The following is a 57,671-nucleotide window of genomic DNA, read 5'->3' on the forward strand; positions in this document are numbered from 1 at the left end:
TTATTACCGCGGCTATCATGACGTGCATCAGGTAGATGTACAGGCTGTAATGCCCGATCGTTTTCAGGAAGCCCAGCGCGTCCTGCTTTGCCAGCCACGCGGAGAGCTGCAGCATAAACACGCTGCCCGTCAGGGCTACCACGGCATAGAGGTAGAGGTGCATATCCATATGATGCAGGAAATACCACTGGCTGGCGGCAAACAAAGGCAGCATGAACAGGAGGGACTGGCCTGCGGCCAGCTGTTGTTGGATTTTTTGGGTAAAGAGATTTACGGCTGCTACCGGCCCAAGTGCAAAGAAAATGTAATGTACCATCACGTCATATGCCGTGCTCCACCGTGCCGCGAGCGGGGCCAAGCCTAACAAGAGGGCTCCCAGCAAAACCTGTTGCAGGCTGCTGAGCTTTAATACGCAATGGCTAAACAGGTACAGCACGGATACATTGAATAAGGCAAACAGGTACCAAAGCTGGTCTAACGCTCTCGGCTGCACGAAAATGTCCAGGTAGCTCCACGCGCTTCGCTGCGCGTTCACAAACCGGGCAAAGAGCAGCTGTAAACTGATCTGTATCACCGCCCATACCAGGTAAGGATACAGCAGGTGGTTGCTGCGCTCTTCCAGGTACCCCGCCGCGCCGCGCTTTTCCAGGCTGCGTTTGAAAAACAGGCCGCTCAGCAGGAAGAACAGCGGCATCCGGAAGCTGAACAACATGTTGTTGCCATCCTCCACATACTGCGGCACCTCCAGGCCCGTATGCTGCAAGCCATACAGCATATGACGGTACACCACCAGTATGATCGCAATGCCCTTCGCATAATCGATCCACTGGTAACGGCCGGCCGTATTGATATGTAGCGTTTCGCTGCGCATTACAGTTCCAGGTAATCTTCTTTTACTTTATTCAGTACAGCGCCTATGCATTTATCGCCCAGGCCTTGCAGAAACTGGATGGATTCCTTGCTCATCTGGTTCAGGCTGGCCTGGGAAGAGAAGATGGCGATCACGCCCTGTACATAGTTCACCAGCTCCTTACTGTCCGTATAATCATTCAGGGGCGCGCCTTCCAGCAGGATGAAGTCGTAATAATTCGCCAGCTCCGGCAGGTAGTTCAGGAGGTGGTTTTCCGGCAGTATTTCGGACGGCGTGTAGTCGCCGCCTTTACACCCGATCACCTCCACGCCTTCGGAAGGGTAGCGGGTAACGTAATCCTTTACCTTGGCGATGCTGAACTGCCCCGGGGGGATGGACAGCGTTTCAAGCGTAGGCTTGGCTTCCAGCTGCACTGTGAGGTCGTTGTTACAAAAGTTCGTATCGATGATCAATACCTTGCGGTTGCTCAAACTCAGGCTATATGCCAGCGCCTGGGTAAGGGTAGTTTTGCCCTGCTGCGCTTCCGTACTGGTAAAGAGAAATATCTGTTTCCCGCTGTGTTCCACTTCATAGCGCAGCTTGCGCAGCAACTCCCTGAAAATGTTCTGCCGCTGCTTTTTCACGCCGGGCCCCAGGGCTTCGCGCTTCTGCAATATTTCCAGGATGCTGAACTTATGGAGGTCCGTTTGGTTGATGGAGCTGATCAGCTTCAGGTCTACGGAGCGCTCAAAAATGGATGGGGACTTCAGGGAGTTGTCCAGGAATTCCATGAAGAGTATTGCCAGCGTGCTGAGAAAGAACACGGACACGCCGGAGAGCCCCATGATGATCAGCCTTTTGGACGATTCCGGCCTGATGGCGGGCTGCCCGATCAGGCTTTGTTTAAAGCCATCCTGTGGCACGGTGCGGTTATCAATGGCGGCATTTAATTTTTCCTTTAACTTATTGTAATCCTCCTGGGCCATGGTCACCTCCTGCTGCAGGGAGCTAACGGTAGCTTCCTTGCTGGCATAGGAGCCCAGGGTGCCGCGCAGGGCAGCAATGCGGGATTCCAGCGTGGCGATGTTGAGGTTTGTGGCTTTGATCTGCGCGAGCAGGCTGTTCTTCTGCTGTTGCAGCTCCTCCTGGCTTACCACGTTCTTCCCCGTGGCAACCGTCATCTGGTCCAGTTTATTTTGCAGCTGCCCCCGGAGGGATTTCAGCTTTGCTTCCAGCACTTCGTCCGTACCGCCCTGCTTCAGGTAAGTTTCGTTCAGGTCGTTGATCTGCCGGCGCAGGGTAATGATGTCCGCATTGTTGCTCGTATTGTACACGGTTTTGCCGCTGCCGGCGAGGGCCAGCTGCCCGTTGATGTTTTCCAGGGAAGCCTGCAGGGTATTCATATTCGCCCGCTCGTCAAAAAGCTTTTTTTCAAAGCCTTTGATCTGTTCCAGTTCACTGCCGCTGGCAGCGTCCACGTTCAATAATTTCTCAGAGGCTTTGTAGGCGCGCAGCGCTTCCACCTTCTGGTCGAGTTCAATTTTTTTCTGTTCTACGAGGTTGGCAAACGTCTCCACGTTTTCCACGTTTTGCTCGGTGCGCTGGCTGCGGTAATAGCGGATGAATTCCGTATAGAGTTTATTGACTATATAGGCGGATAGCTCCGGGTTTTCGGAGCGGAAGGTAAGGTCGATGTAATCCGTCCGGCCCATGCGGCCGGCGGTCAGGGCGCCGCGGAGCGACTCATAATCGTATCCGTAAATCTTCAGGATGTCCTGCAGTTCCCGCTCATTTATCCGGTAGGCGCTGAGCATCTGCATGGAGTCGTGCTTCTGCTGGCAGAGCGCCAGCACTTTGGCTTTGTCTGCATTCTTAAGCAGGGGGTGGTTCAGCTGCGCTTCCTTCAGCACGCGGAATGGTTGCCCCTTGCCGCCCATATCATGCAGCAGCAGGTCGTACGACAACAGGGAGATCACAATGGGGGAGGTGATGGTGGTAATGATCCCGTCAAACTTCTGGTCAATTTCAAACATTCCTACATGATCGTCCCGCAGGCGGATCTGATCCGTATAGGTAAGCCCGGTGGCCATTTGAGAGGTAGATACGTAGAGCTTCGGTTTGTTCCTGGTAAAGAGGAATGCTGCTACAACGGCTAACATGGAGCTGATCAGGATCAGCCACTTTCTTTTCAGTAGTGCCTTCAGAAAATAGATGATATCCATAAGTATGTGAACTTTTCCGATCCCTTCATCCGCCAAAAAGAGATGCCGGTTTACGGCATCTCTTCCTGGGTTCGGATGGGATGAGTTTTATTGTTTGATCGTGCGAATCACTTTCGACTGGCGCTGATCATCGGTTAACCTTATCAGGTAGTAGCCAGGTATTTGAATGCTGCTGCCTGTATTGATTCTTAAAGTTGACTTGCCCTGCGGTACCTCGGTGAGCTGCTCGCTGTACACGAGGCGGCCGCTGAGGTCGAATATTTCCACCAGTACCCTGGAATTGCGCGTCATGGTCATATCCAGGTTCAGCTCATTCACGAACGGATTCGGGAAGGCCGTCAGGTTGGAGAAGGCAGCGTTGGATGGTTGCCCAATATTAACAGGTGTTACTGCGGTCATCAGGTTATTCTGCTGAATCGGCTGCAGGCTGCCGGTAGTAGAGCCCAGTGGCGTTGGCGTAAAGCCCTGTATCACCAGCGCGCCCATGAGGCCGTAGGAGGCATCCAGCGCCGCGTCTACATCCAGCCTGATTTCCCCGTTGGCATCCGCTTTCACGTTGTAAATGGTAGCGGTACCGGTAGTGTTGATGGAACTGTTTAACCAGGTAACCAGCTTACCATTGGCGGTGAACCGGGTGTTGCAGTTGATCAGGTCCCTCGCGCTGGAGAACACGGTGAGGTTATACAGCATGGACTGGTTTAAGCCGGTGATCTTCATGCTCGCATGGCCGCCGCCAAACAGTACATAGTTTTCTGCCATTACCGCATCCGGATATACGCCGGAGTTGTTGCCGGTATTCATACCTAATCCGCCATATACGCCGAGGAAGTTTTCCAGCATCTCCACGCCAATGCTGGTAGGAGCGCCATTGTCGTCCAGGGCGTTGCTGATCAGCGGAATGCCCACCTGAGGCCTGCGGCTGGTGTTGTTCCATGGGAACGGCGCCACGCTGGTTTCGGAGAAGTGGATGTACACGTTCATCGCATACGTGGTGGCGCTGGCAGCACCGCTGTAATCGGAATACACGCCGGATTTCACGGCACGGATGCGATAGGTGTACTGCGTATTGGCGCTGAGGTTATTATCCGTGTATTCGGTAACGTTAGCGCCGGTGGTGGCAATCTGCGTTTCTGCGCCGTTGAGCCCTGCTCTCCTGAATACCTGGAAGCCGGTTTCATTATTGCTCCTGTCGGACCAGGTCAGGTTGATGCGCTTGCTGTTGACAGCCGTCGCGCGCACGCCGGCCGGGCTCACCACGGATACTGCCGGATCATAGGATTCTACAATCAGGGCGTTCAGGTACGACATCGCATTGGCCGGCAGGCTGGCCGGGCGCAGGAAGCTGATGGTCACCTTGCCGTTCACCGGCGTAATGCCGTTGATCTGGGAAGTTTTACCAATGTTGTAATTGCCCCTGATCTTCACCGTATCCTGGTTGATGGCAAACCAAGTTTCGGTAGTGCCGCCATAGTTCTGGCTTACAAAGAATACGAAGTTGTATTTCAAATTATCCTGCAAGCCGCTTACTTCAATATGTTTAGGATCGTTGCCGTTGTTCATGTACCAGGAGGATTCCATCACAGTGTCCGGAACGATGCCCACATTCTGCCCGGTGTTCATACCGATGTACGTCCACCAGCCGTTGCCGAAGGATTCCTTCAGGGTCACGCTCATGTTGTTAGGCACGTTGTTTTCGTCCACAGCATTGGAGATGCCGTTGTTTGCTATAGGCGCGCCGATGATGTTGTTCCATGGCGCCGGCGCCGGCCTTTCACCACCCATATTGAAGTAGGTGAGGGTGGTATAACGGTCGGACACAAATAGCTTGAATGATTTGCTGCTGCTGCCGCCGTGGGTATCTTTCGCGGTAATGGTAACCGTATAGCTGCCCACGTGATCAATGGTAGGACTGAATACCAGCTGACCGTTACCGGAACCGCCATCCGTAAACGTTACGAACGATGGGAGGCCCGCCGCCGTAAATGTAAGGCCGGTAATATCGGCAGCGTCATCAGTCGCATGCAGCGTTACAGTAGCCTGGCCGCCTGCGCGGAGTTTCACGTCTGCAATACTATCCAGCACCGGGTTACGGTTAGGGACTTTCAATCCTACAATGCCGGTGTACATGCTACCGCCATTGTCGTTAAAGGCGCGCACCTTGTAATAGTATTTGGTATTGCCCACCGCGGAGGAATCCAGGAAGCCGGTGGCATCCGGCACGGTGGATTTGATCAGGGAGTAGCTGCCCAGGCTGTCCGTACTTCTGAACACCTGGTAGCTGGTTTCATTATAGGCCACATCCGTCCAGTTGAGCTTCGGATAACCGCCGCTGATGACGCCGGTAAAGTTGCCGGGTGTTGCAGGGGCCAGGTTATCGGTATAATACCAGCCCAGCTCAATTACGTTAATGAAGCCGGCCTGGGCTGCCGCATTGCGGGTAGCCGCCGCTCTGATCGTACCGGTAGCATCCGGCTTCACGCCATAGAAGTTAGCGGTCTGGGTAGCGTTGTTTAACTGGTAAATAGGAATACTGTCGTTACCCACGCTGAAGATGGTGGCGGTTTGCGCATTATCTCCGCTCCATACGCTACCAGCATGGAATTTCAGGTAATAGAGTTTGGAGGTATCCAGGCCGGTCAGCACAATCGGCACATTGGTTTGCGTGTTGAATGCGCCGAAGAAGAGGCAGGTCTTCAGGATCACATCCGGGTACGCGCCCTGGTCGTTTGCCTGCGGACCATCATCGCCCCAGAAAAGGTTCCATGCCTGGATGTCGACCCCGATATTCGTTACTTCACCCCTGGCATCTTTCAGGTTGCTGGCGCTTAATGTATTCAATAAGTTCCAGGTATCCGGGCCATTGGGGCCTATCAGGTTTTTGTTCATATCTATCAGCACGCGGCCATTCGGGCTCGCTTTGCTGACGGTGAGCTTCAGCGTTTTTACATCCGTGCCGCCTTTGTTATCCGTCACGCGCACGGCAATGTTATAGGTGCCGGCATCGGTAAAGAACGGTTTGATCGTAGCCGTGCAATTCAGGCCATTGCCCTGCAGGGTCACGAAGGAAGGCAGGTTTTCGCCCGTCCAGGTGTAGGTGTTGTTGGCATCCTGGTCCGTAGCGCTCAGGCTGATCGCTTTGGTTTCGCCCTCTTTCATACTCACATCGCTGATCGCGCCGAGTACCGGCGGATAATTATCGTTGATCACGAGCGCAAACGTAGCCGTGTCCTTAGCGCCGTGGGAATCCGTTACGATCACCACGTTGTTGAGATAGGTGCCTTGTTTGTTGTCATCCGTGGCCACGTTCAGGTAAGGACCATTCGGGCCGTTTACCAGCGTTACGAACAGCGGCAGGTTGACGAAGCTGAAACTAATATCGTCTCCATCCGGATCGCTGGCCAGCAGCGGTATCTGGATCGGGTTGTCGTACCGGATGGTACGGTTTACCAGCGGCTGTATCACCGGCGGGTTATTAGGCGCGGTAGCAGCAGCGATGTTGGAGAAACCGGATGTTCCGCCGTCATTCACCGCCCTGACACGGTAATTGTAAGTTTCGTTGGCAAATACGCTGGAGTCCACATAGGTAGCGGTAGCGCCGCTGGCGGTAAGGGAATCAGCGTAATCCAGGAAGCGGAAGTCCGTGCTGTTAACGCCAATAGAGCGTTGCAGTTCAAACTTCCTTTCAGTAGTCGCATTGTCCTTAAACGTAAGTTTAATGGTGCGGCCATCCACTACGGCCGTGAGGTTGTCCGGCGCGGTGGGCGCAGCCGGTAAGCCCGCGGTAGCCGCGGTATTCACCGGTAAAGTACCATTGTAGAGTGCCAGCGCTTCTGTTGGCGTCAGCGCATAGTCAATTACGGCTACTTCATCCATTAATCCCGTATAGCCGTTCAGGTTAGTCGCGTTGAATGGCGTAGCAGTTTGCCCCGTAGGGTTGCTGGAGCGGCCCAGGGTAAAGGCCTCCGCACTGGTGGCGGAAATGCTGCCTACATTGCTGCTGGAAGTGGTGGCCACCCCGTTCACGTACATGGTTATACGGGAACCTGATTTGTACACAATGCTCACATGGTACCAGGTGTTGGTATTGATGCCGGTGCGCTGTAAAGTAGTGGCGTTGGTGCCGCCGCCAGCGCCCGCTGCCAGCTTGAGTACGGAGCCGTCCAGTTGCAGGGCAATACCATTGCCCCTGCCGCCCTGATCCAGGATCAGCTGCCGGGCGTTGGTGGAGGTCGGGTAGATCCACAGGCTGTAAGTCCTTTCCGTATAGGCGCTGCGCAGGTAGGTGGAACCTACGGAAATCTGGCTGCTGCTGCTGCCGTTAAACTGGGCGGACTGCCCGCCTTGTGCAGTATTGGACCAGGTAATACCTGCACCGGCAGTGGCATGATTTGCAAAGTAGCTGCTGTCCGCCGTATTCCCATTGAGCTTCCAGATGGCGGAGTAAGGCAGGGAGTTGGCCTGCGCGGAAGTACCCGCCTTGTTAGCGGCCGCCACGCGGTAATAGTAGCGGGTGGCAGGCTGCACCTGGTTGTCGGTAAACGTGGTAACGTTAGCGTCTGCACGGCCGATCATCTGGAACGTACCCTGTTGGGTATTGCTCCGGTATATTTCAAATGCTTCTTCGTTGTTGCTGTTATCTGTCCAGGTAATGGTAACGTTTTTATAACCGTTGGCTACAGCGTTAATGTTGGCAGGAGCGGCCGGCGGGTTGCCGGTTGCGGTAGAATCCTGTACCAGGTAGGCAGGGTCAATTTCCGTATAGGAACCGCTGGTGCCGCGGCGCCATAACACGCGCATCACCTGGTCGCCGGTGGCCTCAAAGAAGGTGGCTGTAATAGGCGCCACCTGGCCAGCCGTGAGGGAGACGCCGTTGCTGGTGACCGTTGTAGCTGCATGCAGGCCGTCGTTGGTCACAATGGCGGTGGCATTTGGACTATAAGCCGTATTCAGGTATAGCTTACTGCCATCATCCGAATAGGTCTGGAAATAGTAAGTGCCGGTTACAGGTACGCGCAGGTATGCCGTCCACTTCATGGCAAAGTTATCGTCCCTGTTGCGGACGCTGAGGTCCGTGGTAGTGCTGTAGCCGGTTTTAACGGGCGTCAGGTTATTGAAGTTGGGTAACTGGGTCAGACTACCCGTTTCGTAGTATGCGTAGTTCCAGCCCCTTTGCACCGCGCTTACGGCTAATTGCGCGCTCGGCGCTGAAGCGTTGCCGCTAACATCTCTCGCTATCACATAAACCGTATAGGTCTGTTTTAAATTCAAACCGGAGAGGATCACATTCCGCGTAGCGCTGTCGGTAGTATAGCTCTTCACACCGTCCACATACACATCATACCCGGCAATGCCTACATCATCAGTGGAAGGATCCCATGCAACCGGGATGGAAGTACCGGCGGATACGCCCTGCGCGCGCAGGTTAGTGGGCGCTGTAGGCGGGTTCGGGTCCGCAATGGTAACGCCGTGCACCTCCCTGGAAACAGGGCCGGCAGCGTTGTTGTTGATCGGCCGGATGATATAGTAGTAATCGGTATTTGGCAGCAAGCCCTCGTCCGTATAGGTCACCACATCAGCCGGCACTTTGGCTACCATTGTATAAGGCCCGCCGCTGGTGCGGGAGCGGTACACTTCAAATAAGGTTTCATTGTACGCAGGGGTGGCCTTGTCCGTCCAGTCCAGCCGCAGCGCAGTTTTTGATACAGGCGTTGCCGTAAGTGACTGGATGCCGTCAGGGCCGTTCGGGCCCACCGCGTTGATCACGGTATAAGGTGCGGAAGGATTGCTGGAACAGCCATACTGCTCTGTAACGCGCACCGTATAAGCGCCTACCACGCTGGTGGTAAAGGTACTGTCCGTACTCACCACCTGGTTATCCTGGTTGGTCCAGGTATAGTTGACGTAACCGGGAGGTACTACCAGCGTTACAGTTGTGCTGCCATCCGGCGAAGGCAGTACGTTGCTCTTCAGTCCGCGTGTAGTAATCGGCGGCGTTTGCGTAGGCGCTTTGATTTTTACTTCCAGCGGAGTGGGGGAGAACTCCGTCCAGTTGACGCCGTCCCGGGTTACACTCACGCTGTAAACGCCCAGGCTGCTGACGTTGATTTGATTGCCTTGCGCGGTATCTATCAGCACGCCGTTTCGGCGCCATCTATAACCGGCAAAGCCCGGCGCAATGCCGATGGTCAGGTTCACGGGGTCGCCTTCACAAAATTCGGAACGCCCGCCGAGCGGCCATGGCGTCAATATATGCGCTCTGTTCATGAAAGGGAGAAAGTCTGCTTCCGCCCAGGCATGATACCAGGTATCGTGCGCCACATTGGGATATATCGTATAGCGCATATTCGCGCCTTTATTTTTCGCGGCATTGTAAATAGAGGTGGCGGTCCATTCAGAAGGAGAGCCGTCCAGCTGTCCCTGAAACAGCCATACCGGCGTGAATTTAAATTTATCGATCACCGTAGTCAGCTCAATCCCTGCGGAACTCATGGGCAGGGAGGCGGCGATGTAGGTTGGATTTTTCAGCATGAAGTCCCATGTGCCGGAACCTCCGCTGGATAAGCCGTTGTCGATCACTCTCAGCAGATCCACCTTGTTGTTCACTGCCATATAGTCCAGTATCTCGCGCACTCTCGTCAGCTCAAAATCAGTCCAGTAGCCGCTTACGCTCTGCGGGTATATGAGGAAGCCATCAAATGCCCCGCTGGTCACATATTGGCTAAACAGGTAGCCGCCATGATACAGCTGGTACTCATTATCCTGTATAGGGCCCGCTTCGCCGCGGCCGGCAAAGAACAGGAATACGGGATATTTTTTTCCATCGTTGGCGGTGTGATTGTAGGTTTTGGGAAATTGTACCCTGAAGGCCATCCCGCGGTAGATGTATGCTTTCAGCGCTGTGGATTTCCAGCCGTTGGGCATTTCATTACTGCGGTCGCGGCAAATCCATTTACCTATCTGGCCTTCCACCGGTTGCGCCGGCAGCGGCCCGCTGGTATAACGGACTACAGGATCGTTGGGGTCAATGACGCTCTGCGCAACCGCTATCCTTGCAGTCAGCAGGATCGCGCAGAACAGTAGTTGTAGAAATTTTTGCATAACATTCATGTTTATGAACAGGGACAGTGATTTGCGCTGTAACTATCCGTTCGCGTGCAGGCATACAAGTATGGCTATACGAAAACGCATGAATTTCACGGGAGATGGCAAAAATTAAATGATGGTGGATTGGGGATTTATTCCAAACCGTGTTGGCTTTAGCGAAGGATAAGGCGAATTATTGGTTGTGTATATTACTGGGGTACCATAGACAGGGCGCAATAGCGCAGTATTGCATCATCAATGCCTGGTATATCCGGTATCGGCCGCTAATTTACTGCGGCCCCTCAAAATTATATATCTTTTTAGGCAAAACCTATTTTTTTGTTAGGGAACGCATCGAATCTGCGGTTAAATGTTACTGCTGAATTTATACTTCAGTTTTGCACGGCGCGTTCCGCTCTCTCCCAGATGGCCGACTGCCGGCCGCGTATAAAGCGTCCGAAACCCTTATATACTGCAATATTCATGAATACGAAATAAAAGGGAATATAAAAGTATTTGATTTTCACATCGTGCAAGGCCAGCTGATAGCCCGTATAGGCGGCCCCGTAAAAGCATCCCTGCAAAATAAGCAATAGCAGGTACGTATAACCGCCGCCGTTAAACACAATCGCCACATTGCTCAGCAGCAACAGCGCCAGGCAGAGCGGCGCGAGCGTCCACCGCAGCACCCGGTGGGATACATACTGCCACGTGATCTTCGGGTAGCGGAAGATGTTGAGCAAAGGCGCAAGGCGCACAATACTCTGGAACCCGCCGGCGGCAATGCGCACCTTCCTTTTGAATTCCTCCTTCAGCGAAGCAGAGGGGGATTCCATCGCATAAGCGCCCGGTTCGTAGGCTACTTTGTAGCCTTGTTTATTTATATTGAAAGAGATGATAAAGTCGTCCAGGATTGTATCCACGGGGATGGGGGCGTAGAGCGCCGTGCGCACTGCCAGTAGCTCGCCTGCCGCGCCCATTACACTGTACAGCTCAGCATCCCATTGCTTCAACCGCGACTCGTATTTCCAGTACATCCCTTCGCCAACGCCTTCGCTGCCGCTGTTTTCGTGGGTGATCACCTTTTTCTCTCCCGCCACAGCGCCTACTTCCGGATCGCTGAAATGCCTCACCAGCTGCCGCACCGCAGCCCTGTTCAGCAAAGTATTGGCATCTGAAAAAATTACGATTTCCGTATCCACCAGCGCCATGGCGCGATTGATGGCAGCGGTCTTCCCGCTGCGGGCCGGCTCGTACAACAACCGGATATTCGCATATTGACTAATGACCTGGTTGGTAGCATCGGTACTGCCATCCGTTACAAATACAATCCGGAATTTATCCGCCGGGTATTCCAGCTCCAGGGTGTTGGCAATCTTATGCCGGATGAATGCGCCTTCGTTGTAAGCCGCCACCATAAAGGTAACCTGCGGTTCAAATGTCGCAATTGTACTGCGCTTACGCGTGAACAACCGTTTTACCCGCAGCGCCAGGTATAACAGTAACCCATACCCGATATAACTATAAAAGACGATGAGCAAACTAAGCAGGCATACTAATTTCATGTTGGATAACTATCTGAAAAGGAAATAGGTTTCGAGCGATAATAAGCCGATGATCATCCCCAGCGCAAAGCGAACGCTTTTGCCATAGGTGAACCGGTCATAAGGTACGAGCAGTAATACCATAAACGCGGCGGCCTGCCCTACATAGCGGGAGCTGAACAAATGAGTGACTTTCAGGTTGGTGGCCAGCATCAGCATGGCGCAGCAGAGCAGGAAGAGGAACACCGGGTCCGACTTGCGCAGCCACGCCTGCCATCCGGCGCAGGCAATATAATAAATGGCCACCGTGGCCAGCGCCGGCGATATCACATAAGGATACAACGCCGTAAGCGCCGGCGGAAATATTTTGCCCACAGCCTTACTAAGCGGCGCAAAACTGTAATGCAGCACAGTAATATTCAACACGAGCAGCAAGAGGTATAAAACCACGAGGCCTGTCAGGATCCGCCGGTTGGTCACAAACCAGGCCGGCGCAATAAGGAGCGTGATCAGCGCGCCATAGGCAAACGCGAGGATGCCATGCCAGAGATTGATCCCGCCGGCGCTTACCAGTGCCTGCTTTGGCGGCACGAGCCCCTGCCAGATGATAAACACGGGCAGGCATATACTAAGTGCAATCACGGTGTATAAGCCTATACTTATCCAGGTCCGCCGCTGGCGCCTGTAATACCATAATAATATATAGGAAGACGGAATAAGTACCAGGAAAGGACTACGCCCCAATATAGCCAGCCCTGCTGCTATCCCTGCCAGCGCTGCGTAGGCGGCGGTGCGCAACGCCGTTCCTTCTGGCCTGTTCACGCTCTGCAATAACCAGTACACCGCCAGTGTAGAAAAAAAGAGGGGAGGTATCTCCGTCAGCGCCATCCCGGATATCTGCCAGATCATAGGCGCCGCCATGATGTTCAATGCATATATCATCGCAGTATTCGCATTTATCTTGTAATGCAAAGTGATGATTCGTATAAGCATGAAGGTTATCCCCGCCAGCAACGTCATGTTCACCAAACGGATACCGGGAGTTTGCCAGTGTGTAATGCCATATAAAGGGTAGTGGATGAGTTGATACAGGGGGCCAGGCGCCTGGTCGTTCATTTCCAGCAGGAAGGTACGGGAAAGGCCCACCCGGTCAAACAGGTAAAGGTTGCGCACAAACAGCGGCTCGTCAAACAAAGGCGGCTGCCGGTGCAGAATGGTAATGAGCAGTAATAATGCGTAACCACCAATTCCAAGTATCAGTAAAAGTCTTCGTTCCATAGATATTATCAGGGATTTGGGATTGGAGATAACGGCATCAGGTATAATTGGGAGGGTAAAATTATAAATCAATATCAGTATTTCAAAATCAGCGGTGGGAATTTAATCGCTCGTACAACCCCGGTTTTAACACTTACGACTGAAATTGATGCATTCACCCGGAAAAAAATATCCTTCACAAAAAAGAAAGTATGTAAATTACAAAGAATTATAATTTTACACTCAATCTAAATCGCCTGGTTGTGGCGTCCTGATTTTTGAATAACAACCTATGACCCTGAGATCACCGTATCTCCGCAAGTATCCTCCGAGAAACCACCTTTATTATCTGATATTTTCGACCACATCCCATTTAAAGCCTTCTCATGGTTGCGCTGCCGCATTGGCTGTATCCATGCTGACAATCCAAACCATTTAAACAAGAAGGTGGAATGAAAAAGAAAGTATTAATTATTGATGACAGCATACCTATCAGGTTTTTACTGGAAGCAATCTTCAGTAAGAATTATCATGTGATTTCTGCGCAGGACGGACTGGTAGCTATGTCGTGGCTGGCCAAAGGAAACACACCGGACCTGATCATTACCGACTTACAAATGCCTAATATAGACGGATATGAACTGATCCAGTTCCTGTCCGACAGCAACCTATACCGCGATATCCCTGTTGTCGTATTGTCCGCATGTAACGATGCCGATACCACCGCGACAGTCAACAGATACCAGAATGTTCAGGCTTTTTTCAGCAAACCGTTTGATCCCGTTCAGTTGTCGGCCTCCGTGGCGGATATCCTCAGCGGACAACTGGCCGCTGCCTTTTAAAAGCTGATGATTGTTTAACGCCAAATCGTAATTATGGGAACGTCTACACCTGGATTAACTCCTGTTACACCGATGAAACCTGTGCCTGAGAAAACAGAAACCGCTGTGATACGCCAACTGAACCCCGAAAAGATTGTCATCTTCGTCGGCAATACCTACCTGGATATCAGGGATACGCCCGGCAACTTCAAGTTCCTCGTCGTGCAGGACCTGCACGCTGCCCAGGCCGCCATCTCTGAAGTGCTGAATGTATTCCGGAAAATTCCGGCTGTCATCATCTACCGTTTTAACAGCAAATACGAGCAGGAATGCGAACAGTGGGAACAGTATTTCAAGGACAACCAGATACTGCGCTCCATCCCGTTCTTCATGTACTCCGAACAGGTGTCCGACCAGCTCAAAACCTTTGCCCGCAAATACAGCTTCATCGATGAGGTGATCACCCGCGAATGCCTCGTGCGTACCCTGGATAACAAGATCGCCTTCGTCAGCAAGTTCAAATACCTGAGCGTGATCACGCGCCAGGAAACGCCCGTGGAAGGCCGGCAGCAAGCCGCCAAATGGACCTTCGGCTATTTTCTGAAACGGGTGGTAGACGTAGTGGCCGCCAGTACGCTATTGCTCGTACTGCTGCCATTCCTCCTGCTCATCGCACTGGCCATCCGCATCGAGTCCAAAGGGCCGGTGCTGTACGCCGCCAAAAGAGCCGGCAGAAACTATAAGGTATTCCGCTTCTACAAGTTCCGCACCATGGTGCAGGACGCCGATAAAAAGCTGCAACAGCTCTCGCACCTGAACCAGTACGGCAACAACGAAGGCGGCGCCGTATTCTACAAAGTTTCCAACGATCCCCGTATCACCCGCCTCGGGGCCTTCCTCCGCAACACCAGTATCGACGAGCTGCCCCAGCTGCTCAACGTGATAAAAGGAGATATGTCCCTCGTAGGCAACCGCCCCTTACCGCTCTACGAAGCCGCCTCGCTCACTACGGACGAATGGTCCCAGCGCTTCAACGCGCCGGCAGGCATCACCGGCCTGTGGCAGATCAGCAAGAGAGGTAACAAGGATATGTCCGTAGAGGAAAGGATAGGGCTGGATATCAGCTATGCCAACAAACATTCCTTCGGCTATGATATGTGGATCATGATGAATACTCCATTTGCCCTCGTGCAGAAAGAAAACGTTTAGGCATGCCTGTTATAGAAGCCATTTTATTTGCCATACCGGCCCTGTGGGTAGCTTACAACCTGTTGTTCTGTATGGCAGCTTCCTTCAGCAGGAAAAAACAAGCGGACTACGCATCTCCCGCGCGCTATCACCGTTTCGCCATCCTGGTGCCGGCCTACCGGGAAGATGCCATTATTTTATCTACCGTACAACAACACGAAGCCCTGCGCTACCCGCGCGAGGCTTTTGACATTGTCGTCATTGCGGACTCCCTGCAGCCTGCTACCATGGCGGCGCTGGCGGCCACCAGCGCCATTGTTGTGCCGGTGAGCTTCGAGAGAAGCACAAAGGCCAAAGCGCTGAATGCAGCTTTTGCGCAACTGCCGGAATCGTATGACGGCGCCATTATCAGCGATGCGGACAACCTGCTGGACCCCGACTTCCTCCTGAAAATGAACCGGGCCTTCCTGGACGGGCATCAGGTCATTCAGGCCCGCCGCGTAGCCAAAAACATTGACTCCCCGTTTGCCATACTGGATACCGCCAATGAAATTATTGCCAACCACATCTACCGCAAAGGCAGTAACGCATTGGGCTTATCGTCGTCCGTCATCGGCTCGGGAATGGTATTCCACTACCGGCTGATCAAACATATCATGTCGCAGATAGACGCCACCGGGGAAGATAAGATCCTGCAGATGATGATCGCGGAGAAAAAAGTCTTCCGCGAGCTGGGCCTGCCTGCGCAACCGATCTTGTATATGGAGCACGCCCTCGTGTTCGATGAAAAAATAGACAACCCCGCCGCCTTCGCCAAACAGCGCAAACGCTGGCTGGCAGCGCAGTACTCTTACCTCTGGCAGTACCGTGCCAACGGCTGGGCCGCGTTAAAGCAGGGGAATTTCGACTACCTGAACCTCTTCGTTTTTCATAACCTGATGCCGCCACGCATGCTGCTGTTGGCCTACCTGACTTTTATGCCCGTACTCTGCCTGGTATTGGGGCGCTATTTAACGCTCCCTGTTACTTACTGGCTGGTTTTGTGGGCCCTCAACGCGTGCAGCCTGCTGCTGCCCATCCCGCGCAGGTTCTTTGCCCGCTATTTTGTACAGGCAGTGCTGAACCTGCCCCGCGCCATTGGTATTATGCTGGCCCTGCTGTTTCGCCTCAAAGGCGCTGAAAATACGTTTATACATACCAGTCACCACAAAACCGCCATCAATAATCCCCTGGTAGATGCTGAAGGATAGTCACATACCGCTCGTTTCCATCATTACGGTCAACTACAATAACCCGGTAGTCACGCAGGCATTGCTGGCCTCTATTCACCGGAACGACTATACGCATGTAGAGGTAATCGTGGTGGACAATGCTTCCGAAGAAGATCCCACGGCCCTGCTGCAGGAAGTGTACCCGGCCGTGCGGGTGATCAGGAGCGAGCGTAACCGCGGCTTTGCCGGAGGCAACAATCTCGGCATCGCGGCAGCAAAAGGGGAATACCTGTTCCTGGTGAATAATGATACGGAATTTACGCCCGGCCTCATCCAAGGCCTGCTGGCAGTGTTTGACGCGCATCCCGACGCCGGTATCGTGAGCCCGAAATTTCACTTTTATTACCAGCCCGGCGTGATCGAATATGCCGGCTATCATAAAGTAGATGTGCTGACGGGCCGTAACAGCATGATAGGCCGCGGCGCCCGGGACGACGGGCAGTACACCGCCATTGCCGACACGGCCTATGCCCATGGCGGCGCCATGATGATGAAAAAAAGCATCATGGCCCGGGTAGGCCCGATGCCGGATATTTATTTCCTCTATTACGAGGAGCTCGACTGGTGCGAGCAATTCCGCAGGATGGGCTACCGCGTGTACTTCCAGCCTGCCGCGCTGATTTACCACAAAGAGTCCATGACCACCGGTAAATACAGCGCGCTCAAAACCTATTACCTGACCCGCAACCGCATCCTGTTCATGCGCCGCAATGTGAAGTGGCCGCAGCTGCTGTTGTTCGCCGGATATTTTACCTGCATCACTATACCTAAAAATACGTTGACGTTTCTGCTGAAAAGAGAATGGAAGCACCTGCGCGCCTTCTGGAAAGGCGTTAGCTGGCACCTCAAACCATTCTGACAGCCTTTACTGCTATGAGTTGTAACAGAAGAATTAAAGTCCTGGAAACTATTCACCAGGGCAAGGTAGGAGGTGGCGAACGCCATATACTCGACCTCGTGGCCCACCTCGATACCTCCCGGTTTGCACCGGTGGTACTCTCATTTACCGATGGCCCCATGGTGGATGCGCTGAAGCAAATGAATATCCCCGTGCATGTTATCCACTCCACCAAAGCATTTGACTTCAGAATATGGAAAGCGGTGAAAACGCTGATCCTGGAAGAGGAAATTGACATCGTGCATGTACACGGTACCCGCGCCAACACCAACATCCTCCCGGCTACGCGGGCGCTGGGCATTCCCGTGATTTATACGGTACATGGCTGGTCCTTCCACGAAGGCTTATCCTACCCGGTCCGCAAAGCGAGGATACTGATTGAAAAATGGATCACGCGCAATACCGGCATGAACATCACCGTTTCCGCCGCCAACCGGCAAACGGGTTTGAGGGCTTTCGGGAGATTTAAATCCCACGTGATCCGCAACGGGGTGAACCTGCAGCGATTCCATCCCGGGGTAAGCGACAATGGCCTGCGCGCTCAGTACGGCTTTACGGAAGAGGACATCGTGATCGGCTTCATTGTAAGGATGACTCACCAGAAGGACCCGCTGGGTATGATCCGCGCTTTTGCCGCCGCCCATCAGCTGCATCCGCAGTTAAAACTCCTGATGATAGGCGAGGGGCCCTTGAAGTCCGCCGCAGTACAGCTTATCCGGGAACTCGGTATAGCCGGCGCCGTAGTGCTGGACGGCTTCCGCAGCGATGTGCCGGGCGTGTTGCAGGCTATCGACATCTATTGCCTGCCCTCCCTCTGGGAAGGCTATCCCATCGGCGTACTGGAAGCGATGGCAGTTGGCAAGCCCGTTATTGCCAGCGATGTGGATGGCACCCGCGAAGCATTTGACCATGAAGTCAGCGGCCTGCTCGTGCCGCCTAAAAATACGCCTGCCTTATGCGCCGCCATCTGCCGCCTGGCTGCGGACGAACCCCTGCGCAAACGCTTTGCCGCGGCTGCGCTGGAACGCGCCCGCGCGGACCATGGCATCACCACTATGACCCGCAAGGTGGAAGAGGTCTACAACAAAATGTTTGTACAGCACGAAATCGCCAAACCTGCGAGTGCCCAATAGGTCAAACGGTTTGCTGCATCAGGCTGTCCGCCTGCTGCAATATATCCGGCGTGAGGGTGGTATCAAACTTACGGGCAAATAGTTTCCCGGAACCCAGCAGGTTCGGCAGGTCCGCATGGGTAAAGGTTTTTGGGCTGGGCTTTTTCTCCGACCAGTCAATATACCGCAGGTTGTCATGCGTTACTTTCTGCCGCCACTCCGGGTGATTCATGATGATGGTATGGAAAATAAATTCGTCCGCCCCCCAGGTGTACTTGTAGTAACTGAGCAAGGCGGGATGGCTGTTGATGAAGTTGAGGCAGTAGCGCGCACATTCTTCGCTCAGGCTCCACCACTGGCTGCCGCCGAAATGTTTGTACCCCAACGGCAACTTGCGCGCCGGCATCAGCCGGTTCACCCAGCGGGTCATGAAATATTTTCCCTTAAAGTGGAAGTCCTCGAAATGATATTGATCCAGCTTGCTGATCGTGGCCTGCACTTCCTGCTCCGGCATGATGTCCATAAACTCCTTGCCCTGGTGTACAGTAAAAAAATCGAATATCTCCTGCATGGGGCGCAGGGGATAATCCAGCCCGGAGAGCAAACTGATGTTTACATACCTGCGCCGGCTGTTCAGCGCAACCTCCAGCAGGTTTAAGGTGGCGCGCACAAGGCTGAAGCCTGCCCAGTTCACTTTTACCCGGGAGGGGATGAAATAGACCTGGCTCAGTTGCGTGCAGGGCCAGTAATCCTGCAGGTCGGCCTTCGCGTCGAGGTGAACGTAGCAGTCCACCAGCGGATGCGCCAGGCGGGAGAGTAGTTGGTGTAGTTGCTCCGGGTTCTTATGAGCCAGGATGAGGAACGCTAAACGCATGAGGTATTCATTTTTTTACCAGTTGTAGTTTTGCAGGGATCTTCTCCAGTATCTGTATGCAGGCTGTCCAGCCTTGTTGTAGTATATCCTTGACCGTTATATCGAGTTGCTTTTTCAAACAATAATAGCCGAATACGATGCCCGCCACGAGGTTCAGGAAGGAGGCGGCCGCCACGGCCCGCAGGTCCATGAAGAGCCAGATAAAGAGGACGTCTCCCGCGACGTTGATGCCCAGCTTCAGGAGGTTCTTATAGAAGTTGAGATGCGGCTTGTTCATCATGTCCAGCGTAACGCCCACGAAGCGGTCCATCGGGTAGAGGATAGCCGAACTCAAAAAGATGGCGACAACCGGCAGGGCCACCAGGTACTCTTTCCCCGCCAGCAGGATGATGAGGGGATGAATAAAGAGGAGCAGGCCTATGATGAAAGGCAGTATCAGGAAGGTGATGGCGCCGGTATATTTACAAAAGGTCTGGGCAATGGCCGCGGGGTCGTTCCGGTTAGCCGCGCTGCTCAGCGTTGGCTGCGCCGTAGCGGCAAAGCTCCGCAATATGATCTCGATCACTTCCATGAATTTTTGCGGAATGCTGTAAATGGCCACCGCCGCGGGGTTGATCAGGGTGCGGATAAAGAAGTTATCCGAATATGGAATAAACGTGGATGCCGCCATACTGCCTACTATCATCCTCCCATATACGAAAAGGGATTTTACTTCCGCCATACCCCTGAAGCGGAGGGCCCGGATGCCCGTCCACCGGTGCGCGAGGCAGTAAATACTCGTCGCCAGCATGGCGGCGCCATAGGCGCAGGTCACCATCCACAAAGCGGAATGGCCGGTAAAATGCATCACCGTAATCAGCAGCAGGAAACTGGCATTTTGCAAAATGCGTATCTGCACAATTTTATCAAACTGGCGTTTGGCCTGCAACAGCCAGGTGGCGAAGTTCAGCGGTAAGGAAAGCAGCAGGATGACCCCCAGGCAACGTAAGAAGAACTGCCAGTCCTGATCCAGGAAACGGCCGCCTGCTCCCAGCACAAGTACGCTGATCAGCAGGAATCCCAACGTAATGGCAATGGCCAGGTACCACGCGCTGCCGCAAACCTTCCGCGCGATGACGGCAGGAGCGCCCGCGTAAAACTTAATCAGCCCGGATTGCAATAAGCCTGTCCTGATCTGATCCAGCAGGTTATACGTCACCTGGAAAAATACCCATTCCCCGAAAGTCGCTTCCGGTAAGGTCCTTACCAGCAACGAAAAGGAGAGGATATTAAAAAATGCCGAAACCACATTCCCCAGCAAAGATTGAAAATGATGATTCCTGATTACACTCATCAGCCTGGATGCCATACGATTAACTATAATAAAGAACCTGTAACGCAGTGTGACGGCTGCTTTTCAAGTCCGGGATTATCAATATTGTGCAGGCTTTATAAACAGGATATAGTTGGAGTTGGCGGCAAGATACAATTTTTTTTAAAATTAGATGATTTTAATTTCTAATAAAATAATTAAATAATATGTTGGAATTCCGCCAGTTGAATATATTAAAAATTTATGCTTTATGATTTTTGGGTATATATATGAAAAAAAATTACTATTTGTTTATGAAAATTATCTTTCTTTGTACTGTACTTATTAACCTCGTACGCCTAAAATCGTAAACATATCAGGGAAAAACTTTACCAGTCTTTACTATGAATAACCTCACGGATTTCAATAAGAAATTGAAGAGAGTGATGAATGCAGGCATGTTATTGTTCCTATTGCTCACAGCCCCGCAATTATTTGCACAGCAGGGGAAACTTACTGCACGCGTTACTGGTCTTTATAATCCCGCCGGCCTGCTCGAATCGCTGCCGCAGGGATACGCCGCCACAGGGAAAAAATTTCCCTTACTACTATTCTTTCATGGCCTGGGAGAAGAAGGCAACGGCACCACGGAAATCAACCGCGTGATCACCAACGGTCCTCCGAAGCTGATCAACCAGGGCGTATTTCCGGCTACGTTCAAAGTGGGCGATTCCACCGAATCGTTCGTGGTATTATGCCCGCAGTTCAGGGGGATTCCTAACCTTCCGAATATCGACTCGCTGATCGAATACGCCTACCGCAACTACAACGTGGATACCAACCGCGTGTACCTCACCGGCCTAAGCCGGGGCGGCGGCGTGATATGGGGCTACGTGAGCTCACAGATTTACTCCTGCAACCGGGTGGCGGCCATCGTGCCGATCTGCGGCGCGTACGACCCCGGCCCCTTACGCAGTCCGCTCCCCATTCAGTCCGTATTCATCTCTTCCAATAACCTGCCCGTGTGGGCTCTTCATAACGAGAACGACCCTACGGTGCCTTCCGCCGCCTCCAAAAACTGGGTGGCCCTCATCAATGCATACGTGCCCGCGCCCAATCCCCTGGCCAGGCTCACGATATTCAATGCCAGCGGTCACGATGCCTGGTCCAAAGCCTACGATCCCAACTACCGGGAAGACGGTAAAAACGTGTACGAATGGATGCTGCAATTCAGCAAGGATAAGCGGGGTGGAGTAGTGGCCAACAAACCGCCGGCCGTCAACGCCGGGGTGGACTTCACAGTCGTGCTGCCCAACAACGCCCAGCTGGACGGCTCCGCCACCAGGGACCCGGACGGCAGCATCGCTACCTATAAATGGACGCAGACGGCAGGCCCCAGCACCGCTACCATCGCTACGCCTGCCGCGGCCAAAACCACGGTGAGCGGACTCGTAAAAGGCGTGTACACCTTCCGCCTCACCGCTACGGACAACAAAGGCCTCAGCGCCTACGACGATGTGGTGGTCACCGTCCAGGATGCGGCCAATAAACCGCCGCAGGCCAACGCCGGCCCCGATGCCATCATCACCCTGCCGGTGAGCAGCGTGCAGCTGGATGGCTCCGGCTCTACTGACCCGGATGGCAGTATTGCCTCCTATGCCTGGTCGCAAACCGCCGGCCCGAATACCGCTACGCTGACCGGCGCCGCCTCCGCGAAAGCCACTGCATCCGGCCTGGTAAAAGGCGTATATACGTTCCGGTTAACCGTCAAAGATAACGGCGGCCTCACTGCTACAGATGAAGTACAAATAACCGTGCAGCAGGCGCCGGTAGATAAAAAACCGCCGGTTGCAGTAGCCACCGCCCCGGATACCATCGTGCTGCCCGTAAACACGGTAACGCTCAACGGCAGCGCCAGCAGCGATCCGGATGGCAACATCGTCAGCTGGTCGTGGACGCAGCTCAGCGGCCCCGGCATACACCTCGCCGGCAGCGGTACCGCCATTGCCACGGCTGCCAACATGCCGGAAGGCGTGTACAGCTTTAAACTGGTGGTGACGGACAACGACGGCCTCAGCGCCACCACTACCCTGAAAGTAGTGGTAGTGGATGCCAGCGATAACCCCGGCGATACCACCACCGTCAGCTGCTATCCCAACCCTACCCGCGGCAAAGTGCGGCTGGAAATAAAAACAGCGCACCTGCGCATGGCAAGGGTTACCATCTACGACCTGCGCGGACAAACGGAATTCAAATACAATTACCCGCTCAACGGCGTGAACTTTATAGAACTGGACCTGGGTACGCTCCCCAACGGCGTGCATATGATCGATGTGCGGGGAGAAGGGAATTTTAAATGGACAGAGCGGATATTTAAGTTTTAAGTCTGAGGTTTTAATACATGATGGACACATTTGCGCCATCAAAAAGCAAGCGGGTGTATCCGGCCGGATGCACCCGCTTTTTTATACAAAAAATATCAGGCTATCATTGTTTCCGCTCAAACTTTCCTATCGCCTCATAAATCGCCGCCACGGAATTCTCCCAGGTGTGCGACAACGCAAACGCACGCCTGCGCGTGGCTTCCGCTCCCTTGTCTTCCGCCAGCGCCTGCTCCGTCATTTTAATATAGCCGTCCACGTTAGTAGCCAGGTACACATACTCCCGGAACAGCTCCATCGTAGGCGTAGCCGTGGCCAACACGGGCTTGCCCATGGCCAGGTATTCGTCCACCTTCAACGGGTAATTGCCGATCGTCATGTCATTGACCAGCTGCGGATTCATACACACGTCAAACGCGGCTACATATGCCGGCAGTTCCGCCATCGGTTTACGGCCGGGGAAGTGCACGTTGCTTAGCCGGTGCAAGGCCGACGCCTGGAAGTCCCCGTCTTCCGGCCCTACCAGCACAAAATCCCAATCCGGCCGCCGTGTAGCCATTTCCGTTATCAGCGGTATGTCCAGCCGCAAACTGGTGAGCGCCCCTACATAGCCGATAACCGGCCTGCCGGCAGGCGGCATGTCCGCCGGGCGGGCATAGGCGCGCGCCGGGTCAAAGAGGGATAGCTCGCAGCCCTGCCCGATGTAATAACTGTTAGGGTTATACGATTTTAAACGCTCCGCCAGGTACATGGAGTTAGCCACCCCGATGTCCGCCTTCGCAATATGCAGCGGCTCTATCGCCTGCCCGTGCTTTTTCCAGTAATCCACCGCCAGCAGGTAATCCCGGCTGTAATAGATGTACAATTCCGGCTGCAGCAACTCCTTCAGGTGGTAGCCCCGGAAAATATCATTGTCGTTGAAGAGGATGATATCCCGGAAACCCAGCTGGCGCACGGCCTTGCGGATTTCCCGGGCAAACCGCCGGTTGTTCACCTTGTTGAACGCCTTGAACAAAGCCGTGGAGGGCAGCCAGTTCACCGATTCCATTACCGAAAGCGGGTAATAATTCCACATATTGTCGTTCAGGCGTACCAGTGAGCCCTGCGGATTTTTTAACAAGGATTTATGATGGAGGATGTTGGGGTCCTCCTTCTCCGTCAGCAGGGTCTTGCGGTCCAGCGGCGCGTTGATATACAGCACGCGGTTGTGCCGGGAAAATTCCAGGGCAATGTTTTTGCAGTTACTTCCAATCGGGGTGTACCATGGCTGCAGGCCAATAACAACGATGTCCCGGTTTTGAACAGGCATAGCGATGAATTAAGTGAAAACTAGGGCAGGTTGTCCGGAGGATGGATGGATAAAATCAGTAGGTATGTAAAGTAAATAAATTCCTTTGGTTCCTGCAAATTTTCTCCCGCCGCCCCGGCCGCCCCCGTAAACCTCTTTGCCGGAAATATGTTAACTTAAATAAAGAACAATCATCCTGTTATGAGCGATATTGTAGAAATCAGAAATTTGACCGTCGAGGATTATTTTGACCTGAAGGAGTCCATGATGTCCGCCTATGCGGACATGAGCGGCAGCTACTGGCGGGAGCCCACCATCCGCCGCCTGATCAGCATCTTCCCGGAAGGGCAGATAGCCGTTACCGTGAACGACAAGGTGGTGGGCTGCGCCCTGTCCATCATCGTGGACTATAACAAGTTTGGGGACGATCATACCTACGAGCAGATCACCGGTTATTATACTTTCAACACCCATAATCCCAAGGGGGACGTCCTCTACGGGATCGAGGTGTTTGTGCGGCCGGATTTCCGCGGCAGGCGGCTCGCACGGCGGCTCTACGACGCGCGCAAGAACCTCTGCGAGCAGCTGAACCTGGAAGGGATTGTGGCCGGCGGCCGTATCCCGAACTATGAAAAGTATGCGGACAAGCTTACGCCGCGGGAGTATATCCGCAAGGTGCGGGACAAGGAAATCTATGACCCTACACTTACTTTCCAGTTCTCGAACGACTTCCAGGTGACGAAGATCCTCCGCAACTACCTCCCCGCGGACGAGGCCAGCAAAGGCTTTGCTACGTTGCTGAAATGGTATAACATTTACTATGAGCCGGACCAGGATAATATCCGCTACACCAAATCTACCGTACGCATCGGGCTGGTGCAATGGGAAATGCGCGACTATGGCAGCCTGGAAGGTTTCCTCTCGCAGGTGGAATATTTCATTGATGCGGTGAGCGATTACGGGTCCGACTTCGTCGTTTTCCCGGAGCTCTTCAATGCCCCGCTGATGGCGGAATTCAACCAGCTGGACCCCGCAGGCGCCATCCGTGGCGTGGCCCGCTACACGGAGCAGATCCGCGAGGCCATGCAGCAGTTCGCCGTTTCCTATAATGTAAACGTCATCTGCGGCAGCATGCCTATCCTGCGGAACGATCTCCTGTACAACATTTCCTACCTCTGCCGGCGGGATGGTACCCATGAGGAGTACACGAAAATCCATCCCACGCCCAGCGAAGTGTACGCCTGGGGCATCAAGGGCGGCAACGAAATCAAGGTCTTTGACACGGATTGCGGCAAAATAGGCATCCAGATCTGCTATGACGTGGAGTTTCCCGAGCCTTCCCGCATCCTGGCGGAGCAGGGCATGCAAATCCTCTTTGTGCCGTTTATGACGGACACCCAGCACGCCTATAACCGCGTGCGCTTCTGCGCCCAGGCCCGCGCCATTGAAAACGAGTGCTACGTGGCTATTTCCGGCTGCATCGGCAACCTGCCGAAGGTCAATAATATGGACTTGCAGTATGCGCAAAGTTGTGTGCTCACGCCGTCGGATTTCCAGTTTCCCGTAACGGGCATCAAGGCGGATGCCACGCCCAACACGGAAATGGTGGTCATTGCCGATGTGGACCTCGTGCTGCTCAAGGAGCTGCATGCCTTCGGCAGCGTGCAAACGATGAAGGATAAACGAAAAGACCTCTATGAAGTAGTGCAGAAAAAGAAGAACCCCTAGCGGTGGTAAATGGTTGGTTTTTAATTTTTAGGGAAAGATTAATGGCCACTTTGCTTTAGCGTTCCGTCCGCATTTCCAGGGAATTGGGGCGATATGCCATGCAGAACGAGGTTCCTGCAATTAAACGGGTTAAATAAACCATCTTTGCAGTGTGTTATTAACCAATCAATAAGTAAACGATTTGAAGATGAGTAAAAAGATCAATCTGGCGCTGCAGATCATTCCCAGCGTGCCTTCTGAACAGGTATATGCCGTGGTGGACGAAGCCATTGCCGTCATCAAGGCATCCGGCGTAAAGTACAGGGTATGCCCCTTTGAAACGGTGATGGAAGGTACCTACGAAGAGCTGATGGAAGTAGTGCGCCAGGCCCAGGAAGTATGCTTTAAAGCCGGCGCGTCCCAGTTGCTGGTGTATGTAAAAATGCAGATACGGAAAGACAGCGATGTGACCATGGAAGAAAAGACCGGCAAGTATGACGCCGAAGCCTAGTCCTCGCCAAAAATAACATCCTATCTGCATAATAATATCTATCTTACTTATTATAAACTAAAAGAAGAGGATATGAGATTCGCAGCAGTCCAGGACGACACGTCAAAGATTATTACCCACCTGCTGATAGTGGTGGTGCTGCTGATAGGAGTGAGGCAGGTGCTGGCGGACCGGCACGACGCCATTCCCACCACCATCGCCCTGATCATCCTGCTGCCGGCCCTGCTGATAGCCTGGAGTGTAAGCCCCCGCTATTATGTGCTGACGGCAGCTGACATCATCATCAAGGGGCATCTGCGCAGCATACGCATCCCGCTGAAAGAGGTGTTGCGCCTGCGCAGCATCGAGGAGGAGGAGCTGGGCGAGAGTGCCCGCGTATTCGCCAGCGGCGGGGTATTTGGATACCTGGGCGCTTACCGCAGCGCCGAAATGGGGGATTATCAACGCTGGTGTACCAACAACGAACACCTGGTGCTGATTGAGTCCGCCAATACCAAATGGGTGATCAGCCCGGACAATTCCACCGAATTCGTGAAGGCGGTGAACCGCATTATAAACAAAGTGGATTGAGTACACGGACCGACGGTCCACGGCATAATGCAAACGGCCGGTTACTTCCCTTACGGGCAGGTAACCGGCCGTTGTATTAAATCTTTCTCCCCCCTAACTAACAGAATGGAAGAAAAGGTAACCGAGTAAAATGGCGGATACGATACCGCAGAAGTCCGCAATCAGCCCCGCCGTGAGCGCATAGCGCGTTTTCTTTACGTTGACGGAACCGAAGTACACCGCCAGGATGTAGAACGTGGTTTCCGTAGTGCCCTGGATGATGCTGGCGAGCCGCCCTGCAAAGGAATCCGGCCCGTTGTGCTCCATAATTTCCACCATCAGCGCGCGGGAGCCGCTGCCGCTCAGCGGCTTCATGAAAGCTACCGGTAACGCAGGTACGAAATCCGTATTGAAGCCCATGGCGGCAAACAAAGCGCCGATGCCGTTAACCAGGTAGTCCATACAGCCGGTAGCGCGGAATGCGCCAATGGCCACGAGGATGCCCACCAGGTAAGGGATGATGCGTACGGATATCTGGAAGCCTTCCTTCGCGCCTTCGATGAATACATCGTACACGTTGATCTTTTTAAAGATGCCGGAAGCCAGGAAAGTGACTACAATAGCGAAGATGATACCGCCGCCCAGGCTGGCCGTGCGGGGGCCGATCTGGTCGGGAGGCATGTTTTTTACCCAAAAGTAGAGTCCGCATAAAAGAACGGCAAACCCCGCCAGGAATATGAGTACCGGGAGTTTGAAGAGGTTGATCTTCTGGTAAATGGACACCGTGATCATGCCGGCGATAAATGCGATGAACGTGGAGATCAGGATGGGAATGAACACATCCGCCGGGTTGGCCGCATGGGCCGCCAGCCGCAGGGCGATCACCGAGGTGGGGATGAGGATGACCCCCGCCGTATTCAGCACGAGGAACATGATTTGCGGGTTGCTGGCCTCGTCCGGCTTGGGATTGAGCTCCTGCAATTCCTTCATGGCCTTTAGCCCCATGGGAGTGGCCGCATTGTCCATCCCGAGCATGCTGGCGGAAAAGTTCATCAGCATGGAGCCCATGGCAGGATGCCCTTTGGGCACGTCGGGAAAGAGTTTGGAAAAGAAGGGATTCACGAAGTTGGAAAAGCGCTGGATCATGCCGCCTGCTTCCCCTACCCGCATGATGCCCAGCCAGAAGGTCATAATACCGGCCAGGCCCAGGGAGATCTCGGCGCCGGCTTTGGCATTGGTGAGCATGGAGTTCATCACTGCCCCGAATACCGAGGTATCCTGGAGGATGAATGTCTTGAACAGGGCAACCACAAACGATATGAGGAAGAATGCCAGCCAGACGTAGTTTAAAGCCATGAGTTTTCAATTATTTAATGCGTGAAGATAGTTTTTTGTTTGTATTAACCAAATCTGCCATCATTTATAACGCTTTGAGAGTAAGAAACAAAACCCTATCTTTGCGCAAATTTTGAAAAATGGCTTTGCAAGTAGGAATTGTAGGATTACCGAATGTAGGAAAATCGACTTTGTTTAACGCGGTAAGCAACAGCGCCAAAGCGCAGGCCAGCAACTACCGTTTCTGTACGATCGAACCCAACGTAGGGCTGGTAGACGTGCCGGACCCACGCCTGCAGAAACTGGAAGAACTGGTAAAACCTAATCGCGTAGTACCTACTACTATTGAATTTGTGGATATTGCCGGCCTGGTAAAAGGCGCCAGCAAAGGGGAAGGACTTGGCAACAAGTTTCTCGCCAATATCCGCGAAGTGGATGCAATCGTACATGTGATCCGCTGCTTTGAAGACGATAATATTCTCCGTGAAGAAGGCGCCATCAACCCGATGGGCGATAAAGGCATTATTGATACCGAGTTACAGCTGAAAGACCTGGAAAGCGTGGAAAAGAAAATCGCGCGTACCGAGAAGATGGCTAAAACCGGCGGTGATGCAAAAGCTAAAAGGGAATTCGAAATCCTGAAACAATGCCAGCAACACCTGGAGCAGGGCCGCAATATCCGCGAACTGCAACTGAGTAAAGAGGATAAAACGGCGATTGCCGACCTGTTTTTGCTGACAGATAAGCCGGTACTCTACGTAGCCAACGTGGACGAGGCTTCCCTGCTGACCGGCAACAAATTTTCCGACGCCCTCATCGAAGGCGTGAAAAGCGAAGGGGCGCAGGTAATCGTGATGAACAACACTATCGAAGCGCAGATCTCCGAAATGGAAGACCCTGCAGACAAAGAGTTGTTCCTCGGCGAATACGGCCTTACAGAGCCGGGCCTGAACCGCCTGATCCGCTCCGCTTACGACCTGCTGGAACTGATTACCTATTTCACCGCCGGCGTGCAGGAAGTACGCGCATGGACCATCCACCGCGGCTGGAAAGCCCCGCAGGCGGCCAGCGTGATCCACACCGATTTTGAAAAAGGCTTTATCAAAGCAGAGGTAATTTCTTACGACGACTACGTTAAATACGGTTCTGAAGCAGCCGCCCGCGAAGCCGGCCGTTTCCGCATCGAGGGTAAAGAGTACATCGTGGCCGATGGCGACGTGATGCACTTCCGCTTCAACGTATAAAAGATACTTCAAGTCAATAGCCTGAAGGTTACAACAAATCAGAAGGGTCGGAGCATTACTCCGGCCCTTCGTCTATTTTAACCCCGGCCTTACTTGATAAGATAGGAGGAGCATGCCATATGCTTAAAATAAAAATACCTCAATCTCTATAAATCAAACATTAATTACTTAGTTTAGCTCCTCAATTATCGTTAACTCATGAAATTTGTAAGGAATGTGAAGCTCTTCTTCCGGGAAGGGAATTCAGACAAAACCTATGAGATCGATCTGTGCGAAGTAGGCCCTGACCAGTATATTGTCAATTTTCGCTACGGAAAGAGAGGCGCCAACCTGAAAGAGGGAACAAAAACAACAACCCCGGTACCATTGGCCGCTGCTAACTCCATCTTCGATGCGCTCGAAAAGGAAAAACGTAGTAAAGGATATATCGGCGAACAGGAATCTGCCAGCAAGGAACAGCTGACGGACGATGCATCCGCAGCCATCATTGACGGCATCAGCAACCCGCGCCATAAAGCGATCCTCAAAAGGTTACAGCACCGCCCCGCAGGCAAGCACGCCTGGAAGATGTCCAGGGTGATATGGAGAGCCGGGGAATTACGTATAGGCGAATCCGCGCCGTTTATCATCAAACAGGGAGATAAAAAAGATGTCCTGCACCGGTACTCGGTGATATGGACGTTGAGTCGCACCGGCGACCCCGCCGCCATACCGGTATTGAAAGCCTATATGGACAACAGCGCTTACCCGCTCAATATCCGTATGCTGGCTGCCAACGGCCTGCTCATGCTACTGCCGGAGGAAGAAAAGCCGGCATTCCTGCAGCCTTTCCTCAACGCCATGCCGGAGCCGCTCCGCGCCGCCGTGCTGGAAGGCAAGGCGCCGGAAATATACCGCCTCCTGGAGGAATACATACACGTGCAAAAGACGACCCAGTACCCGCTGCTGGAAGAGTGCTACCTGCTGGCCAACGCCTATCCTGCGTTGCGGCAGGCGGTGATCGTATTGCTCACGCTGACGCCGTTCCGCCCATCCTGGTTCCAGCATATACGGCATATCTACAAGCAGGCGGAAATGCGGGACGACCACAACATCGTGGCCGCGCTCGCGCACCGCATGGAACTGGAGCCGGCGATGTTTAACATGCCGCCGAAAGAATACGAGGAGTGGAGGCCGGAAGTATTCATCCCTGAACTGAACGCCTATATTAAAGTGCGGAGCGAATTAAAGAAGGCCGGCAGCCGTGTTGCCTTCTCCCACAAAACCCGCCGCTACTTTAACCGCCGGGTGCTGCGCCGCCTCAAACGCATGGGCGCCGCGGGGGACGCGGAGTATATCCGCTTTGCCACCGCGCTGCTGCTGCAATACGTGGAGGAGCGGGATGGCTCAAAGCCTTACCAGAAAAAAGAGTATAAGTATATCAACGGGCAGTTTACCACGCTCACCAGGCAGTTCCCGGAAAATTCCAAAGGCATCTTCCTCAATTTCATTACCCGGGGTAATGCCGCAAACCTGCAATACCTGCCGGGGAAGGAAGAGTGGATGTTCAGGCCGGATGACAGCGCCGCCGCTACGGGTACCTCCCGGGCAACGCCTAATCCCGACCTGCTTAAAAAAGAAAACAACAGCCTCCTGAAAAAGCTCTTCAGCTGGCTCAATACCGATAAACACGTAGCGCCGCCGCCGGCAACCTACCAGCCGGAAAGCGCCCCGGTGGCGGAAACGCCGACCGGCGTGCCGTTCCAGCATCTCTGGAACGAAAGGCCGGAAGCTTTCATTCAATTGCTGATCGGCGGAAAGATGGACCAGGTCCACGTTTTCGCGATGGAGCAACTCAAAGCGCATCCCCGCTTTGAAGAGCTGAAAGCCCGCATTACGGAAGATATGATTGCCGCCCTGTTGTACAACAGGCATCATATACCGTCCTTATTTGGCCTGGAACTGGCGCGGGAAAGATACAATCCCGCCGCGCCATCGTCCGTACTGCTGCGCATCCTCGCGGTGTGCCCGCTGGATGCAGCGCGGGCGCAGGCCATGGAATGGATCAGCGCCAACCCTAAAGGGATACTGGCGGATAACGACGTATTGCAGATGCTGATCTTCAACCCGTATGAAGAGGTAAGGCAATTTGTTGTTAAAGCGTATCCGCCGGCCGATATGCCTGCGCAACAGGCGAAAGTGCTGGCAGGGCTGGCGATTGCGCACCTGATGCAGATCGATATCAAGTCCGAAGTGGAAAACCTGATCGTAACAGACGCCTGCCGCATACTGGAAAGCTATTGCGCGGCCGAATTCCGGCAGATGGATGTGATGGTGAGCTACGACCTGATGCAGCGCAACATCGTGGCTTTACAGGCCTTTGGCGTGCGCCTGCTGCTGCTCAAGGCGGATGGCGACTACCAATTTAACTTCGACGAGATTTCCACCGTGCAGCTCATGGGGCTGTTGAACAGCGAGTACGGTCCGCTCCGCGATGCGGCGTGGTCCGTCGTCCGCAAGATCAGCGACGGGGAAATGCTGCGCCGCCCGGAAATGATACTGGACTGCCTGTTATCGCCGTATAAAGGCATCCGCCGGCAGATGGCCACCCTGGTGGCGCGTTTGATTACGGTGGATAACCGCCTGGCGGAGTACCTCGTGAATGAACTGGTGCCGATGCTCATGCGCACGGAAAAATCACCAGACAGCCACGAAGATATTGCCGCGCTGCTGCGCACCCATCTCGCGGAACATTTCCAGGACATTGATACAGCCACCGCGCTGCGGCTGCTTTATGCGAACTACCGCCCGGCGCAGGAATTTGGTATCCTGCTGCTGGATAAATACATCCCTTCCGAAACGCTGACCATGAAGCAGATCATCGCCACGGGCGCGCACGAACTGCTGCAGGTGCGGGAATGGTGCTGGAACTTTTACCGCAATAACGTGGACCGCATCCGCGCGGAAAAAGATACAGCGGTAGCGCTGCTGGACAGCAAATGGGATGATACCCGCCGCTTTGCGATCGGGTACTTCCGCGATACCTTCACGGAGGCCGACTGGACGGCGGAAAGCCTCATTGCGCTGGCGGACAGTGTGCGGCCGGATATACAGGCCTTTGGCCGGGAACTGCTGATGCGTTACTTCAAAAGCGAAGACGGTCCGCAATACCTGCTCAAACTCAGCCAGCACCCCAGCGCCGCCATGCAGCTGTTTGCCACCAACTACCTGCAAACCTATGCGGCCGGGCAGCTGGAATACATCCGCCTGCTGGAACACTATTTCCGTTCCGTACTTACCCGGGTAAACAAAGCCAGGGTGGCGAAGGAGCGGGTGTTCAACTTCCTGGAAACGGAAGCGCTTAAATCCGAAGCTGCGGCCGCTTTCATCGGAGGTATTATAACGGACATCTCCGCTACGGTAGCCATTGGCGACAAAGCCAGATGTATCAGTATCATGCGTAACATCAGTCAGCACTACAAGCTGGAGCTGCCAATCCAATTTGTTGAACCGGCAGTGCGACTGCAATAAATCGTTTATCCATTTATGTTATTTAACTACAGGTATAGTGGTAACTCCCAGGTGTTTAGCGATGCCGGCAGCGCCGGTATCTCCTTTGCGCCTGATACCCATCGTGAACCCACTTTTTTTGTAGGAAAGCTCAGTAAGAAAATCGCTTTCCGTGAAGCCATATCCGCGCTGCATGATGTAGTCGTGTCCGACCTCCGCTTTAAACCGAAAGACAAGACGGAGTACAAGGAGTGGGCCGCGCAGCAGGAAGCTATCTGGCTGGCTGAATTCATGCAGGGCTACGACGCCCGGGCTGCGGATGAAAAAATTGAAAGTCTGCGTGCAGAACTCCGCAAAGTATGGGAAGAGAAGGAGAAGGCCCTGGGCCCTTTCAACAAAGCCAAACGCGCTTACTTTGATTATCTCTATGAAAAGGACAAGGACGCCTGGTTTGTGCTCGACCCGGTGATCAGCGTGCATCCGGATGAAATCTTCTTTGAGTGTTTCAGCCAGGACGAATCGACCTACGGTGAGCTGAGCGCCAGTTACAATGTTTTTAAGGAAGTGAACGAGTTTGAATGCGGTACGACCAATATCGATTATTCGGCTGCGTTATACAATGAGTTCCAGAAAATCAGGGACTATAAGGAAACCGATTTCCGGGTAGACCCGGGAGGTTTCCAGGTGCAGACGTCGCAGGAGGAGCTGTACCATGAGGTGAAGATCGACCTGCCGGACAGCTGGGTACGTGGTTTCCTGCAGGTAAGTTCCGCGATGACTTTGCCTGCTGCTACGTTCGACCTGCATCCGATGGATGTGTACAATTTCTGCAGCTGGCTGAGGAGGTTCCGGGAAACGAAGGGGCCGCGGTCCATCCGTTTTATCCTCGAGCCGGGAAAGCCGGTGCGCGCGGTGTTTGAGCCATGGAACCGGGAAATCGTATGTGCGAGATCGTTATATACGGGACCGCAGGCGCGCGAGATCCGCATCTGGGGGCGCAGGCGCATCCTCATCCTGGAGCGGCTGATCCCTATTGCACGTAAGTTCACCTTACACCTGACGGGCAGCGGATTGCCTTCCTTTTTTATTGCGGACCTGGGGGATATGCAGTTTACCCTTGGCCTCTCCGGCTGGACGGCCAACGACTGGTCCCGCGCAGGGCAGTTTGACCTGATGGCGCCGCGGGCGGAAGTATCCGAGCAGGATAAGTTCAGGGTGTACAATGCCCTGAAAGCCGTATGGTTTAGTTCCGGTGCTGACCTGGTGAAGGCGACAGGGCTGAGCAGCGCCACGGTGCTGGGCGCACTGGGCTTGTTTACCCAGGCAGGGAAAGTGATATACGACCTGCATGCCGGCGTGTACCGCCTGCGTGAACTGAGCCGGGAGCCTTTGCCGATGCACCTGCTGCGCTTCAGCAGTCCGGAAGAGGCAGATGCGGAAGTGCTGGTCAGCCAGGGCAAAGTGGCCTATACAGCCGATGCGATTACCGGCATGGGCATACAGCTGAAAGGTACGGTTACCGTGCAGCGTGTGTACCATCCCGTTATGATCATTGATGCGGATGAAAGAATGACCAATGCGCAATGCGATTGTGATTTCTACCATCAGAACAAACTGTATAAAGGTCCGTGCAAACACTTGTTAGCACTGAGAAAAGCATATGCTGCAAAATAATTTCTGCGAAAAATTTTTGAGAACAGGAATTATTATATAACTTGCCGGCACAATAGAATACAAAGATCTTTATAAAGAGGAATTGATTGCACTTGCGCTCCTTCATGGAGATGAATGATGTTTCGTCATTCAGGTATTTTGACTATACATGCTTCACTAAATGCAATCTTTACTTTGGGAGGGGCCTACTATATCAATATTTACGGTATAAGCCCCTGGGGCTTAAATATCGATATAGTAGGCCCCTCCCTGGAGTTGATTGATTTAGTCAATGGTTTGCACGAAGCGCCCTTTCCTCTTTATAAACTTCTTTCCTCTCTCTCCCCGGTAGCTATATACAGCAATTTTTAATGGTACTTTAATGAATGATTATGCCGGAAGGTTTAACCCGTCAACAGCTGTACGATAGAATTCGCGAAACATCCAAAGAAGAATACATACTGGAAGAAATGGTACGTCTTGGCTTTTGGTCAAGAGATACCGACAGGCCTTCCATCCCCGAAGCGCTGATCAAACAGGAAGGAGAGCTGAACCGCCAGCTGAACCAACTGTTGGCAGAGCGCACCAAATACCGGGATAAGAAGCGCGTGCTCGTGGAAATGCGCAAGCAGCGCATGGCCGCGGCAAAAGCCAAACGCGCCGAAACGAAAAAGCGCAACGAACAGAAACGCATAGCGCGCGCGGCTGCCTGGGCGGAAAAGAAGCAACAGGATATTATTTACCTGGGGGAAAATGTTTCCGCAGGATTGAATAAAAACCAGTCGGACGAAGCGCAGCTCAAAAAATATAACTTACCGGTATGGCACAACGCTACCGACCTGGCAGCCGCCATGCAACTGCCTTTGGGCAAATTGCGCTTCCTGGCTTTTAACCGCAGCGTAGCGCACCAAACGCATTACCAGCGTTTTGCCATCCCGAAAAAATCAGGCGGGGTACGCGTGATTTCCGCGCCTATGCCGCAGCTCAAGGCAGCGCAGCACTGGATACTGGAAAACGTGTTGTACAAAGTGGCAAGCAGCACGGCCGCCAATGGTTTTGTGCCGGGGAGATCGATTGTTACAAACGCGATCCCGCATGTAGGGAAGGATATTGTGGTCAATATTGACCTGAAGGATTTTTTCCCTTCCATTGCCTATAACCGCGTCAAAGGATTGTTCTGCAAGCTGGGTTACAGCGAGCAGGTAGCCACCATCCTGGGCCTCATTTGTACGGAGCCGGAAGTGGATGAAGTAGTGCTGGACGGCCGTAAATACTATGTCGCCAAAACGGCGCGGGTACTGCCGCAGGGCGCGCCCACCAGTCCCGCTATCACCAACCTGATCTGCTACAAGATGGACCGCCGCTTTGAAGGATTGTCCGCCAAATACGGTTACGCCTATACGCGCTATGCGGATGATATGACTTTTTCCGCCAGGGGCGAGGCTGCCGCTAAAGTGGGGCAGCTGCTCTGGGCCGTTAAAAAGGTAGTGGCGGAAGAAGGCTTTGTATTGCATCCGGATAAGCTGAAAGTAATGCGCAAGGGGGACCGGCATGAAGTAACCGGCATTGTGGTGAACCAGAAGCTGGGCATCGACCGGACTACGCTCCGTAAATTCAGGGCGCTGTTGCACCAGGTGGAGCTCACCGGCCTTAGTGGCAAAACCTGGGGTAAGGGTAATATTGTGGCGAGTATGGAAGGGTATGCGAACTTTGTGATGATGGTGAAGCCGGAGCAGGGCAGGGCGCTGAAAGCGAAGCTGGCGGCGATTTTGAGCCGGGCGGATATTAAGGCGGAAGCGCAGGCGATGTGGAAGAATGAGGAGCAGGCGGGGATGGGGGTGGTGCAGGCGGGGGCGCAAGCGGCATCGCAAGCGTCGCAGGCGGCACAGGCATCGCAGGCGGCGCCTCAGGGGAAGAAGGATAATGAAGATCCGTGGTGGAGAGTGGTGTGATGGATACCTTAATAAAAAAACGAGGCGCCAACCGGCGCCTCGTTTTTTTATTGAAACAGTCTTTATTTAAAATCTTAGAGGTTATACCCCAGGGATACATACCATTGTGAACCAACGGTTGGGTTACCCCATGATTGTACATATTTTTTATTCAGGATATTCGCGCCGCCCAGCTTGATGGTAGTCTTAGCTTTCGGGAACAGCTTGGTCACCTGTGCATCCAGCGTGCCATAGGCCGGGATGATGCCCTGGTTGGACACGTTTACGGTGTTGCTCGCGAAGGTGGACTGCCATACGAATTCGTCCTGCCATCTCCAGGTAACGTTAAATCCAAAATAGCTTTTCGCAATGTTCCTGTTACCGAAGTTCAGGTTGTAGCGCACTTTAGGCGTGTTGTACATCGGGAGGAAGCTGCCCAGTTTATCTGCGTCCAGGAGTTCGTTGTAGCTCACGTTACCGCCGAGGGTGAAGCTTGCAGGCAGGGAGTAATCCAGGCCCAGCGCCCATCCCCAGGATTTGATATCCTTATCCAGGCTTACCGGAACGGAGAAGATATTCTGCGTGGTGGCAGAGGTAGGTTGCACAAGGATTTGCGGACCGTTGAAGTGTTTGAAATTATTCGTGTACACGTATGCGTCGATCATGAGTTTCTGATCCACGAGGCCCTTATAACCAATTTCCCATGCGCGGATTTTTTCAGGCTCGAAATCGCGGAACACGTATTGTTCAGGTTTGCCTGCCTGTACGGATTCCAGCGTATATACCGGGCCTTTGTTCAGGCCATAACGCTCACGCAGGAACGGTAAACCGCCGATGAGGTGCGCCTGTGGCGTTTGCAGGTCGATATACTGATCCTGGTTGGTAGGGATGCGGAAACCGGTTTGGTAGGATGCCCTGATGTTGTGGTTTTGCAGGAAGGTATATACAGCGGATAAACGCGGGCTGAACTGGCCTTTGAAGTTCTCGTTCTTATCGTAACGGAGGGAGCCTGTGAGCTTGATATGCTCCTTTAGCAGGTTTTTCATGACCTGTACATAGCCGCCGTATTCATTGATGTTGAACTCATCGCCATTGTCTTTCACGGCGAAGAGGGTTTTTTCCGAATTGAGCGTATATACGCGGTAGTTACCACCGATGAGGATTTCTGCAAAGTGCACGAGTTCCTTGAAGTTATACATAAACTCCGCCTGGTAAAGGTTGGTTTTATCCATGAATTTAGCGCCTACGCCGGTAGCGTCGCCAGGGATTGGTTTGCTTTTCACTTTTTCAGCGGCGGCGTTGAATTCAGGGGAGCCTGGGAGGAAGCGGCCATTGTCCGCCACCGTGCGGGCGTTGGTGTTAAAGGTGCCCCTGTTGGCGTTTACGGCGTTCTGGCCGGCAGCGAGGGCCTGTGCAGGCGTAGCGCCGGTTCGCAGCGCCTGGCCGTAAGCCTGCGCAAAGGCGCCTACGGATTGGGTGGCGTAGGTGCCGAAGTATTGCGTAAACCAGTCGCGGCTGGACTTCCAGGCTTCGTTGATGCCGGAAGCCAGGGTACCCACCGCATAGCTGTCGCCCGATCTTTCCTGGGTAGTATATAATCTCACATAGAAGTTCGTACCACGGAGCTCTGCTTTATATTGACCCATGCGGAAGTTCTTGATGGAGTAGCGGTCCGCCCCGGTGTACACCGTAGTACCGGTACCGTAGCTACCCTGGATCAGGGCTTCCAGGTTTTCATGGATTTTATAGTGCAGGGCGCCATTGATCTTCATGTTTTTGGTATTGTAATCCGCCACATCTTTTTCCGCATAACCGGTACGGCTAACGTAGCTGTTGGCGGCTGCCGGCAGGGCGGAAGCGAGTATCTGCTGGGGGGTAACGGTATTGCCTAACTGGGCGGCTACCGCTGCCAGGGTGGTATTCAGCTGGCTGCCGGGGGTATTGGCCTGGGCGGTCAGCGCGGCGGTCATGTTCTGGTTGATTTCATCGCCGTAGATGTTGACGCCGTTGTACGCTTCGTTATTGGCGCGTGTGCCGTCTGCGAGGGTATGACCGTTGAGCAGGCTCTGGTCGCGGGTATCGTGTGCCTGCCAGTCGTCCGCTTTGATGTAACCGAAGTTGACTTTGAAAGCGAACTTATTGTTGAAGGCTTTGGCGTAGCGCACGGCCACGTCGTAATAGCCGGTAGTGCCGGAGGTGCGGCCGCTTTCGTTGAGGATACCGGTTTTCACGTTGGCGCTGAGGCCCTGGTACTGGAATGGGTTCTTACTGTTGAGCAGTACGATACCATTGAGCGCGTTGGGGCCGTAGAGCGCGGAGGCCGCGCCGGGGATCAGCTCCACGTTGTCCATGTCCAGTTCTGAAATACCGACGATGTTACCTACGGAGAAGTTGAGGCCGGGGGCCTGGTTATCCATACCATCGGTGAGCTGCAGCACGCGGGTATTACCGTTGGCGTTGAAGCCGCGGGTATTGACAGATTTAAAGGTCAGGGACTGGGTGCTCATTTCCACCCCTTTCAGGTTAGCAAGCGCGTCGTAGAAAGTAGGGGCCGGACTGGCTTTGATGGCGCGGGAATCCAGCTTTTCAATGGATACCGGGGATTTCAGGATGCTTTCCTGTACGCGGCTGGCGGCCACTACTACCTCCAAACCGAGGATTTCGGTGGAACTCATCTCCACGGAGATGTTGGCATTGGCGTCATTAACGGTTACTTCCTCTGTTTTATAACCAACATAAGAAAATACAAGGGTTAACGGAAACGCCCGGTTTGTTCTGACGGTAAACCCACCTGTGTTGGAGCTGATGGCGCCTGTATTTGCGCCTTTGACGGCCACGCTGACACCGGCGAGGGGGTTACCACTTGTTTTGTCTTTCACGGTACCGGAGAGGGTAGACTGTGCCTGGGCGAAAAGCATACTTGGGAGCAATAACAGCAAGTAAAGCATTCCCCAGATAAATCGGAGATGATTGCGCTTCATAAACAGTGGAGGTTTTGTTTGATTTCAGTTGATACTTATTAAATATAAGTAAAAAAACCTAATACAAACTCCGCCACTGCAAAATATAACTTAGATCCAGGCCTGCAGTATGTTTCCTATTTTCTCAAACTCAATCAGGAAGCCATCATGACCATAGGAAGAATCTATTTCATGATAAGTTGCGTTAGGAAGGTATTGCGCCAGCAGTTGTTGTTCTTCCGGAGGGCAGAGGATATCGGAGGTGATGCCGATCAGCAGCACGGGCTGGGCGATATGGGAGAGGGAAGTGGGTACGTCCTCATGGCGGCCCCGCGCGATGTTGTGGCTGTCCATCGCTTTGGAGAGGAGCCAGTAGGTTTGCGCGTTGAACCGCTTCACCAGTTTATCGCCCTGGTAAGTGATATAGGAAGAGGCTTTGAAATGATCGGTTTTTTCCTTGTCCGGGTCGGACTGCGTACGTACGAAAGTCTGGTAGTTGCGATAGGTGATCATACCTATTGCCCTGGCGGCTTTCAGACCTTTATGGCCGGCGTGCGGGGTATCCTGTTCCCAGGTATGATCCGCTTCAATAGCGAGGCGTTGCGCCGTATGAATGGCAATGCCCCAGGCGCTTTCCGCGGCGCCGGTGCAAAGGAGGAAGAGGCGTTTGATCATATCCGGTTCCATCAATGCCCATTCCATGGCCTGGTAGCCGCCCATGGAGCCGCCCACCAGCAGGCTGATGGAGGGGATGTTGAGATGGCGGCGCAGCAGGATGTGCGCGTTCACCATATCTCGGATGGTGATAGTCGGGAAGGTCCGGTACCAGGGTTTGCCCGTAAGCGGGTTGAGGGTGGAAGGGCCGGAGCTGCCGTAGCAGGAGCCGAGGATATTGGCGCAGACGATGAAATGACGATTGGGATCAATCACCTTGCCTTCGCCCACGAGGCCGGTCCACCAGTCGGTAACATCACTGTTGGCGGTCAAAGCATGGCAGATCCAAACCACATTACTGCCATCCGGCAGCATGTTGCCGTACGTGTGATAAGCGATTTGCAATTCGGGTAACGTTTCCCCGGATTCCAGCGGGAATACAGCCTTGCTATGAAATACCTTTGCCGACAATGATTTAAAATTTTCGCAAAACTAAGGTTTCAAACACTTAAAATGCAAACAAAATTCAGAATGCCCTGCCAGCGGGCGTTTTAGCATGCTTTGCCAGATGGGGTTGAATGGTTATCTTTACGGTAGAAATTTTAAGTTATGAAGATAGCATTACAAAGAATAGACGATGGATTCAATATGGAAGCGGTAGATGAAAACGGCCACAAGGTGCTGATGGATTCTTCTGTAGAAAATGGCGGTAAGAACAATGGTATTCGCCCTATGCAAATGATCATCATGGGCCTGGGCGGTTGCTCTGCCATCGACATAGTGATGATCCTGAAGAAGCAACGCCAGGAGATCACCGATTTTCGTATTGAGATCGAAGCAGACCGGGAAAAAGGCAAAGAGCCTTCTCTCTGGGAAAATGCGCATCTTGTATTCCACCTGTCCGGCAACATTGACGCCGATAAAGCTGCCCGCGCTGTTGAACTCTCCATGAACAAATACTGCTCCGTGGCTGAAACCCTGCGTAAGGGCGGTACCAGGCTGACCTGGGAAGTGAAACTGAATGCCTAACTATAGAATCTTGCGAGAATGCAGAAAGAAAATCAATACCAACCGGAAACCAACGCGGTAAGGATTCAGACGGCCAGAACAGACCAGATGGAACATTCCACGCCGATGTTTCTTACCTCCAGCTTTTGCTTTGACGATGCGGAGGAAATGAGAGCCACCTTTGCGGATGAAACGGACTTCAACATCTACAGTCGTTTCTCCAATCCCAATGTGGACGAGTTTGTAAGCAAAATGGTAGCCCTGGAAGGAGCGGAGGCCGGTTATGCCACCGCTTCCGGTATGAGCGCCGTATTTGCCAGTTTTATGGCGTTGCTGAAAGCCGGCGACCACCTGTTGTCTGCCCGCTCGATCTTTGGTTCTACCCACACGGTGGTCACCAAGTTTCTGCCTAAGTGGGGGATTGAATATTCCTACTTCGATATGAACGATCCTGCCGGTATTGAAGCGATGATCCAACCCAATACGAAAATGATCTTCGTGGAAACGCCTTCCAACCCGGGCCTGGAAATTATTGACCTGGAATTGCTGGCAGGCATCGCCAACAAACATAACATCATTCTCAACGTAGATAACTGCTTTGCTACGCCGGTGCTGCAACGCCCGCTGGAGCTGGGCGCGCACCTGGTCACCCATTCCGCCACGAAGTGGATCGATGGGCAGGGCCGCGTGCTGGGCGGCGCGGTAGTGGGCAGGAAGGATTTGATCAAGGAGATTTATACCTTCTGCAGAAGCGCCGGCCCTGCGATGTCCCCGTTCAATGCGTGGGTACTGAGCAAGAGCCTGGAAACCCTGTTTGTGCGGATGGAGCGCCATTCCCAGAGCGCCCTTGCGCTGGCGCAGGCGCTGGAAAACAATCCGCACCTCTCCATGGTACGTTATCCGTTGCTGCCCAGCCACCCGCAATACGGGATTGCGAAAAAGCAAATGTCCGGCGGTGGCGGTATCGTGTGCTTTGAGCTGAAAGGCGGTATTGCCAGCGGCGTGAAATTCCTGAATGCCCTGAAGCTGTTGTCGCTCACGGCCAACCTGGGAGATTCCCGCAGCATTGCTTCCCATCCGGCCAGCACCACGCACGCTAAACTGACGGATGCCGAACGCGCCAGCGTAGGTATAACGCCAGGGCTTATACGTATTTCCGTAGGGCTGGAAAATGTGAAGGACATCCTGGCCGATATTGAACAAGCATTGGAACAAAGTAAATAAAAGGAAACGGGCCGGCGCAAAGGCGCTGGCCTGGTTTTATTTGAGCCGGCGGGGTTTGCGGCAACCTGCTGGAAGTGTGGGGTTCTGTTATGCATTGCTGTTCTTAACCAGCCTTCCGGCCCCCTGGATACCTGTTAGACATTACTGTTCTTAGCTAGCCTTCCGGAACCCAGGATACCAGTTATATTTTGCTGTTGATAAACGCCTTTCCCAAACCGCCGGTACCCATCACCCTCTGCTCTCTCGCCAAACTCCCTTTGCGCGCTCTGCCCCTTACGCCCCTTTGCGAGCAAAAATCCCTCTGCCAGCAAACTCCCTTTGCGCGCTCTGCCCCTTACGCCCCTTTGCGAGCAAAAATCCCTCTGCCAGCAAACTCCCTTTGCGCGCTCTGCCCCTTACGCCCCTTTGCGAGCAAAAATCCCTCTGCCAGCAAACTCCCTTTGCGCGCTCTGCCCCCTTACGCCTCTTTGCGAGCAAAAATCCCTCTGCCAGCAAACTCCCTTTGCGCGCTCTGCCCCCTTACGCCTCTTTGCGAGCAAAAATCCCTTTGCCAGCAAAAATTCTTATATTACGCCTATGAAATCCTTCGCCCATTTTTTACTCATCCTGATATTGGCTTACATAGCCGGAATGGTACTCCCCTGGTGGAGCGCGCCCCTTGCCGCATTTCTGATCACTGTGATGTATCCGTTGCGCCCGGGCAAGGCGTTTTTCAATTCTTTTCTCTCCATTTTCATCCTCTGGCTGGTATTGGCTTTCTACCAGGACGTACGGAACGACCACCTGCTCGCCAATAAAATGAGCCTGATCATAATGCAGGTGAAGTCAGCGCCGCTGCTGGGCGTGATCAGCGCCTTCCTCGGAGGGCTTGTATCCGGCTTTGCTGGCCTGACCGCCGCCTACCTGCGCAGTCCGAAGAAAAATCCTGCCGCCGCCTGAGTGGCGTGCCGCTAACCGCTGAAGATAAATCAATGTATGATCAAGCGCCTGCTCTTACTGCTGTCCATGATAGCAGGATACCATGCTGTTATAGCCAATACGCTCAAAGGAGTGGTAACGGATGAACGTAATCAGCCCCTTCCTTATGCGACCGTACTAATCAAAGGCACCACTACAGGTACCACTACTAACGCTTCCGGGCAGTATCAGCTCGAACTGGGAGCCGGGGAATATACCATCGTATGCCAGTATATCGGTTACCGGAAGTCCGAACAAAAAGTGACCATTACATCTCCCCAACAAATCCTCGATTTTCACCTCCAGCCCGTGAGTATGCAAATACAGGAGGTGGTAGTCAAAGCGGGAGGTGAGGACCCGGCGTATGCGATCATACGGGAGGCCATTAAGAAACGCCGCTTTTACCAGCAGCAGGTGGATGAACTGACCTGCATGGCGTATAGCAAAGGGACGATCTCTTCTACCAATGCCCCTAACAAATTTTTTGGTCAAAAAATAGATAAAGCGGAAATGGGGGTGGACAGCCTGGGCCGCGGCGTCATTTTCCTTACCGAAACCGTGAGCAAGGTAGCCTACCGCAAGCCGGACAACCTGAAGCTGGAAGTTATCAGCTCCCGGAAAAGCGGGGGAGGCTTCGGTATCAGCTTCCCGGCCTTTATCAGTTTCTACGACAACAACGTGCAGGCTATCATCTCCCAGATGGGCCCCCGCGGCTTTATTTCGCCCATCGCAGAAAACGCGCTGAACTTTTACAAATACCACCTGGAAGGTACTTTCGTGGAAGATGGGAAACTGGTGTACAAGATAACTGTTACGCCTAAACGTAAATACGAACCCCTGTTTTCCGGCAGCATTTTTATAACGGACGCCGATTGGCGCATCCATAGTACGGACCTGCTGCTCACGCCGGAATACCAGCTGGAGATCCTGGATACGCTGAACATCCGCCAAACGCACGTGCCGGTAACGCCGGAGGTATGGCGGATTAAGGACCAGGTAGTACATATAGCATTTAAAAAATTTGGGTTTGGGGTAGACGGGAATTTCGTGAGTGTGTACAGCGACTATAACCTGAAACCTGCACTGCCGGAAAAATACTTTGAGAAAGTCATCCTGAAGCTGGATTCCGCTTATGATAAGAAGCCACAGTTCTACTGGGACAGCATTCGCCCCGTGCCGCTGGAAGCCTATGAGCAAAAGGACTTCCATACCCGCGACAGTACCGCCAAAGCCAACAGGGACAGCGCTTCCAGCCGCTACCGGCTGGATTCCCTCCGGAAGAAGCAGGGGCATGTTAAACTGCTGGATGTGCTGTGGGGCGGCGTCACCCGGAATTCCTACTTCACGCGGGATAGCAGTATTCAAAGCCATACCCTGCGGTTGAAAGGCCTGACGAAATCCCTGAAGTACAACACCGTGGAAGGCCTCGTGCTGGCGATAGAGCCCAGCGTGAGTTTCAACACCGGCAAGGAAAGCCGCCTGCGGTTGTCGCCCTACTTCCGCTATGGCCTCAGCAACACGCATTTCAACAGCTACCTGGACGCCGTATTCACCAACGAAAGCCGGCTGTTTAACCGCATCGGCAACGATATGTTCATGCTCTCCGGCGGTAAACGGGTGTCCCAATTCAACCATGCAGAGCCAATCGATAACCTGACCAACGAGTTTTATACTTTACTGTTCAGGGAAAACTATATGAAAATTTATGAGAACTGGTTCGTAAAAGGGCAGTACAGCCGCACCTTCCAGAACAAGAACCGGTTAAGCCTTCTGGCAGTATATGAAAACCGGTATCCACTGGAAAACACGACGGACTTCAGCTTCTTCGGCAGTAAGAACAAGGCGTTTACGCCCAATCATCCCTACGAGCTGGCCGGTGTGCCGTTTGAGCGGCACAGCGCGTTTGTGGTAGGGGCCAGCTTCAGCTTCCAGCCGGGGCAGCGGTTTATAGAGCTGCCGGACCGCCGGGTGCCTTTCGGCTCCAAATACCCCCAGTTTGAATTCGCCTATACGAAGGGGATACCGGGCATCGCTAACAGTATCGTGGATTTCGACAAATGGCGTGTAGGCGTGCAGGATAATATGAATTTCAAATTATTCGGCGAGTTCAGGTACCACGTGAATGTAGGCGGATTCCTCAACAGCAGGGTAGTGGAGATACCGGACTACCAGCACTTCAACGGTAACCAGACTTTTTATACCCTCCGCTACCTGAACAGCTTCCAGCTGGCGCCGTACTATCTGTACAGCACCACCGCTTCGTTCTACACTACGGCCAATGTGGAGCATCACTTCAACGGCTTCCTTACAAACAAGATACCTTTGTTCAACCGGCTGAAGTGGAACCTGGTGGCGGGCGCCAATGCCTTTTATGTAAACGGGGACAATAACTACCTGGAAATTTTCGCCGGCCTGGAAAATATTTTCAAGATCGCCCGGGTGGACGTGATTGCTGGTTATCAAAGTAAAGATAATACGCGTATAGGCGTGCGGGTTGGGTTCGGCGGTATCTTCGGCAACCTCCTGAAACCCGGCCAGTAGCCGGCTAATAGCTACCATAAAAAAAGGTGTTTCGTACCAGCGAAACACCTTTTTTATTTGATGTGGTTCAGGACCAGACGACTCCTAATAGCATGTTGTTACTTGCCCTTACGAACTTTTTTGGGAGTGTTTGTGTCAAAATAATATGCCAGCAGCCGGTATATCCAAATGCCAACAATTGCGTAGACGAAATAAGTAATGTAATGACTCATATTCTAACATTTTCGGGTTAAACAATCTTCTTCTCGAACTAGAATTCAAACTAAGTGCCAATCGGGGTGACTAAACTTTAGCGTAAACTTATATACAATAATAATCAAATAGTTATATTAACCACAATATTTTTATCAACATCCACGCGGCTGAAAACCGGTAAATATACGCCCGGAACGCTATCTGATGAGGCAGCTTATTATGGCTCTTCGCTTCACACATTAGTGTTAAGTATAATCAATATGTGGAAAAATATTTACAGGAAGGAAGAAGGTGCGGCCGGGCCTTTGTTACTTACTGCCGCGGGGAAAACTGGCGGCAATAAAAAAACCAGGGTAGAAACCCCGGTCTTATTTATATTTTCATGTAAGTAAGTTTATCTCACCTAATGCAGGGTAGCATCCCTGGCAGTGAGCGAAATGATTTTTATCAGTAGTGATGATATGTCGTCTGTGAGTTTTGTAAGGAAACCACTGGCGCCTGCCGCCAGGTACTCCTTTTCCTCCGCATCAATAAAAGCAGTTCCGTAAACGATCACCTGGGGTTGATGAGGTGGCAGTACCTGCCGGATTAAATCCGTGACTGCGATGCCTGTCCAGTGATCATCCATTAGCACCAGGCTGTAAGGCGTATGGCGTGCGCGTTGAATAGCGCCTGCATAATCCCTTTCCCAATCCACATCATAATGCGCTTGAGCTAAGGCTTGTTTCAATGAAGCGCCAAAACATTCGTCCGCATCAATCAACAACAATTTCTTTCTGCTAATATTCTGAAACCTTCCGGGTAGAACTGAAGGGGTCATACATACTGTTAGTTTTGGTGTTCGGTCAGTCCCGGAAACAGTTAAGCGCGGGACTCTTGCAATGCCAGACAGGACCTCGTAGGAGAGGGAAGGAACGGCAAAGAAGAGCCCGCGCTAGTAGCACGAGCTTTATCTTCTCCTCGTTTTCCTTCTATGAAATTTCCTACGTTTCCTGAAGACGAGATTAAAAGAGTCAGCTTCAATATTTTGGAGCTGCAAGTTAGCAATTTAATGCATCTTTTCAACCCAAAAATTAAAATCGACCCGATTAACTGTAAATTAACAAGAATAATCGGAATTTTAACCGGACAGGATAAATTTAACAGTTATTCTCTTTAAAAAATTATATACCGGGGCATGACAAATATCATCACTGCCCAAATAAAATATTCAATAACTTTGCAAACCTTTCCCCATCCGCAGGGAGCGGGGAAAAACGATTCGATAGGTGAAAATTAATGAGATAATTATCAATTAGTTACACCGAAATTTTGTTCACCAGGCAAGTGTCCTTAAAATTTCAGGTCCAAGATGGCTTTACACAACAGAGTATCGGCAGCCGAGCTGAAGAAGCGGCTGTACGAAGAAACATTTAAACGCGTCACTATTTCCTTCTACCAGTATGCGAAGATCGAAGATCCGCAGGCTTTCCGCGACGCGCTTTACCTCTCCCTTTTTGAACTGGGCGTATTCGGCCGCATCTACGTGGCAAAAGAAGGCATCAATGCACAGATCAGCGTTCCCGAACACAACTTCGAGGCTTTCCGGGAAACGCTTTACAAAATCGATTTCCTCAATGGTATCCGGCTGAACATCGCCGTGGACGACGATGGCAAATCCTTCTACGTACTCAAAATCAAAGTACGGGATAAGATCGTGGCCGATGGTATCGACGATCCTACATTCGATATGTCCGTAAGAGGGAAGTACCTCAATGCGCAGGCATTTAACGAAATGGTGGATACGACTGACACTGTCATCGTAGATATGCGCAACCACTACGAGTACGAAGTAGGGCATTTTGAAGGCGCTATCGAAGTGCCGTCCGACACCTTCCGCGAACAATTGCCCATGGCGGTGGATATGCTGAAGGACCAGAAGGATAAAAACATCATCATGTACTGTACCGGAGGTATCCGCTGTGAAAAAGCCTCCGCCTACATGCTGCATGCCGGCTTCAAAAATGTGTACCACCTCGAAGGCGGTATCATTGAATACACCAACAAAGCCAAGGAGCAAAACCTCCCTATTAAATTCAAAGGAAAAAACTTCGTGTTTGACGACCGCCTCGGCGAGCGCATTACCGACGATATCATCAGCGAATGCCACCAATGCGGTAAACCCTGCGATACGCATGTGAACTGCGCCAACGATGGCTGCCACCTGCTCTTCATCCAGTGCGAGGAGTGCGCGGCTAAATACGACAAGTGCTGCAGCGAAGCCTGCCAGGCTACCCATGCATTACCGCCGGAACAACAGGCGGAACTGCGCAAGGGCGTTGAAAAAGGACTGATGTTCAATAAATCCAGGCGCAGACGCAATCGCGTATAAATAAAAAATCCACCCCGCGTGGTTTCTTCTCGGCGGGGTGGAGGAATTGAGTCTTTTGAAAGGGCCGGGTTAACGCCGGCCCTTTTTATTAAGACCCATTCTATCAACCTATATGCGAACTAAAAAATATCCGGGAAACCTTCGCATGCATTTCCCGTTTTATAGCTTAACTGAGCTGCTGTTGCTTGTTGCGATACGCAGTGTAGAAGATGATCGGGAATACCAGCAGCGTCAATACCGTAGCTGTAATCAAACCTCCGATCACCACAATCGCCAGCGGCTTCTGGGTTTCTGAACCAATGCCGTGGGAGAGCGCCGCCGGCACCAGGCCAATAGCCGCCATCAGCGCGGTCATCACCACCGGTCTTATCCTGCTCTGCACACCCAGTTTAATGGCTTCATTCAAACTCATCTTCTGCTCCAGGTTCTTATGGAACACCGATATCAGGATCACCCCGTTCTGGATACAGATACCGAACAAGGCAATAAAACCAACGCCGGCTGAAATTCCGAAATTCATACTAGTGACGTGCAATGCCAGGATACCCCCTATCAAAGCAAACGGAACGTTCATCAACACCAGGCCCGCATCCTTCACATTGCCGAGCATGATAAACAGCACCAGGAAAATCGCGATGATACTGATCGGCACCACCTGGCCCAGGCGCTTGGTAGCGCGCACCTGGTTCTCGAATTCTCCCGTCCAGCCAATGCTGTAGCCTTTCGGCAGCTTAATGGCCTTGCTGACTTTCGCCTGCGCTTCTGCAATGGTGCTACCCAGGTCGCGGTCGCGAACGGAGAATTTCACGCCGATGAAACGTTTGTTGCTGTCCCTGTAAATAAAGGCCGGACCGGTAATGGTAGAAATTTCCGCAATCTCCTTCAGCGGCACTTTGTTACCGTTGATGGTAGGCACCATCAGGTTAGCCAGGTCATCTTCCGTTTTGCGGTAGTTCTCATCATAACGGATACGGATATCGAATTTCTTTTCCCCTTCGTAGAGCTGGGTGGCGGTTTTACCGCCGATCGCCATTTCGATCACCGCCTGCGCATCGCCCGTTGATACGCCGTATTGCGCCATCTTGTTATCGTCCAGGTTGATGCTCATTTCCGGCTGGCCAATGTTGCGGATTACGCCGAGGTCTTTAATACCTTCCACTGTTTTCAGCTGGCTCACCACCTGCTGGGACAGCGCTTCCAGCTTCACCAGGTCGTCCCCGTAGATCTTCACCCCGTTGGAGGCTTTGAAGCCCGCCACTGCCTCCGCTACGTTATCGCTGATAGGCTGGGAGAAGTTCAGCACAATGCCGGGATATTTCCTCAACCTGCCTTCCATCTGGGCAATCAATTCATCCTGCGTGATCTTGCGCTTCCACTCTGCCTTCGGCGCAAGGTCTACCTGGTATTGCACGAAGTAGAAACCGTTGGGGTCCGTACCGTCGTTGGAGCGGCCCACCTGCGACAATACCCGTTTTACTTCCGGGAAATCCCCCAGGTCCTGCCGGATGTCGTGCGCCAGCTTCACGCTTTCCGTGAGAGACATACTCATGGGCAACTCCGTCGTCACCCAGAGGCTGCCTTCATTCAACTGCGGCAGGAACTCCGTTCCCAGGAACTTGGCCGAGCCGAAGGTCAGCACCATGAAACCCAGCGCCAGCATAAGGCTCAGGCGTTTATTGCGGTAAGTCCAGTTGAAACCTTTGGTGACAATGCGGTCGAAGAACTGCACCACCACGTTGTGTTTTTCCTTTACATTTTTATTGAGAAGAATAGAACACAGCACAGGCACCAGGGTCAGGGTAAATAACAGCGCTCCCAGCAGGGCAAAGCCGAGGGTCCATGCCAGCGGAGAGAACATTTTCCCTTCTACCTTCTGGAAGGAGAAAATGGGTACGAGGCTAATGATGATGATCAGCTTGGAGAAAAAGATGGCTTTTGCCAGCTCTCCGCCGGTTTGCTTGATCCATCCCAGCTTGGCCATCTTGTTAAACCGCTCCATGCCGGATTTATGGGCTTTGTGATCCAGCATCACGAAGATGCCTTCCACCATTACCACGGCGCCGTCTATGATAATCCCGAAGTCGATCGCGCCCATGGAGAGGAGGTTAGCGCTCATGCCCTTCAAACGTAAACACATAAACGCAAACAGCAGCGCCAGCGGAATAATGATGGATACGATCACCGTGGTGCGCCAGTCGGCCATGAAGATGAATACAATCACCGTCACGAAAATGATTCCTTCCAGCAGGTTATGCATCACCGTATGCGTACAGAAGTCCATCAGGGTATCCCGGTCATAGAAGGTGACCATCTTGATATCATCCGGGAGGATGGTTTCGTTCAGCTCTGTGAGCTTCTCTTTCAGCCGCGCCAATACCTCCGAAGGGTTTTCGCCTTTACGCATCACCACAATGCCTTCCACGATATCATCATCCTTATCCAGCCCTACCTGCCCCACGCGGGGCGCGGAAGCCTCATGCACATTGGCCAGGTCCTTTACGAGGAGCGGCACGCCGTTGATATTCTGTACAATGATGTTTTGGATATCGTTGATGCTGTTGAGCAATCCGATCCCGCGTACCACGTAGGCCTGCCCGTTTTTCTCAATGACGTCCCCGCCTACGTTGATATTGCTTTTATTTACGGCCTGGTATAATTCCAGGGGCGTAATATCATATTTGGCCAGCCTTACCGGATCGGCGGAGATTTCATAGATCTTCTCCTGGCCGCCAAAGGCTACCACATCAGCCACGCCGGGCACGCTCCTGATCTGGCGGTCTATCACCCAGTTTTGCCAGGTGAGGAGATCGCGGGAGTCGCGTTTGGGGCTCTTGAGATAATACCTGAAAATTTCGCCGGTAGGGCCGTAGGGTGGCTGCACTTCCGGCTCTGCGCCATCCGGCAGGCTTACGCCGGCCAGCATATTATTCACCTGTTGCCGGGCAAAGAAGTCCTCCACGTCATCGTCAAAGATGATCCTTACTACGGATAAGCCGAACATCGTCACCGAGCGTACGCTGGTTTTCTTTTGTACGGCATTCATGGATACCTCGATGGGCAGGGTCACGAAGCGTTCCACTTCCTGCGCGCTGCGGCCGTTCCACTTCGTAACGATCACGATCTGGGTGTTGGTCACATCCGGGAAAGCCTCGATAGGGGTATGCACAAAGGAAAATACCCCTGCTATGATGAGCGTAGCCACTGCAATGAAAACAAACAATTTGTTTTTCAACGAGAAGGCTACGATATTTCTGATAAACTTATTCATATGGCTGCTGCTTTATAACGCAGTACTGAACTGCGTTTCCTGTCAATGGATCTACTGCTTAGTCTTTCAGCGCATCATAAATGAGCAGCTGATTTTTAGAGATCACCTTTTCGCCTGCCTGCAGGCCGGAGGAGAGGTAAGTAACGTTGCCGGAGGTTTTGGCTACTTCCACGGGCCGCACGCTGATATTGAACTTATCCTTGAACACCAGCACGTAGTTTTTGCTGTTGTCGAAGATCACGGCGGCGGAAGGCACGGCAATTTTCGCGTCGTTATCCTGGTAGGTAACATATACGGTGGCAAACATTTCAGGTTTGAGCAGCATGTTCTTATTGTCTATGCTGATGCGCACCTGCATGGTTTTGGTGGCCGGGTCAAGGAAGTTGTAGATTTTGTCAATCTTGCCGTGGAAAGGCTGATCCGGGTAGCTCACGGTTACCACGTTGGCATCGTAGCCTTCCTTGATTTTAGCGATATCCGTTTCAAACACATTGGCCATTACCCATACGTCGTCCAGCTCGGAGATGGTAAAGATATTGGTGCTGTTGTCCGTACGGATTTCCATGTTATTGTTGATGTTTTTCTCGATGATATAGCCGGAGATGGGGGCGGTTACCAGGTAGGTAGCGCCTTTCCCTTTACGGTAGATTTTAAAGAGGTCGTTCAGGCGGGTGATTTCTGCATTGGATTTTTGCAGGTCGCCTTTGGCGTTGATCACATCCTTTTCCGTGTTGAGGCGACTGTCATACAGGTCCTGCGCCACTTTCAGGTTCTTTTCCGCCACACCCTGGTCGGATTTGGCCTGGGCCAGCTGTTTCTCGTAATCGGCGATTTCGGCACTATGAATCACGGCCAGTACCTGCCCTTTCTGAACGTAGTCGCCCAGCTGCACTTTAATATCTTCCACATAACCACTCACGAGCGGATATACTTTCAGCACCTTGCCGCCGTTGGGGGTAACCTTCCCGGATAAACGAAGTTCGTTTTGCACCGGTTCCAGTTGCGCGGTATCGATTTTAATATTTTTCAGCATGGTATCGCTGAGTACGAAGGTGCTCTTTTCAGTGTCCTCCGCTTCGCTGTGTTTGCATCCGCTCCACATCATGGCTGCCGCCAGCGCGATTCCGAGGAATATGACCGGGTGTTTCATATACTGCTTATTTAAATAATTCCTGTCCTGTTGCATAGTTGAGTTCTTCATATGCGTTTACACGATTAGATAAAAACCTGTTGATATTTTTGGCATTATCACTATAGCTGTTGAAGTAGTCGATAAATTGTAAGAGGGAGATATTACCCTTACGGAAGTTTTTAGCGACTTCGTCTATGAGCGTATCGAACTGTTGTTGGAATTCCTTGAGGTCAAAGCTTTTGTAACGCTTTTCCAGCGCGAGGATACGCTGATACGCATTCAGTACTTCGGTTTGCGCGATTGACTGCTGTTGTTTATACTGTTCCGCTTCGCTTTTTACCTGGTACTGCGCCGCGCGGATGTTGCCCTGGTTGCGGTTCCACAGCGGGAGGTCGATGCCGAGTTTCAAGCCCACAAAGTTGTTGACATAGCTGCCGGCTTTATCATAGGTAGCGCCTACGTGCAGGTCAGGAACAGCCATGGATTTTTGGAGGCGATAATTCAGCTCCGCAGTCTGGTACTGCAGCGCGGCCACACGCACATCCGGCCGGTTCACTGCCGCGCTGTCCAGCAGCTGCTGGAGCTGAATATTGTCCAGGGTATAGTGTGCAAGATCCCCCGGCGCCAGCCTGGCTTCATAGAAGTCCTGGCTATGGAGTAACTGTTGTAGGTTTTTCTGTGCGTTTAGTTCCTCCTGTTTTAAATCTGCATAATCGTTTTCCAGTCCTACCTGTAAGGCTTGCAGCCTGATGACGTCGGAGTGGGGCACGGAGCCTTTCTTGTCTGCTTCGGTATAGGCGTCTACGATCTTCTGCAGGTTTTCAAGTTGTTCTTTCAACACCAGTCCGCTCTGCTGGGTGTAGTAGATGTCGTAGAAGTTTTCGCGCAGCTGCAGTTTCAGCGTGCGTACCAGCTCGTCGAAGGTGGCTTCATTCATAGAAGCAGCGGCCCCCGCGAGTTGAATGCTTTTGTTTCTTTTGCCTGCCAGTTGTATCAGCTGATCGATGTCATATTGCGCCTGTCCGCCGCTGCCTATGTGAAATGGTTTGAGATGGTCGGTGCTGCCCCAGCCCAATACGGTGCTGAGTTCCGGGTTGCTCCATATCTTCGCCTGGCGCACCAGCGCTTTGGAAGCGTCTATCTGGTAGCGTTGCGCCAGTAACATATAATTTCTGACGAGAAAGGTGTCTTCCACCTCCTGTAGCGTAACAGGGATCCGCTGCAGGGAAGCCTGTGCCTGTGATGGTGTGATATAGCCCAGGCCAGCTGTAAATACTGATAGGATCAGTAGCTTCATCTTTCGCATATAGCCTAATTTCATGACACAAAGCTCTATAAGCGAAATTAAAGGGGGCTTTAAGGGGAATTAAAAACGTATTAAAATGTAATTAAGCATTGGCGCCAAGGTGGGGGAGCAGTACTGTAAACGTGCTGCCATGGCCGGGTGTAGAGGTTACGGTGAGGTGGCCTTTGTGGATTTGCACAATTTTTTTGCAGATGGACAGGCCCAATCCGTGCCCCCGTGTTTTTTGCGCATTGCTGCCACGATAGAAGGGCTCGAATATTTTTTGCAGGTCATCGGCAGGAATGCCTATGCCATTATCTTTCACCTGTACGGTGATGTATTGGGTAAAGAAGTCGATCGTAACGTGCGCGGTATTGTCCTTTGAAAACTTGCAGGCATTATCCACGAGGTTAATGAACAGGACCTTGAGCAGGCTTTCATTCCCGAAACAGGTTACCAGCAGGTCGTTATCCGGTACTTTATTGAATTGTATTTCAATGCGGGATTCCCGCTGTTTCAGTCGCACCAGGTTGGCCATTTCCATCAGCAGTTCATCGATGCGTACATCGCTGAATACAAATTCCTGGCTTTTCATTTCTGATTGGGCCAGCTGTAAGAGGCCGTTGGTAAGGTCCGTCAGGCTTTCCGCGTCTTCCAGTACGGACTGTAGTATTTCCTGGTATTCGTGGGCGCTGCGTTCTTTGGAGAGCGTAACCTGCAGCTGGCTGATGATGCTGGCCAGCGGCGTGCGCAGCTCGTGGGAAGCGTTGCTCACGAAGCTTTTCTGCAGGTCGAAGGATTCGCTCAGGCGTTGCAGCATGGTATTGAAGTTGGCGGCCAGTACAGCTATTTCATCTTTGCCTTGCACGGCCACCTGCCTGTCCTGGAGGTTATTGGCGTTGATACTGTCCACTTCCGTTACCAGCTTATCGATCGGCCTTACCATCTTCCTGGCAAAAAAATACCCCACGGCTACCAGCACCAAAATGGCGGTAGCCAGTTCCAGGAGCAGGATGCGGCTCAGGTTCTGCAGGTTTTGAAAACCATATTTATCAAAGGAAGAAACGATCACAATCACGGATACATTGCCCTCTGTATAATAAATGCCCACCACTTCGCCACCGCCGCCACGGTCATAGCTATACGATTTATTTTCCCTGATATAATCGAGCAGGCTTTTATGGGTACGGATGGTGGTGTCTTTCAGGTTGCTGTACAGGAGGTCGTAGCTGGGATTGTACACGAGGATACTTTCCTTGTAAAGGTCCTGGAAGGTAGTACGGTCCAGCTTTCGGAGCAGGTCCACTTTTACGTGGCCATCCTCCACGATTACGTTGGCTATGGATCGGGCCCGGTATTCGAGCCTTTCCAGGTATTCGGCCTTACGGGATTTGGCGGAGAGATAGTACACCAGCACGGCAAAGATCATCAGCATCAGGGTGGCCGAGAGCGTGTAATAAAGCGCTATTTTATATTTGATCTTCAAGGTGCGTGCGGCTTATGGCTCTTCGGAGAGGTAGTAGCCCATTCCGGTTTTGGTATGCAGAAGTTTGCTGTCGAAGTCCTTATCTATCTTCTTGCGGAGGAAGTTCATATAGACTTCGATTACATTGGTGCCGGTATCAAAATCGATGTCCCATACTTTTTCGGCGATGGTCAGTTTGGAGATAACCTTTCCTTTATGCAGGGCGAGAAATTCCAACAGCTGGTATTCTTTGGCGGTGAGCGCAATTTTTTTACCTGCCCGGGTAACTTCTTTCTTTTCCCGGTCTATTTCCAGGTCGGCGATGGCGATTTTAAACTGGGTGCTCTGCGTAGGTTCGGCGCCCACGCGTTTGAGGAATACGCGGATCCTGGCGAGCAGCTCCCGGAAGTCGAACGGCTTAACGAGGTAGTCGTCCGCGCCAAGTTCAAACGCCTGCATCTTATCGTCCACACCACCGAGGGCGGTGAGCATGATAATGGGCACGCGGTTGTTTTTAGCGCGGATCACTTCGCAGAGTTCATACCCGTTAAAGTGGGGGAGGTTGAGGTCCAGGATGACGAGGTCATAGGAATTGCCGGCAGCAAGTCCTTTCCCGATGCGGCCATCGTAGGCTACGTCCACTTCAAAGCCGTTTTCTTCCAGCCCTTGTTTGACGGCGTTGGCCACTTTAACTTCGTCTTCTACCACCAGGATTTTTTGCATGGAGTTAGTTTTTTGCTCGCGTTAACTCATTAATTCCGCCTCCAGCTTCATGATCTTTTCGAAGAGTGCTTCATACTGCTGTTCCGCTCTTTCGAGGAACTTCAGCACGTCGTTATATTCTGCTTCTACGGATGTAAATTTATGTTTATCCTGGTAAATGTCAGGATTGCCCAAACTGCTTTCCAGTTCCGCTTTACGGGCTTTGAGGTTAGCCAGTTGCCCTTCCACGCTGGAAAACTGTTTCTGCTGTTTTTGCAGTTCCCTTTGTACTTCCTTGTTGATAGCGCCTTTAGGAGCGGTATCCGCTTTGGTTTCCTTTTTAGGCTCGGCGGCCACGGCATTCCCGCCCTGCGGGTTGGATTTGGCAGGAGCGGCCGGTGCGTTGTTGGCGGCCATTCTCTTCTTCCATTCCTCCCATTCCGCATAGGTGCCTTTGAATTCCTTGATCTGGCCATCTACGATTTCCCAGATCTTGTTGGCCGTCTGGCTCACGAAGTAACGGTCGTGCGATACCAGTACCAGGCTGCCTTCATATTTGTTGAGGGCGTCGATCAGCATTTGCACGCTGTTCATGTCCAGGTGGTTGGTAGGCTCATCGAGCATGAGGAAGTTGGCCTGGCTGATGATGGTTTTAGCCAGCGCTACGCGGGCTTTTTCACCTCCGGAGAGGATGCGTATTTTCTTGAACACGTCATCGCCGGTAAAGAGGAAGCAGCCGAGCAGCTGGCGCAGTTCCAGCTCCGTTTTTCCGCTGCCGCAGTTTTTGAGTTCATCCAGGATTTCGCTGTTGAGGTCCAGGGATTCCAGCTGGTGCTGGGCGTAGAAGCTGGTGACCACGTTGTGACCCGGTACGCGTTCCCCCTCAAAGGATTCCTCGCCGGCAATGATGCGCAGCAGGGTAGATTTACCTTTACCGTTGGCGCCGATCAGGGCGATTTTATCACCGCGGTTGATTTCCGCGCTGGTATTTTTCAGGATGACGTTATTGCCGAAGCTTTTGCTAACCCCGTTGAGGGTAGCCAGGATTTTGCCCGGTGTTTTATCTACGGAGAAACTGATTTTGATTTTGGATGGACCGTTGTCTACCTGTTCAATGCGTTCCAGCTTATCGAGCCGTTTGGCGATAGACTGCGCCTGGGCGGCTTTGGAGGCTTTTGCCTTAAAGCGCTCGATGAAGCGTTCCTGCTGGCGGATATAGTCCTGCTGGTTTTCGTAGGCGCGTTGCTGCATTTCCCGGCGCAGTTCCTTTTCCACTTCATAATCGGAGTAGTTGCCGGAGTAGTGGTGCAGCTGCTGCTGGTACACTTCCACGATGCGGTTTACCATGCGGTCGAGGAAGAAGCGGTCGTGCGATACGATGATCACCGCGCCGTTGTAGTTGCTGAGGTA

Annotated in this window: 36 protein-coding genes (2 of these 36 only partly in view); 18 read left to right on the top strand and 18 right to left on the bottom strand. The window is 52.6% G+C overall.

What is annotated here, in order from left to right; translation table 11 throughout:
* The 5 genes from BOC67_RS03060 to BOC67_RS03080 form a co-directional block, all read right to left on the bottom strand.
* Positions 1-871, bottom strand: the 5' portion of a protein-coding gene (locus BOC67_RS03060; RefSeq protein ID WP_291907101.1) for an acyltransferase. It extends 179 nt beyond the left edge of the window; the window shows 871 of its 1,050 coding nt (coding positions 1-871); it begins with the start codon at positions 869-871; its stop codon lies off the left edge, out of view.
* Positions 871-3,072 carry a hypothetical protein gene (locus BOC67_RS03065; RefSeq protein WP_291907103.1) on the bottom strand — a complete coding sequence of 734 codons (2,202 nt, stop codon included), beginning with the start codon at positions 3,070-3,072 and terminating at the stop codon, positions 871-873. Before BOC67_RS03065 ends, BOC67_RS03060 begins: the two co-directional genes overlap by 1 nt.
* 87 nt (positions 3,073-3,159) lie before the next feature.
* Positions 3,160-10,170 (bottom strand): fibronectin type III domain-containing protein, encoded by a 7,011-nt coding sequence (locus tag BOC67_RS03070; protein WP_291907105.1) that lies wholly within the window; start codon positions 10,168-10,170, stop codon positions 3,160-3,162.
* A gap of 377 nt (positions 10,171-10,547) precedes the next feature.
* Entirely contained in the window at positions 10,548-11,720 is a 1,173-nt protein-coding gene (locus BOC67_RS03075; protein ID WP_291907108.1) for a glycosyltransferase family 2 protein, read from the bottom strand.
* A 9-nt stretch (positions 11,721-11,729) separates the two neighbouring features.
* Positions 11,730-12,977 (bottom strand): hypothetical protein, encoded by a 1,248-nt coding sequence (locus BOC67_RS03080; RefSeq protein ID WP_291907111.1) that lies wholly within the window; start codon positions 12,975-12,977, stop codon positions 11,730-11,732.
* A 431-nt stretch (positions 12,978-13,408) separates the two neighbouring features.
* Between BOC67_RS03080 and BOC67_RS03085 the strand changes: the two genes are divergently transcribed.
* The 5 genes from BOC67_RS03085 (at position 13,409) to BOC67_RS03105 (ending at position 18,267) form a co-directional block, all read left to right on the top strand.
* On the top strand, positions 13,409-13,798 hold the full coding sequence (locus tag BOC67_RS03085; protein WP_291907114.1) for a response regulator: 390 nt from the start codon (positions 13,409-13,411) through the stop codon (positions 13,796-13,798).
* 72 nt (positions 13,799-13,870) lie between these two features.
* Entirely contained in the window at positions 13,871-14,986 is a 1,116-nt protein-coding gene (locus BOC67_RS03090; protein ID WP_291907116.1) for a sugar transferase, read from the top strand.
* A 2-nt stretch (positions 14,987-14,988) separates the two neighbouring features.
* Entirely contained in the window at positions 14,989-16,215 is a 1,227-nt protein-coding gene (locus BOC67_RS03095) for a glycosyltransferase family 2 protein (protein WP_291907120.1), read from the top strand.
* The gene (locus tag BOC67_RS03100) at positions 16,202-17,095 is read left to right on the top strand and encodes a glycosyltransferase family 2 protein (RefSeq protein ID WP_291907122.1); all 894 of its coding nucleotides are present in this window, start codon (positions 16,202-16,204) and stop codon (positions 17,093-17,095) included. The genes BOC67_RS03095 and BOC67_RS03100 overlap by 14 nt, the downstream gene beginning before the upstream one ends.
* Positions 17,096-17,109: 14 nt before the next feature.
* The gene (locus BOC67_RS03105) at positions 17,110-18,267 is read left to right on the top strand and encodes a glycosyltransferase (RefSeq protein WP_291907125.1); all 1,158 of its coding nucleotides are present in this window, start codon (positions 17,110-17,112) and stop codon (positions 18,265-18,267) included.
* A 1-nt stretch (position 18,268) separates the two neighbouring features.
* On the opposite strand, the gene BOC67_RS03110 is transcribed toward BOC67_RS03105, so the two are convergent.
* A complete protein-coding gene (locus BOC67_RS03110; protein ID WP_291907127.1) occupies positions 18,269-19,120 on the bottom strand; it encodes a beta-1,6-N-acetylglucosaminyltransferase in 852 nt (283 codons plus the stop codon).
* 7 nt (positions 19,121-19,127) lie between these two features.
* The gene (locus BOC67_RS03115) at positions 19,128-20,468 is read right to left on the bottom strand and encodes an oligosaccharide flippase family protein (RefSeq protein ID WP_291907130.1); all 1,341 of its coding nucleotides are present in this window, start codon (positions 20,466-20,468) and stop codon (positions 19,128-19,130) included.
* Between the two features lie 347 nt (positions 20,469-20,815).
* On the opposite strand from BOC67_RS03115, the gene BOC67_RS03120 reads away from it, so the two are divergent.
* Entirely contained in the window at positions 20,816-22,795 is a 1,980-nt protein-coding gene (locus BOC67_RS03120; RefSeq protein WP_291907133.1) for a PKD domain-containing protein, read from the top strand.
* A gap of 103 nt (positions 22,796-22,898) precedes the next feature.
* Here BOC67_RS03120 and BOC67_RS03125 read toward each other — a convergent pair whose 3' ends face one another.
* Positions 22,899-24,101, bottom strand: coding sequence for a glycosyltransferase (locus tag BOC67_RS03125; RefSeq protein WP_291907136.1), 1,203 nt, complete (start codon positions 24,099-24,101; stop codon positions 22,899-22,901).
* A 180-nt stretch (positions 24,102-24,281) separates the two neighbouring features.
* Here BOC67_RS03125 and BOC67_RS03130 point away from each other — a divergent pair, with 180 nt between their 5' ends.
* The 3 genes from BOC67_RS03130 (at position 24,282) to BOC67_RS03140 (ending at position 26,868) form a co-directional block, all read left to right on the top strand.
* Complete coding sequence (locus tag BOC67_RS03130) at positions 24,282-25,808, top strand: bifunctional GNAT family N-acetyltransferase/carbon-nitrogen hydrolase family protein (protein WP_291907138.1); 1,527 nt, start codon at positions 24,282-24,284, stop codon at positions 25,806-25,808.
* A gap of 187 nt (positions 25,809-25,995) precedes the next feature.
* Positions 25,996-26,298 carry a thiamine-binding protein gene (locus BOC67_RS03135; protein WP_218378163.1) on the top strand — a complete coding sequence of 101 codons (303 nt, stop codon included), beginning with the start codon at positions 25,996-25,998 and terminating at the stop codon, positions 26,296-26,298.
* A gap of 72 nt (positions 26,299-26,370) precedes the next feature.
* Positions 26,371-26,868 carry a PH domain-containing protein gene (locus BOC67_RS03140; protein ID WP_291907144.1) on the top strand — a complete coding sequence of 166 codons (498 nt, stop codon included), beginning with the start codon at positions 26,371-26,373 and terminating at the stop codon, positions 26,866-26,868.
* Positions 26,869-26,961: 93 nt separating this feature from the next.
* On the opposite strand, the gene BOC67_RS03145 is transcribed toward BOC67_RS03140, so the two are convergent.
* Positions 26,962-28,203, bottom strand: coding sequence for a nucleoside recognition domain-containing protein (locus BOC67_RS03145; RefSeq protein WP_291907145.1), 1,242 nt, complete (start codon positions 28,201-28,203; stop codon positions 26,962-26,964).
* A 119-nt stretch (positions 28,204-28,322) separates the two neighbouring features.
* Between BOC67_RS03145 and ychF the strand changes: the two genes are divergently transcribed.
* The 4 genes from ychF (at position 28,323) to BOC67_RS03165 (ending at position 36,520) form a co-directional block, all read left to right on the top strand.
* Positions 28,323-29,426, top strand: a complete 1,104-nt coding sequence (ychF, locus tag BOC67_RS03150; protein WP_291907148.1) for a redox-regulated ATPase YchF — start codon at positions 28,323-28,325, stop codon at positions 29,424-29,426.
* A gap of 198 nt (positions 29,427-29,624) precedes the next feature.
* A complete protein-coding gene (locus tag BOC67_RS03155) occupies positions 29,625-32,936 on the top strand; it encodes a hypothetical protein (RefSeq protein WP_291907151.1) in 3,312 nt (1,103 codons plus the stop codon).
* Between the two features lie 15 nt (positions 32,937-32,951).
* Positions 32,952-34,589 carry an SWIM zinc finger family protein gene (locus BOC67_RS03160; protein WP_291907153.1) on the top strand — a complete coding sequence of 546 codons (1,638 nt, stop codon included), beginning with the start codon at positions 32,952-32,954 and terminating at the stop codon, positions 34,587-34,589.
* 371 nt (positions 34,590-34,960) lie between these two features.
* Complete coding sequence (locus BOC67_RS03165; protein WP_291907155.1) at positions 34,961-36,520, top strand: reverse transcriptase family protein; 1,560 nt, start codon at positions 34,961-34,963, stop codon at positions 36,518-36,520.
* A gap of 74 nt (positions 36,521-36,594) precedes the next feature.
* Here the strand turns inward: BOC67_RS03165 and BOC67_RS03170 are convergent, their stop codons facing one another.
* Both BOC67_RS03170 and metX read right to left on the bottom strand, forming a co-directional pair.
* Positions 36,595-39,417 (bottom strand): TonB-dependent receptor, encoded by a 2,823-nt coding sequence (locus BOC67_RS03170; protein ID WP_291907157.1) that lies wholly within the window; start codon positions 39,415-39,417, stop codon positions 36,595-36,597.
* 153 nt (positions 39,418-39,570) lie between these two features.
* Positions 39,571-40,584 (bottom strand): homoserine O-acetyltransferase, encoded by a 1,014-nt coding sequence (gene metX, locus BOC67_RS03175; protein ID WP_291907159.1) that lies wholly within the window; start codon positions 40,582-40,584, stop codon positions 39,571-39,573.
* Positions 40,585-40,722: 138 nt separating this feature from the next.
* Between metX and BOC67_RS03180 the strand changes: the two genes are divergently transcribed.
* The 4 genes from BOC67_RS03180 (at position 40,723) to BOC67_RS03195 (ending at position 45,843) form a co-directional block, all read left to right on the top strand.
* Entirely contained in the window at positions 40,723-41,142 is a 420-nt protein-coding gene (locus BOC67_RS03180; protein ID WP_291907162.1) for an OsmC family protein, read from the top strand.
* A gap of 18 nt (positions 41,143-41,160) precedes the next feature.
* On the top strand, positions 41,161-42,345 hold the full coding sequence (locus BOC67_RS03185) for an O-succinylhomoserine sulfhydrylase (protein WP_291907164.1): 1,185 nt from the start codon (positions 41,161-41,163) through the stop codon (positions 42,343-42,345).
* A 576-nt stretch (positions 42,346-42,921) separates the two neighbouring features.
* A complete protein-coding gene (locus BOC67_RS03190; protein WP_291907167.1) occupies positions 42,922-43,284 on the top strand; it encodes a hypothetical protein in 363 nt (120 codons plus the stop codon).
* A gap of 36 nt (positions 43,285-43,320) precedes the next feature.
* The gene (locus BOC67_RS03195; RefSeq protein WP_291907169.1) at positions 43,321-45,843 is read left to right on the top strand and encodes a DUF5686 and carboxypeptidase regulatory-like domain-containing protein; all 2,523 of its coding nucleotides are present in this window, start codon (positions 43,321-43,323) and stop codon (positions 45,841-45,843) included.
* Positions 45,844-46,441: 598 nt separating this feature from the next.
* Here BOC67_RS03195 and BOC67_RS03200 read toward each other — a convergent pair.
* A complete protein-coding gene (locus tag BOC67_RS03200; RefSeq protein WP_291907170.1) occupies positions 46,442-46,858 on the bottom strand; it encodes a response regulator in 417 nt (138 codons plus the stop codon).
* A 531-nt stretch (positions 46,859-47,389) separates the two neighbouring features.
* Here BOC67_RS03200 and BOC67_RS03205 point away from each other — a divergent pair.
* Positions 47,390-48,409, top strand: a complete 1,020-nt coding sequence (locus BOC67_RS03205; protein ID WP_291907172.1) for a rhodanese-related sulfurtransferase — start codon at positions 47,390-47,392, stop codon at positions 48,407-48,409.
* Between the two features lie 166 nt (positions 48,410-48,575).
* Here the strand turns inward: BOC67_RS03205 and BOC67_RS03210 are convergent, their stop codons facing one another.
* The 6 genes from BOC67_RS03210 to BOC67_RS03235 all read right to left on the bottom strand — a co-directional run.
* On the bottom strand, positions 48,576-51,677 hold the full coding sequence (locus BOC67_RS03210) for a CusA/CzcA family heavy metal efflux RND transporter (RefSeq protein WP_291907173.1): 3,102 nt from the start codon (positions 51,675-51,677) through the stop codon (positions 48,576-48,578).
* Between the two features lie 58 nt (positions 51,678-51,735).
* Positions 51,736-52,878, bottom strand: a complete 1,143-nt coding sequence (locus tag BOC67_RS03215) for an efflux RND transporter periplasmic adaptor subunit (protein WP_291907174.1) — start codon at positions 52,876-52,878, stop codon at positions 51,736-51,738.
* On the bottom strand, positions 52,835-54,106 hold the full coding sequence (locus tag BOC67_RS03220) for a TolC family protein (RefSeq protein ID WP_291907177.1): 1,272 nt from the start codon (positions 54,104-54,106) through the stop codon (positions 52,835-52,837). The genes BOC67_RS03215 and BOC67_RS03220 overlap by 44 nt, the downstream gene beginning before the upstream one ends.
* 91 nt (positions 54,107-54,197) lie before the next feature.
* Complete coding sequence (locus BOC67_RS03225; RefSeq protein ID WP_291907181.1) at positions 54,198-55,580, bottom strand: HAMP domain-containing sensor histidine kinase; 1,383 nt, start codon at positions 55,578-55,580, stop codon at positions 54,198-54,200.
* A gap of 12 nt (positions 55,581-55,592) precedes the next feature.
* Positions 55,593-56,282, bottom strand: a complete 690-nt coding sequence (locus BOC67_RS03230) for a response regulator transcription factor (RefSeq protein WP_291907184.1) — start codon at positions 56,280-56,282, stop codon at positions 55,593-55,595.
* A gap of 21 nt (positions 56,283-56,303) precedes the next feature.
* A protein-coding gene (locus BOC67_RS03235; RefSeq protein WP_291907185.1) for an ABC-F family ATP-binding cassette domain-containing protein crosses the window boundary here: on the bottom strand, positions 56,304-57,671 show its 3' portion. Its footprint extends 600 nt past the window's final position; only the last 1,368 of its 1,968 coding nucleotides appear in the window; its start codon lies beyond the right edge, outside the window; the stop codon is at positions 56,304-56,306.

Source organism: Chitinophaga sp. CB10, assembly GCA_001870995.2.
GTDB lineage: Bacteria > Bacteroidota > Bacteroidia > Chitinophagales > Chitinophagaceae > Chitinophaga.

What these genes read in the sequence shown, in the direction of transcription:
- BOC67_RS03065 (WP_291907103.1), bottom strand. Translation starts at nt 3,072, where the DNA reads ATGGATATCATCTATTTTCTGAAGGCACTACTGAAAAGAAAGTGGCTG.
- BOC67_RS03070 (WP_291907105.1), bottom strand. Translation starts at nt 10,170, where the DNA reads ATGCAAAAATTTCTACAACTACTGTTCTGCGCGATCCTGCTGACTGCA.
- BOC67_RS03075 (WP_291907108.1), bottom strand. Translation starts at nt 11,720, where the DNA reads ATGAAATTAGTATGCCTGCTTAGTTTGCTCATCGTCTTTTATAGTTAT.
- BOC67_RS03080 (WP_291907111.1), bottom strand. Translation starts at nt 12,977, where the DNA reads ATGGAACGAAGACTTTTACTGATACTTGGAATTGGTGGTTACGCATTA.
- BOC67_RS03085 (WP_291907114.1), top strand. Translation starts at nt 13,409, where the DNA reads ATGAAAAAGAAAGTATTAATTATTGATGACAGCATACCTATCAGGTTT.
- BOC67_RS03090 (WP_291907116.1), top strand. Translation starts at nt 13,871, where the DNA reads ATGAAACCTGTGCCTGAGAAAACAGAAACCGCTGTGATACGCCAACTG.
- BOC67_RS03095 (WP_291907120.1), top strand. Translation starts at nt 14,989, where the DNA reads ATGCCTGTTATAGAAGCCATTTTATTTGCCATACCGGCCCTGTGGGTA.
- BOC67_RS03100 (WP_291907122.1), top strand. Translation starts at nt 16,202, where the DNA reads ATGCTGAAGGATAGTCACATACCGCTCGTTTCCATCATTACGGTCAAC.
- BOC67_RS03105 (WP_291907125.1), top strand. Translation starts at nt 17,110, where the DNA reads ATGAGTTGTAACAGAAGAATTAAAGTCCTGGAAACTATTCACCAGGGC.
- BOC67_RS03110 (WP_291907127.1), bottom strand. Translation starts at nt 19,120, where the DNA reads ATGCGTTTAGCGTTCCTCATCCTGGCTCATAAGAACCCGGAGCAACTA.
- BOC67_RS03115 (WP_291907130.1), bottom strand. Translation starts at nt 20,468, where the DNA reads ATGGCATCCAGGCTGATGAGTGTAATCAGGAATCATCATTTTCAATCT.
- BOC67_RS03120 (WP_291907133.1), top strand. Translation starts at nt 20,816, where the DNA reads ATGAATAACCTCACGGATTTCAATAAGAAATTGAAGAGAGTGATGAAT.
- BOC67_RS03125 (WP_291907136.1), bottom strand. Translation starts at nt 24,101, where the DNA reads ATGCCTGTTCAAAACCGGGACATCGTTGTTATTGGCCTGCAGCCATGG.
- BOC67_RS03130 (WP_291907138.1), top strand. Translation starts at nt 24,282, where the DNA reads ATGAGCGATATTGTAGAAATCAGAAATTTGACCGTCGAGGATTATTTT.
- BOC67_RS03135 (WP_218378163.1), top strand. Translation starts at nt 25,996, where the DNA reads ATGAGTAAAAAGATCAATCTGGCGCTGCAGATCATTCCCAGCGTGCCT.
- BOC67_RS03140 (WP_291907144.1), top strand. Translation starts at nt 26,371, where the DNA reads ATGAGATTCGCAGCAGTCCAGGACGACACGTCAAAGATTATTACCCAC.
- BOC67_RS03145 (WP_291907145.1), bottom strand. Translation starts at nt 28,203, where the DNA reads ATGGCTTTAAACTACGTCTGGCTGGCATTCTTCCTCATATCGTTTGTG.
- ychF (WP_291907148.1), top strand. Translation starts at nt 28,323, where the DNA reads ATGGCTTTGCAAGTAGGAATTGTAGGATTACCGAATGTAGGAAAATCG.
- BOC67_RS03155 (WP_291907151.1), top strand. Translation starts at nt 29,625, where the DNA reads ATGAAATTTGTAAGGAATGTGAAGCTCTTCTTCCGGGAAGGGAATTCA.
- BOC67_RS03160 (WP_291907153.1), top strand. Translation starts at nt 32,952, where the DNA reads ATGTTATTTAACTACAGGTATAGTGGTAACTCCCAGGTGTTTAGCGAT.
- BOC67_RS03165 (WP_291907155.1), top strand. Translation starts at nt 34,961, where the DNA reads ATGCCGGAAGGTTTAACCCGTCAACAGCTGTACGATAGAATTCGCGAA.
- BOC67_RS03170 (WP_291907157.1), bottom strand. Translation starts at nt 39,417, where the DNA reads ATGCTTTTCGCCCAGGCACAGTCTACCCTCTCCGGTACCGTGAAAGAC.
- BOC67_RS03180 (WP_291907162.1), top strand. Translation starts at nt 40,723, where the DNA reads ATGAAGATAGCATTACAAAGAATAGACGATGGATTCAATATGGAAGCG.
- BOC67_RS03185 (WP_291907164.1), top strand. Translation starts at nt 41,161, where the DNA reads ATGCAGAAAGAAAATCAATACCAACCGGAAACCAACGCGGTAAGGATT.
- BOC67_RS03190 (WP_291907167.1), top strand. Translation starts at nt 42,922, where the DNA reads ATGAAATCCTTCGCCCATTTTTTACTCATCCTGATATTGGCTTACATA.
- BOC67_RS03195 (WP_291907169.1), top strand. Translation starts at nt 43,321, where the DNA reads ATGATCAAGCGCCTGCTCTTACTGCTGTCCATGATAGCAGGATACCAT.
- BOC67_RS03200 (WP_291907170.1), bottom strand. Translation starts at nt 46,858, where the DNA reads ATGACCCCTTCAGTTCTACCCGGAAGGTTTCAGAATATTAGCAGAAAG.
- BOC67_RS03205 (WP_291907172.1), top strand. Translation starts at nt 47,390, where the DNA reads ATGGCTTTACACAACAGAGTATCGGCAGCCGAGCTGAAGAAGCGGCTG.
- BOC67_RS03210 (WP_291907173.1), bottom strand. Translation starts at nt 51,677, where the DNA reads ATGAATAAGTTTATCAGAAATATCGTAGCCTTCTCGTTGAAAAACAAA.
- BOC67_RS03215 (WP_291907174.1), bottom strand. Translation starts at nt 52,878, where the DNA reads ATGAAGAACTCAACTATGCAACAGGACAGGAATTATTTAAATAAGCAG.
- BOC67_RS03220 (WP_291907177.1), bottom strand. Translation starts at nt 54,106, where the DNA reads ATGAAGCTACTGATCCTATCAGTATTTACAGCTGGCCTGGGCTATATC.
- BOC67_RS03230 (WP_291907184.1), bottom strand. Translation starts at nt 56,282, where the DNA reads ATGCAAAAAATCCTGGTGGTAGAAGACGAAGTTAAAGTGGCCAACGCC.